63 protein-coding genes and 1 tRNA gene (2 of these 64 only partly in view) are annotated in these 57,671 nt (G+C 37.0%); 54 read left to right on the top strand and 10 right to left on the bottom strand.

Annotated features, from left to right (window positions below; genetic code table 11):
- A protein-coding gene (locus tag H8R22_RS01200) for a bifunctional UDP-N-acetylmuramoyl-tripeptide:D-alanyl-D-alanine ligase/alanine racemase (RefSeq protein WP_187009341.1) crosses the window boundary here: on the bottom strand, positions 1 to 1,167 show its beginning. Its footprint begins 1,278 nt before the window's first position; 1,167 of the gene's 2,445 nt are visible here — the first part of the coding sequence; the start codon lies at positions 1,165 to 1,167; its stop codon lies beyond the left edge, outside the window.
- 196 nt (positions 1,168 to 1,363) lie between these two features.
- Between H8R22_RS01200 and H8R22_RS01205 the strand changes: the two genes are divergently transcribed.
- Complete coding sequence (locus H8R22_RS01205; RefSeq protein WP_225875987.1) at positions 1,364 to 2,011, top strand: hypothetical protein; 648 nt, start codon at positions 1,364 to 1,366, stop codon at positions 2,009 to 2,011.
- Here H8R22_RS01205 and H8R22_RS01210 read toward each other — a convergent pair.
- Complete coding sequence (locus H8R22_RS01210; protein WP_187009340.1) at positions 2,006 to 2,737, bottom strand: porin family protein; 732 nt, start codon at positions 2,735 to 2,737, stop codon at positions 2,006 to 2,008. The two genes, H8R22_RS01205 and H8R22_RS01210, sit on opposite strands and share 6 nt — an antisense overlap.
- 521 nt (positions 2,738 to 3,258) lie before the next feature.
- A complete protein-coding gene (locus H8R22_RS01215; RefSeq protein WP_187009339.1) occupies positions 3,259 to 3,630 on the bottom strand; it encodes a hypothetical protein in 372 nt (123 codons plus the stop codon).
- Between the two features lie 96 nt (positions 3,631 to 3,726).
- Here H8R22_RS01215 and H8R22_RS01220 point away from each other — a divergent pair, with 96 nt between their 5' ends.
- From H8R22_RS01220 to H8R22_RS01460, 48 genes are all read left to right on the top strand, one after another.
- Complete coding sequence (locus tag H8R22_RS01220; protein ID WP_187009338.1) at positions 3,727 to 4,026, top strand: hypothetical protein; 300 nt, start codon at positions 3,727 to 3,729, stop codon at positions 4,024 to 4,026.
- 303 nt (positions 4,027 to 4,329) lie between these two features.
- Positions 4,330 to 4,488 (top strand): hypothetical protein, encoded by a 159-nt coding sequence (locus tag H8R22_RS01230; RefSeq protein ID WP_187009336.1) that lies wholly within the window; start codon positions 4,330 to 4,332, stop codon positions 4,486 to 4,488.
- Positions 4,489 to 4,540: 52 nt separating this feature from the next.
- Positions 4,541 to 5,011 carry a hypothetical protein gene (locus H8R22_RS01235; protein WP_187009335.1) on the top strand — a complete coding sequence of 157 codons (471 nt, stop codon included), beginning with the start codon at positions 4,541 to 4,543 and terminating at the stop codon, positions 5,009 to 5,011.
- A 3-nt stretch (positions 5,012 to 5,014) separates the two neighbouring features.
- Complete coding sequence (dnaG, locus tag H8R22_RS01240) at positions 5,015 to 8,452, top strand: DNA primase (RefSeq protein WP_187009334.1); 3,438 nt, start codon at positions 5,015 to 5,017, stop codon at positions 8,450 to 8,452.
- Positions 8,453 to 8,454: 2 nt separating this feature from the next.
- Positions 8,455 to 8,739 (top strand): hypothetical protein, encoded by a 285-nt coding sequence (locus H8R22_RS01245; protein WP_187009333.1) that lies wholly within the window; start codon positions 8,455 to 8,457, stop codon positions 8,737 to 8,739.
- A complete protein-coding gene (locus H8R22_RS01250; RefSeq protein ID WP_187009332.1) occupies positions 8,736 to 9,578 on the top strand; it encodes a DNA adenine methylase in 843 nt (280 codons plus the stop codon). The genes H8R22_RS01245 and H8R22_RS01250 overlap by 4 nt, the downstream gene beginning before the upstream one ends.
- 18 nt (positions 9,579 to 9,596) lie before the next feature.
- Positions 9,597 to 9,851, top strand: coding sequence for a hypothetical protein (locus H8R22_RS01255; RefSeq protein ID WP_187009331.1), 255 nt, complete (start codon positions 9,597 to 9,599; stop codon positions 9,849 to 9,851).
- Between the two features lie 13 nt (positions 9,852 to 9,864).
- Positions 9,865 to 10,335: a hypothetical protein gene (locus H8R22_RS01260; protein WP_187009330.1), complete on the top strand. Its 471-nt coding sequence runs from the start codon at positions 9,865 to 9,867 to the stop codon at positions 10,333 to 10,335.
- Positions 10,336 to 10,361: 26 nt separating this feature from the next.
- Complete coding sequence (locus tag H8R22_RS01265; protein WP_187009329.1) at positions 10,362 to 10,637, top strand: DUF3127 domain-containing protein; 276 nt, start codon at positions 10,362 to 10,364, stop codon at positions 10,635 to 10,637.
- Positions 10,638 to 11,096: 459 nt separating this feature from the next.
- Positions 11,097 to 11,285 carry a hypothetical protein gene (locus H8R22_RS01270; protein WP_187009328.1) on the top strand — a complete coding sequence of 63 codons (189 nt, stop codon included), beginning with the start codon at positions 11,097 to 11,099 and terminating at the stop codon, positions 11,283 to 11,285.
- Positions 11,272 to 11,571: a hypothetical protein gene (locus H8R22_RS01275; protein ID WP_187009327.1), complete on the top strand. Its 300-nt coding sequence runs from the start codon at positions 11,272 to 11,274 to the stop codon at positions 11,569 to 11,571. Before H8R22_RS01270 ends, H8R22_RS01275 begins: the two co-directional genes overlap by 14 nt.
- A complete protein-coding gene (locus H8R22_RS01280) occupies positions 11,571 to 12,260 on the top strand; it encodes a hypothetical protein (protein WP_187009326.1) in 690 nt (229 codons plus the stop codon). Before H8R22_RS01275 ends, H8R22_RS01280 begins: the two co-directional genes overlap by 1 nt.
- 172 nt (positions 12,261 to 12,432) lie before the next feature.
- Complete coding sequence (locus H8R22_RS01285; RefSeq protein ID WP_187009325.1) at positions 12,433 to 12,810, top strand: hypothetical protein; 378 nt, start codon at positions 12,433 to 12,435, stop codon at positions 12,808 to 12,810.
- 168 nt (positions 12,811 to 12,978) lie between these two features.
- The gene (locus H8R22_RS01290; RefSeq protein WP_187009324.1) at positions 12,979 to 13,383 is read left to right on the top strand and encodes an SPFH domain-containing protein; all 405 of its coding nucleotides are present in this window, start codon (positions 12,979 to 12,981) and stop codon (positions 13,381 to 13,383) included.
- Positions 13,384 to 14,028: 645 nt separating this feature from the next.
- Positions 14,029 to 14,463, top strand: coding sequence for a hypothetical protein (locus tag H8R22_RS01295; RefSeq protein ID WP_187009323.1), 435 nt, complete (start codon positions 14,029 to 14,031; stop codon positions 14,461 to 14,463).
- Positions 14,464 to 14,547: 84 nt separating this feature from the next.
- A complete protein-coding gene (locus H8R22_RS01300) occupies positions 14,548 to 14,997 on the top strand; it encodes a hypothetical protein (protein ID WP_187009322.1) in 450 nt (149 codons plus the stop codon).
- A 76-nt stretch (positions 14,998 to 15,073) separates the two neighbouring features.
- The gene (locus H8R22_RS01305) at positions 15,074 to 16,420 is read left to right on the top strand and encodes a S49 family peptidase (protein WP_187009321.1); all 1,347 of its coding nucleotides are present in this window, start codon (positions 15,074 to 15,076) and stop codon (positions 16,418 to 16,420) included.
- A 10-nt stretch (positions 16,421 to 16,430) separates the two neighbouring features.
- Positions 16,431 to 17,429 (top strand): hypothetical protein, encoded by a 999-nt coding sequence (locus H8R22_RS01310; RefSeq protein ID WP_187009320.1) that lies wholly within the window; start codon positions 16,431 to 16,433, stop codon positions 17,427 to 17,429.
- 15 nt (positions 17,430 to 17,444) lie between these two features.
- A complete protein-coding gene (locus H8R22_RS01315) occupies positions 17,445 to 18,017 on the top strand; it encodes a hypothetical protein (protein WP_187009319.1) in 573 nt (190 codons plus the stop codon).
- Positions 18,018 to 18,021: 4 nt separating this feature from the next.
- Positions 18,022 to 18,588, top strand: a complete 567-nt coding sequence (locus H8R22_RS01320) for a hypothetical protein (RefSeq protein WP_187009318.1) — start codon at positions 18,022 to 18,024, stop codon at positions 18,586 to 18,588.
- 1 nt (position 18,589) lies between these two features.
- Complete coding sequence (locus H8R22_RS01325) at positions 18,590 to 18,895, top strand: hypothetical protein (protein WP_187009317.1); 306 nt, start codon at positions 18,590 to 18,592, stop codon at positions 18,893 to 18,895.
- A gap of 19 nt (positions 18,896 to 18,914) precedes the next feature.
- Positions 18,915 to 19,295 carry a hypothetical protein gene (locus H8R22_RS01330; RefSeq protein ID WP_187009316.1) on the top strand — a complete coding sequence of 127 codons (381 nt, stop codon included), beginning with the start codon at positions 18,915 to 18,917 and terminating at the stop codon, positions 19,293 to 19,295.
- A 236-nt stretch (positions 19,296 to 19,531) separates the two neighbouring features.
- Positions 19,532 to 20,113: a hypothetical protein gene (locus tag H8R22_RS01335; protein WP_187016525.1), complete on the top strand. Its 582-nt coding sequence runs from the start codon at positions 19,532 to 19,534 to the stop codon at positions 20,111 to 20,113.
- Positions 20,106 to 21,386, top strand: coding sequence for a DNA modification methylase (locus H8R22_RS01340; protein ID WP_187009314.1), 1,281 nt, complete (start codon positions 20,106 to 20,108; stop codon positions 21,384 to 21,386). The genes H8R22_RS01335 and H8R22_RS01340 overlap by 8 nt, the downstream gene beginning before the upstream one ends.
- Positions 21,387 to 21,540: 154 nt before the next feature.
- Positions 21,541 to 21,894, top strand: coding sequence for a hypothetical protein (locus H8R22_RS01345; RefSeq protein ID WP_187009313.1), 354 nt, complete (start codon positions 21,541 to 21,543; stop codon positions 21,892 to 21,894).
- Entirely contained in the window at positions 21,887 to 22,198 is a 312-nt protein-coding gene (locus tag H8R22_RS01350) for a helix-turn-helix domain-containing protein (protein ID WP_187009312.1), read from the top strand. The genes H8R22_RS01345 and H8R22_RS01350 overlap by 8 nt, the downstream gene beginning before the upstream one ends.
- A gap of 97 nt (positions 22,199 to 22,295) precedes the next feature.
- Positions 22,296 to 22,877, top strand: coding sequence for a hypothetical protein (locus tag H8R22_RS01355; protein ID WP_187009311.1), 582 nt, complete (start codon positions 22,296 to 22,298; stop codon positions 22,875 to 22,877).
- On the top strand, positions 22,867 to 24,447 hold the full coding sequence (locus H8R22_RS01360) for a hypothetical protein (protein WP_187009310.1): 1,581 nt from the start codon (positions 22,867 to 22,869) through the stop codon (positions 24,445 to 24,447). Before H8R22_RS01355 ends, H8R22_RS01360 begins: the two co-directional genes overlap by 11 nt.
- A 250-nt stretch (positions 24,448 to 24,697) precedes the next feature.
- Complete coding sequence (locus H8R22_RS01365; RefSeq protein WP_225875986.1) at positions 24,698 to 25,039, top strand: hypothetical protein; 342 nt, start codon at positions 24,698 to 24,700, stop codon at positions 25,037 to 25,039.
- Positions 25,040 to 25,041: 2 nt separating this feature from the next.
- Positions 25,042 to 26,376, top strand: coding sequence for a hypothetical protein (locus H8R22_RS01370; RefSeq protein WP_187009309.1), 1,335 nt, complete (start codon positions 25,042 to 25,044; stop codon positions 26,374 to 26,376).
- A gap of 1 nt (position 26,377) precedes the next feature.
- Positions 26,378 to 27,331 carry a DUF6712 family protein gene (locus tag H8R22_RS01375; protein WP_187009308.1) on the top strand — a complete coding sequence of 318 codons (954 nt, stop codon included), beginning with the start codon at positions 26,378 to 26,380 and terminating at the stop codon, positions 27,329 to 27,331.
- A gap of 56 nt (positions 27,332 to 27,387) precedes the next feature.
- On the top strand, positions 27,388 to 27,930 hold the full coding sequence (locus H8R22_RS01380) for a hypothetical protein (RefSeq protein WP_187009307.1): 543 nt from the start codon (positions 27,388 to 27,390) through the stop codon (positions 27,928 to 27,930).
- Positions 27,927 to 31,070, top strand: coding sequence for a hypothetical protein (locus H8R22_RS01385; protein ID WP_187009618.1), 3,144 nt, complete (start codon positions 27,927 to 27,929; stop codon positions 31,068 to 31,070). Before H8R22_RS01380 ends, H8R22_RS01385 begins: the two co-directional genes overlap by 4 nt.
- Before the next feature lie 11 nt (positions 31,071 to 31,081).
- On the top strand, positions 31,082 to 31,471 hold the full coding sequence (locus H8R22_RS01390; RefSeq protein ID WP_187009306.1) for a hypothetical protein: 390 nt from the start codon (positions 31,082 to 31,084) through the stop codon (positions 31,469 to 31,471).
- Positions 31,471 to 31,848 (top strand): hypothetical protein, encoded by a 378-nt coding sequence (locus H8R22_RS01395; protein WP_187009305.1) that lies wholly within the window; start codon positions 31,471 to 31,473, stop codon positions 31,846 to 31,848. Before H8R22_RS01390 ends, H8R22_RS01395 begins: the two co-directional genes overlap by 1 nt.
- Positions 31,849 to 31,858: 10 nt before the next feature.
- Positions 31,859 to 32,302 carry a phage holin family protein gene (locus H8R22_RS01400; RefSeq protein ID WP_187009304.1) on the top strand — a complete coding sequence of 148 codons (444 nt, stop codon included), beginning with the start codon at positions 31,859 to 31,861 and terminating at the stop codon, positions 32,300 to 32,302.
- 2 nt (positions 32,303 to 32,304) lie between these two features.
- Positions 32,305 to 32,832 carry a TIGR02594 family protein gene (locus H8R22_RS01405; protein WP_187009303.1) on the top strand — a complete coding sequence of 176 codons (528 nt, stop codon included), beginning with the start codon at positions 32,305 to 32,307 and terminating at the stop codon, positions 32,830 to 32,832.
- Entirely contained in the window at positions 32,832 to 33,392 is a 561-nt protein-coding gene (locus H8R22_RS01410) for a hypothetical protein (RefSeq protein ID WP_187009302.1), read from the top strand. Before H8R22_RS01405 ends, H8R22_RS01410 begins: the two co-directional genes overlap by 1 nt.
- Positions 33,389 to 33,568, top strand: coding sequence for a hypothetical protein (locus H8R22_RS01415; protein ID WP_187009301.1), 180 nt, complete (start codon positions 33,389 to 33,391; stop codon positions 33,566 to 33,568). The genes H8R22_RS01410 and H8R22_RS01415 overlap by 4 nt, the downstream gene beginning before the upstream one ends.
- The gene (locus tag H8R22_RS01420; RefSeq protein ID WP_187009300.1) at positions 33,558 to 34,397 is read left to right on the top strand and encodes a hypothetical protein; all 840 of its coding nucleotides are present in this window, start codon (positions 33,558 to 33,560) and stop codon (positions 34,395 to 34,397) included. Before H8R22_RS01415 ends, H8R22_RS01420 begins: the two co-directional genes overlap by 11 nt.
- A 2-nt stretch (positions 34,398 to 34,399) precedes the next feature.
- On the top strand, positions 34,400 to 34,912 hold the full coding sequence (locus H8R22_RS01425) for a hypothetical protein (RefSeq protein WP_187009299.1): 513 nt from the start codon (positions 34,400 to 34,402) through the stop codon (positions 34,910 to 34,912).
- A 144-nt stretch (positions 34,913 to 35,056) separates the two neighbouring features.
- A complete protein-coding gene (locus H8R22_RS01430; RefSeq protein ID WP_187009298.1) occupies positions 35,057 to 35,194 on the top strand; it encodes a hypothetical protein in 138 nt (45 codons plus the stop codon).
- Positions 35,195 to 35,275: 81 nt separating this feature from the next.
- Positions 35,276 to 35,767 (top strand): SHOCT domain-containing protein, encoded by a 492-nt coding sequence (locus tag H8R22_RS01435; RefSeq protein WP_187009297.1) that lies wholly within the window; start codon positions 35,276 to 35,278, stop codon positions 35,765 to 35,767.
- 222 nt (positions 35,768 to 35,989) lie between these two features.
- Positions 35,990 to 36,244, top strand: a complete 255-nt coding sequence (locus tag H8R22_RS01440) for a hypothetical protein (RefSeq protein ID WP_187009296.1) — start codon at positions 35,990 to 35,992, stop codon at positions 36,242 to 36,244.
- Between the two features lie 171 nt (positions 36,245 to 36,415).
- Positions 36,416 to 36,919 (top strand): hypothetical protein, encoded by a 504-nt coding sequence (locus H8R22_RS01445; protein WP_187009295.1) that lies wholly within the window; start codon positions 36,416 to 36,418, stop codon positions 36,917 to 36,919.
- On the top strand, positions 36,919 to 40,332 hold the full coding sequence (locus tag H8R22_RS01450; protein WP_187009294.1) for a phage tail tape measure protein: 3,414 nt from the start codon (positions 36,919 to 36,921) through the stop codon (positions 40,330 to 40,332). Before H8R22_RS01445 ends, H8R22_RS01450 begins: the two co-directional genes overlap by 1 nt.
- Before the next feature lie 2 nt (positions 40,333 to 40,334).
- Positions 40,335 to 42,320, top strand: coding sequence for a hypothetical protein (locus H8R22_RS01455; RefSeq protein ID WP_187009293.1), 1,986 nt, complete (start codon positions 40,335 to 40,337; stop codon positions 42,318 to 42,320).
- Positions 42,298 to 44,211 carry a hypothetical protein gene (locus tag H8R22_RS01460; protein ID WP_187009292.1) on the top strand — a complete coding sequence of 638 codons (1,914 nt, stop codon included), beginning with the start codon at positions 42,298 to 42,300 and terminating at the stop codon, positions 44,209 to 44,211. The genes H8R22_RS01455 and H8R22_RS01460 overlap by 23 nt, the downstream gene beginning before the upstream one ends.
- 33 nt (positions 44,212 to 44,244) lie before the next feature.
- On the opposite strand, the gene H8R22_RS01465 is transcribed toward H8R22_RS01460, so the two are convergent.
- From H8R22_RS01465 to H8R22_RS01495, 7 genes are all read right to left on the bottom strand, one after another.
- Positions 44,245 to 45,423, bottom strand: a complete 1,179-nt coding sequence (locus H8R22_RS01465; RefSeq protein ID WP_187009291.1) for a tyrosine-type recombinase/integrase — start codon at positions 45,421 to 45,423, stop codon at positions 44,245 to 44,247.
- Between the two features lie 124 nt (positions 45,424 to 45,547).
- Positions 45,548 to 45,632 (bottom strand) — tRNA-Ser (locus tag H8R22_RS01470).
- A 56-nt stretch (positions 45,633 to 45,688) separates the two neighbouring features.
- Positions 45,689 to 46,717 (bottom strand): asparaginase, encoded by a 1,029-nt coding sequence (locus H8R22_RS01475; protein WP_187009290.1) that lies wholly within the window; start codon positions 46,715 to 46,717, stop codon positions 45,689 to 45,691.
- Positions 46,701 to 47,843: a 1-acyl-sn-glycerol-3-phosphate acyltransferase gene (locus tag H8R22_RS01480; RefSeq protein ID WP_187009289.1), complete on the bottom strand. Its 1,143-nt coding sequence runs from the start codon at positions 47,841 to 47,843 to the stop codon at positions 46,701 to 46,703. The genes H8R22_RS01475 and H8R22_RS01480 overlap by 17 nt, the downstream gene beginning before the upstream one ends.
- A 61-nt stretch (positions 47,844 to 47,904) precedes the next feature.
- Complete coding sequence (locus H8R22_RS01485) at positions 47,905 to 48,672, bottom strand: TatD family hydrolase (protein ID WP_187009288.1); 768 nt, start codon at positions 48,670 to 48,672, stop codon at positions 47,905 to 47,907.
- Between the two features lie 290 nt (positions 48,673 to 48,962).
- Positions 48,963 to 49,688 (bottom strand): tetratricopeptide repeat protein, encoded by a 726-nt coding sequence (locus H8R22_RS01490; protein WP_187009287.1) that lies wholly within the window; start codon positions 49,686 to 49,688, stop codon positions 48,963 to 48,965.
- 2 nt (positions 49,689 to 49,690) lie between these two features.
- Positions 49,691 to 50,275: an RNA polymerase sigma factor gene (locus H8R22_RS01495; protein ID WP_187009286.1), complete on the bottom strand. Its 585-nt coding sequence runs from the start codon at positions 50,273 to 50,275 to the stop codon at positions 49,691 to 49,693.
- Between the two features lie 435 nt (positions 50,276 to 50,710).
- Between H8R22_RS01495 and H8R22_RS01500 the strand changes: the two genes are divergently transcribed.
- From H8R22_RS01500 to H8R22_RS01520, 5 genes are all read left to right on the top strand, one after another.
- The gene (locus H8R22_RS01500) at positions 50,711 to 52,588 is read left to right on the top strand and encodes an OmpA family protein (protein WP_187009285.1); all 1,878 of its coding nucleotides are present in this window, start codon (positions 50,711 to 50,713) and stop codon (positions 52,586 to 52,588) included.
- A gap of 198 nt (positions 52,589 to 52,786) precedes the next feature.
- Positions 52,787 to 53,425: a hypothetical protein gene (locus H8R22_RS01505; protein WP_187009284.1), complete on the top strand. Its 639-nt coding sequence runs from the start codon at positions 52,787 to 52,789 to the stop codon at positions 53,423 to 53,425.
- Positions 53,426 to 53,494: 69 nt separating this feature from the next.
- Positions 53,495 to 54,505, top strand: coding sequence for a hypothetical protein (locus H8R22_RS01510; protein WP_187009283.1), 1,011 nt, complete (start codon positions 53,495 to 53,497; stop codon positions 54,503 to 54,505).
- Positions 54,506 to 54,692: 187 nt separating this feature from the next.
- Positions 54,693 to 56,651 (top strand): PKD domain-containing protein, encoded by a 1,959-nt coding sequence (locus H8R22_RS01515; RefSeq protein ID WP_187009282.1) that lies wholly within the window; start codon positions 54,693 to 54,695, stop codon positions 56,649 to 56,651.
- Positions 56,652 to 56,876: 225 nt separating this feature from the next.
- Positions 56,877 to 57,671 carry the beginning of a CHAT domain-containing protein gene (locus H8R22_RS01520; protein WP_187009281.1) on the top strand. Its footprint extends 1,812 nt past the window's final position, so 795 of the gene's 2,607 nt are visible here — the first part of the coding sequence; the start codon lies at positions 56,877 to 56,879; its stop codon lies off the right edge, out of view.

Raw genomic sequence — 57,671 nt, forward strand, 5'->3', positions numbered from 1 at the left:
TACTCTAGTAATATTATTCGAAACTACTAACTGCGCTACTCTCGAATACAAATCCTCTATTGCTAGTCCACTTTGAAAAATGTCGGATAAAATAAGTGTTTTTTTAGAAAATTGTTTTTGACTTTCTAAAAAATCTAAGGCTATTTTTAAAGATTGAAAATCAGAACTGTAACTATCATCTATTATACTACAATTATTAATTCCGTTTTTTACTTTTAATCGCATTTCAACAGGAAAAAGCAACGCCATTCGAGACTGAATGGTTTCGAAATCATAATTAAAATAAAGCAAAACAAGTAAACAGGAAATAGCATTTTCGATCGAAGCCTTGTCTTGAAAAGGAATACTTAACTCAAAACTTTGCTCCTTATACTGATATGATACTGTTGTAAGACCATTAAGAGTATTTTTCTTGGTTACAACGACATTGGCACTTTTATCATTGTAGCTCCAAGAGAATGTTTTTATATCACTTGCTATGCAGGAATCTACTAAAACATCTTTTTGATAAATGAGTACTTCACAATCTTTAAATAGCAACAGTTTTTCATTAATCTTTTGCTTTAAGCTAACAAAACCCTCGTCATGTGACGAACCAATACTAGTTAAAACTCCAATAGTAGGTTTTATAATTTGTTCCAACTTAACCATCTCTGCGACAGTAGAGATTCCTGCCTCGAAAATCCCTAAATTATGCTTTTCATTTATGGCAATGACAGATAAAGGCACGCCTACCTGTGAGTTATAACTTTTAGGGCTACGGATTACATTAAAATCAGGACTTAGCAGAAAATTAAGCCACTCTTTTACTATGGTTTTTCCGTTACTTCCTGTTAATCCAATCACTGGGAAATCGAAAAAGCTACGGTAATAACCTGCGAACTGCTGCAAAGCGACCAATGTATCATTGACTACTAGAAAATTAGCACTATTAGCACATTCTTCAGGTATATGACTCACCACAAAATTACTAACTCCTTTTTCAATTAAATCTTTAATGTAACTGTGTGCATCATTATTTGGGCCTACAATAGCAAAAAATAGGGTACTATCGCTATTTTGTAAGGAACGACTATCGATGGAAACGGAACTAACAACTCCCTCTTTCTCGTGTCCTGAAAAACGGGCATTAAGTACAGAAATAATATTTTTGATAAGTATACTCATGATTGTTATTTGCTAATTTTGGCTTACTTCGTCCTGCTTTTTAAATCTCAGTATTGACGCAACAAGACCCTTTTGCCTCAAAAATAAGACTTCTTTTCAAAACTGGAGTACTCTCCCGTCAGTAATTAGATAAACTCGAACCCTACTTTTCTTGTTTTATTCTTAAGATGCTACTTATTTTAATGATAACAACAAAATGATATTTATTATATTTGCTTTAGAACCAATATTTGATACCTTGAAAAAATACCTCACTTTATTCTCTTACATTTTTCATCCTGTATTCATTCCAGTTTACGCGACTTTGTTTTATATTTTTGCAAAAAACGCTGACATTGGTTTTCAAGAAAAAATTTTCATACTCCTTCAGGTCTTCATTGTAACATTAGTAATTCCTATTCTATTTTTCTTTTTGCTAAAAGCAACCGGTAAAATTAGCTCTTTGATGGTTCCTGATATTGCAGAAAGAAAGCTGCCACTAGTAATACATTCGTTTTTGATTATTATTTTAGTTAAGCAAAGTATTACGCTAGATCGCTATAGCGAACTACATTTTTTTATGCTTGGTGCGTTAATGAGCACGTTGATCGCTCTAATTCTCTTGTTTTTTAAGTCAAAAGCGAGTTTGCATATGATGGGGATCACTGGCTTGACTATCTTTTATTTCGGGTTAAGTATTGCGCACCAAACACAAAACATCGGTTTCTTTGCAGCACTAATTTTTACGAATGGTTTAGTCGCTTCGTCGCGCCTAGAAATGAAAGCGCATACCACAAAGGAAATACTAATAGGCATGCTTTTAGGCGGAAGTCCGCAGCTTTTATTGATGCCATTATGGTTATAGAATATAAAATATAATACCCAATTGCAAGGATCTAAAGTCCACTTTTTGACCATTTACTTCGGCGGATTTAAACAGCGGATTTAGTCCGTAGTACGCATAGAGATTGATGGTATTGTATCCTCCTGATAAATATACACCGTACAAAAAATCATTAAAATCATTATTATTTGTTATGACTGTTTTAGCTGTAGATGTCTTAAAAACAGACTTATCATAAAGCAAATAACTAAACTTTACACCTCCATACACTCTCCAAAACTTATAACTTTCAAAAGTTGATGATCGCCATCTAAATTCTAACGGAACTTCAACTAATAATTGAGTAAATTTATTTTTTTCAAAACCCGCTCCATCATTATCAATAGTATAATTATTTAGTCCACCTACTTTCGAAATAGTTAAATTTTCATTGTAATTATTGAGAGCAAAACCTAGACCGGTCGCAATGGCTACATTCCTGTTTTTATTAATGGGCATGTCTCTCAAAAATCCAGCAGAGACACCCAATGAGATTTTTTGTTGCGAAAGATTTTCTGGTTTGTTTTGAAGCGTATTATATGTTAGACCTACATAAAACTGATCTTCTCTGTAAAGGGAATCAACTGGTTTTGTGGATTGTAGTTCCGGAATTGGTTTTTCTTGAGCAATTGCAGAGCATACAAAAAGTAGCACAAAAGAACTAGTAAGTAAATTCTTAATGTATATCCATCTTGCAGAAAATCCCATAATCATCTTATTATAATTAAAATATACCTTTGCTATGCGCTGCCACAAATATAAGATTTTTTAGAGGTAAAGATGAAGTTAGCTATTTTTTCACCTGTGCGATTTAAAAAAAATATCTTCAAACTACTATATATCAAAAAAACAGACCACCATTTAAACATAAAATATTTCCGTTTCGTGAAGCATTCAAATTTGCAGAAAAAACAGAATGAACTTCATTAACCCCACAAAAAGACATATTATAAAGGAATAAAGCTTAGTTTTAAATTCTTTGGAATTTTAGATTTTATTTTAATGTATTCCCAAATTAAAAGTTTGACTCACTCTAAAACAAAAAATGCTCCCCTTTCAGGAAGCATTATTGGTTTGCAGAGAGAAAGGGATTTTAATTTTACAATATTAAAATTATCTTAGGCTGTAAACCCTTGTATATCAACACTATTTTTTTATTCAAAACTTATTTTTAGTTCTATTTTGACACAAATATGACACAGGGCAAAGCTCCTAATGTGCCGTACTTACTACTTACACGTCACTTTTTTTAATTCAAAAAGTATATCCTCAAGCTTACTATAAATATCTTCCTGCCCTATTTTTTTAGAGTATTTTGGTTCTGGTTCATTTACAATTACGCTAGTTTCATTTTCACTTCCTATAAATATATTATCATCATCCTTCAATAGCCAGTTTAAATTCAAATCTGGAAAAATCTCCATTAATAAATCTATAATTTTAGTGCCTATATTTTGTTTTCCACGAGTATAGGCGTTCCATTGTGAATAATTTACATTGAAATCATCACAAAACATTGGCAGATAGGACTTCTCCGGATACCCTTTGTTTGCTCCATAAATCTCAATTAATCTTGATATTTTTTCTCCAGCTATATTCATAAATCTATTTTTTTTTAAAAAAGTAGTGTTTTTTAATTGATATTTCAATTAATCTATATATATTTGTCAAACCAATCTTAAACAAATTATAAACAAATGACAAACAAAGATAACACAGTTCCCGCCGAAAACAAAAAAGCATTTACCCCAAAGCTCATAAACGAAGCCTTAGAAAGTCTTCCAAGCAACTATGTAAACCAGACTTTAATTATTCTGGACAAATGGAAAGACAGCGGTTTGATCGAAAACACTTTCTCCCGAGTTTATATTTCTAGAGTTAAAACTGGACTGAATGGCGCTTTCAACGAAGACATTATGAACGCACTTGTAGAAGTGGGTATGAATAACAAGAAAGTACAGGAGAAGTTTGGCCGTAAAACAAAAAAAACCTCTTAATCTAATTAAAGATCTCGAGGCTTAATTCATTCATTTAGCGATGACAAATATAAACAATTACCCCGTAAAACAGAGAAATAAGACTATTTATTCAACAGTTGACATTCCTCTAACGCCTTTTGAAATTGACATGATAAAGCTTTTGGCTACCGAGGATACGCTTCCCGTAATTGCCGAAAAACTAAAAGTGTGCATCAACACTTTTGAAACCAGAAAACACAAACTGTTTGAAAAACTACATGTGTTGTCCCGTGCCAGACTGGTGGCCGTGTGTTATGATTTAAGAATCTTAAAACCTCAGATATGCACGTAGCACTTCCCACTAAAAAACAGGCTAGAATTTTAGGATTGAAAATAAACGAAATAGATCTATCAGAAGATTACAGTCCCAGAGACAAATTACTGATGATGAACTTCTATAAAAAGAAACTCCGAAAGCTCTATCCTAATAAAAATATCTAATACACAAGCCCGCCACCAGACGGGCTTACTAAACCAAAAAAAAGCACCATTTATGTCAAACGAAAAAATAAACTCCCAGATCGCTCTTCTACAGGAGCAAATTTATAACCTAGAACAATCAGGATATTTTACTGAAAAAGAAATGGATTCTCAATCCTTTGCTCTTCGTCAAGAAATCGAGGCCTTACAATCGCAATTACTTCCTATAGAAAAGGTTCTTGGAGTTTCAGAGGATGAAGTTGTATTACTTGCTAAAACACTTAAAAGCTGTTTTACTGCTGAAAGAATAGCACCTACTCCTTACGGAATGTCTCCAGGTTGCTATATCGAAGGCTCACGATTTCATAAGCAATATTTCTCGCAAATGCCCTCTCCAGCACTATTAAACACATGGAACACCTTAAAACTGGAAATGTCATTTGTAAGTAAAGATGATGATTCTAAGTCCATAGACATGCAGCAGGATCATTTTACAGATAGTTGGAACATAGTAGGCAGAGAACTAATAATCAGTAAAGGATAATCTATGAAGTTTATAAAACAATCCTCTATTGATAATTTGATTGATGAAGCTCGTATTGATGTCGTTATTGGAGCCACTGAAGAACTGAAAAAGAAAGGCGTTCACTATTTCTGTTTTTCTCCTTTTACAGGCGAGAAAGGAACGCCTTCTTTATGCGTGCATGTGGTGAAAAACTTCTTTTATGATAATTCGGCTGGATTTGGAGGAAACTCGGTGCAGTTTATCATGAAGAAATACCCAACTATGAACTTCTTTGAAGCGGTGGAAAAAGTGGCCGAGATCACCGGTATCGTTTTGGAATACGAAGAACAATCAGAAGATGCTAAGAAAATTCATGACGAAATATTGTCCATGAAAAAGATCGTGCAGTTTTGCTCTGACCAATACCAAAAGAAATTCAACAGCCTTGCCATAACAGATTGGGCAAAGAAAATGATGATCAGTGATCGTGGATTTTCTGAGGAAATTCTGCAGGAATTTATGATTGGATTTGCACCCGATGAAAGAAGCTTCGTTTCCACTCCACTAATCAACAACGCTCACTTTGAACTATCAAAAACTTTAGGGTTTACCAATACGAAAGATGGTGCATCGTATGACTTCTTTAGAAACAGAATCATGTTTCCTATTCACAACGAAAAAGGCGATATCATCGGTTTTGGAGGAAGAATCAGCAACAGCGAAGAAGATAAGACTTATGCCAAGTACATGAATTCTAAGGAAAGCAAGCTCTACTTAAAAGAAAGAGTGTTGTACGGACTTTGGCAAGCTAAAAAGAAAATTGCTTCTTCAGGGAAAGCCATTTTACTAGAAGGATATACGGATGTAATGGCTTTGCACCAAGCCAATGCAGGAAATGCAATTGCTACCTGCGGAACTTCATTGACTGAGGGCCACGCCAAATTATTGCAACGTTTTTGCAAACATGTGATTTTGTTTCGTGATGGGGACAAAGCGGGATTGAGAGCCGTACACCGTGATATTGATATTTGTTTGCGCTTTGGTTTCAAAGTCGAAGTGGTGATTTGCCCTGATGGAGAAGATCCTGACAGCTTGTCTAAACAATGCGATATCAATGAGTTTATCGAAAAAAACCGTGAGGATGCCATTCTTTGGAAAGCTAAATTTTTACAGGAAGAAGCTAAGAACCCGGAACTGGAAGCATTAGAACAAACGCTGCGCGAAGAACTAGATAAAACGATCGTTGAGTTAAAATATCAGTTGGCTACTGAGGAGGAACTAAAAGCACTTTCTATTCACGATAGAAAATTTAAGAAAAAAGAAAATGACGAAATCTTTAGATCTATTGCGGAACAGGAAAAAGAACTAAAACAAGAACTGGCCGACTTGCCAAAATACGATCCTTCCCTGGTTGCTGCTTCGGTAGAAAGCATGGCCAATACTTTGCACCTGATTCCTAACAAAATTGAGCAAACTGCCTATGTGAAAATGGTTTCGAAAATACTAGGGCAAAAACCGCTAGTCATTACTGGAATTATTACAGCCACGGAAGAAAATGAAGCGAAAGCCAAAAAAGGAAAATCACAAGAAGCCGACAAAAAAGAACATGAAGTGCTTGGACTTCCGGAAGGAGCCAATAAAGATCAGTATTTGACAGATCGTTTTTGTGAAATAGGAAATGTGTACTGGTTTCGCCGTGAAAACTCCTTTGTTTTAGGCACTAATTTTAGAGTAATCCCGCTTTTCCATGTGGAAGGTCGCGCTGATAATAAAAGACTTTGTGAGGTCATCAACCACCTTGGACACAAAAGACTGATAGATTTTGAATCGACTGACTTAATCAATTTTACCAAAATAAAAGAACGTTTGATCATGGAGGGTTTCTTCTTCTTTGAACCAGGAGCGAGAAACGAAGACTTTCAATTGGTGGCTAAGAAACTGCTGAATGATTTTATCACGGCTTCTGAATTGAAAATACTAGGCTACCAACGCCAAGGTTTCTTTGCTTTTGCAGATGGAATTTACAACGACAATAATTTCCATAAAGTCAATAAATACGGCATCGTAAACGTGGAAGGATTAGAAAAAACCGAAAGTGAATACCGCTCTGATATCACGCACTTTTATTCTCCATCACATTCTGAGATTTACAAAGCTGCCAATGAAGGTGATGATCCATTCGAAAATGACCGTCATTTTATTCATAAAGCGGCACCGGTTTCTCTGGACCAATGGGCATCACAAATGGTAACCGTTTTTGGTGATAAAGGAAGATTGGGAGTAGCATTTTGTTTGGCTGCTAATTTTAGAGATTTATTCATTCAGCATTACAATTTCTTTCCCTTATTTGGAGGATTTGGGCAAAAAGACAGCGGTAAATCAGGATTTGGTTCTTGCCTTCAGGCGTTCTTTTATCACAACCTGAACCCATTAGAACTGAACACTTCTACACTGGTAGGTTTGTCCAGAAGATTGACCAGAGTGAAGAATTCAATTGTTTTTTGTGACGAGATGCGCGACGATATCGACGAGGGAATGCACCAAACATTGAAAGGAACTTGGAACGGAATAGGCCGTGAAAAAGGAAAAGGATTTGAAAGCAATAGAACCACGGTTGACAAAATCAACTCGGCGGTTTATTATTCCGGGCAATATTTACCAACCCGTGATGATGGTGCTTTGCCTTCCCGCTCGATCATTACCAACTTTGAAAACAAGGAATTCACCTCTAACGAAAAAGAGCAATACAACAAGCTGATTGCCTGGAACAAAGAAGGAATTTCGTCTTTTATACTGGACACAATCAAACACCGTGATTTCTTTGCCAAAAACATGACTCGAGTATATGCTGAAACTCAAAAGGAAATGAAAGCCGCTCTGAAAGAGCAGGAATACCAAAACCGAGTTTTTGACAATTATATTGTTCTCCTGGTAACGGTAAAAATGTTGCAAGACAAATTCAACTTTCCTTTTACCTACGAGCAATATTTCAACTTGACAAAAGAAGCCATTGTCGAAAACTCAGAAACAATTGCTGACAGTGATGGATTAGCTGCTTTCTGGAGAATTGTCGAATACTTGGCAGATCCTGCACAGCATTCGATCAAGCAAGGTTCTGATTTCCTTATCGAAAGAGCTTCGACATTTGAATACATCCCGAAGAGAGGAGAAAAAGCCACGTACACCAATAAAGAACGAGACAAGATCATATTTATCAACTTCTCCAAAGTGCACCAAGATTACCACAAGGAAGTTTCTAAACGTCAAGGCGAAGAAGTTATTGGAGCTACGACGATCAGGAATTATTTGAAATCTAAGAAATACTTCATTGGGCTTTTTGGTAGTAAAAGAATGGGTGATAAATGCCCGAGCGGATATGCTTTTAATTATTCGATGATGCAGCGATTGGGGATCTTGAATTTAGATGATATCAACGACACACAAATTGACATTGAAATGCCTGATGACTTAAAATTTTAATTATGGACGGTAAAGAATTTTATAAGTACGCAAAACCATGTATCGAGGCGCAAATTACTATTTATCCAAAGCCCTCTAACACGGGCAAATACAAAATAGTGATCAACACTCGAGGTCATGAAAAGATAGGTGAAGAGATTTATCAAAACGAGTCCTATATAAAATCTGAAACCATCCGCACACCCGCAGGAATGAAAGTAGTAAGAATAGAAGTTCCGGGTGTTTATGACAAAATATTAGAATTATACAAGGCGATTTGCCTTAAAAATAAATTTGCACAATTATGAGCGGAAATACTAATAAAATAATAGCATTCAATTATTTCGGGGGTAAGTTTTCTTGGCTTGATAATATTTACAAAAACTTTCCGGAAGACTTTACTCATTTGATTGAAGTATTTGGAGGCTCATTGGCAGTGTCACTTAATTATCGAAAAGAATGCATAAAAACAGCTAATGAAATTAATTCTGAGGTTACAAATTTTTTTCAAGTTTTAAGAGACCATGAGCCGGAACTAATACGCCTACTACTTCTAACACCTTGTTCAAATCTAGAATATGACAACTGTTGGCTTAAAACGGATGATCATATCGAAAATGCTAGAAGATTTTATGTAAGAGTTCGCCAATCTTTTTTTGGGCTTGGATGCTCTAGAAAAAATAAAGGGTGGCATTTTGCAAAACAAAACGGAGATACTAGAGGGGGAGAAACGGTAAGTAAATGGTTTAATGCGCTTGAAAAACTTCATGAGGTTGCTGAAGTATTAAGAAATAATTTTCAAATAACGAACTGCGACTATAAGGATATTTTAGACAAGGCAGATTTCCCGAAAGCATTCTTCTATTTAGACCCTCCATATTCCAAAAGAAGCAGAAAATCATATAATGATTACGCCTTTGAATTCTCTGATGAAGATCATTTTGAACTAGCCAGTAAACTTGCTGAAATAAAAGGAAAGGCTATGATATCAGGATATGATTGTTCCTTAATGAACGATTTATATAAAGACTGGCGAAAAGTTAAGTTTCCTATAAAGAAAAATAATATTAGATCTGGAGAAGTTCAAGAAGTTATTTGGATGAATTACGATAAACAAACTGAAGATTTATTTACAACCAATTATTAATTAAACAAACATTTAGCGATGGAAACAAAAAAAGAGATTATCAGCAACAGAAGAATTCGGGCAAAAGTAAAGGAAACACAGGTTTTCCTTGCCTTGAATAAAGTCCAGCAGGGAATTGTGAGTACGAGGCAAAACCTCACCGCTATTAGCAATGGAGTCGCTTCGGTAAAAGTCAACGGAATAGTGCACTGGGAAACCTTCTCTCAGAACAGCCGGAACAACTCAGAGATCATCCGAGAGATTTACACCAATAGTTTAGAAGTTAAATTTTAGAAAACAAAATCACATGACAATAGAAATTAAAAAAAATATAGCATCCTCTATTTATATCAATACACCAGAAACCAGCTGGGCACTATTCTGGTTTAGTCTAGATGGCGATTTATTATTACAATCTGACTGGGGAACTTACACGCATCGTTGGAGGGGTTTTGGTGATGATTTCGAGAAGTTCTTAAAAGGATTGGACGTGGAGTATTTCGTCGGGAAACTTTCAAGACAAGACGTAAACCAAACTAGAACGCACGAGAAGCAAAAAGAAATTCTGAGACTTTTATTTGTTCATTTTATAACGGCTTTGAAAACTCAGCAAACTGAAAAACCAAACCTTGAACTCAAACAAGAGATTATTTCCAAAGCCAATAAATGGGATGAACTTCATGAGAAAATTGGGAAGATTTATTACGATGAAAATTTTCAAGGGGATTTGACAGATATCGGAGAAATAGCAGCTTTGAAATTAGGGTATTTAATATAAAAACAACAATCAAAAAAATAGAATTTATGCAAGCATCAGGAATTATACAAAGAATACTAGAGACAAAAGCAACTGCGTCAGGATTTGAAACTAGGTCAGTTCATATAAAAACCGAGGAACAATATCCCCAAGTTTTAGATATTCAATTTACACAGGGAAAGGTTGTCGACCTAGACAAGTTTGCACCAGGACAAAAGGTGAAAATTGACATCAACCTCAAAGGTCGTGAGTGGACGAATGCTCAAGGAGAACTTGTAGTATTCAACACCATTCAAGGATGGAAAATAGAAGAAGTAAAGTAAGATGTATTCCTTCAACGAAATTGACTTGATGTTTAAAAACTGCCTTTGCTGCGAAGAAGTACGCCGAGTAAGGGCAGCTTTTACACCGGTTATTGAAGACCGCGAACTTTCAAATATGAAAATATTTTATATCAGAAAAAAATCAAGGCTTCGCCAGATGGAGCTCGAAAACAAACCGAATCAATCCCGTAAATCATGAGTAAAAAACAATGTCCAGTATGCGGTCTTCATAAAAAAGCCTGCTTACACAGTCAACAACTTCGAGAAGAAATCACAGATTTAAGAGTCACCCGCATGTTGTGGTTCTCGATAGGTTTTATCCTAGCAATGGGGCTCCTTTTATTTCAAACAATTATCAACCCTCAAATAAATTAAGATGATGAAAATGATTAAAAAATTCTTCACCACAATATACAAGGGACTGCAAGAACAATCTAGAAACTGCCCAAGAGACACAAAGTGGTAATCACGATGGAAGACGAACCAATCAAACCGGAACTGCTGGCTCTTGGAGTCGAGATCCAAATGGAACTGATCTCCATAGGCATGGATGAAGTCGAGATTATGAACTTTTGGGACGAATGCTATAAGGCAGCCCAAAAAAACAAACCAGAAACCATAAAATTTAAGAATCATGAACAAAATTGAATTAGGAGAAGCTATAGTCGTAATTGTTTGTGAAGGAGGCAGAGCCATTGGAAGAGCGGCTGCAATCTCGCACGTAATGTCTAAAATGCAAAATGTGGTAATAGGGGCAAATTTTCAGGAAATTATGAATAAACAGTCAAATACTGTTTTTGCAAATGAATCAATGAATTTTCCTTGTATCGATTTGCCTCCAATGATTGAACCCAATGAAATAAAGGCACGGAAGACATTTGAGGAGCCAAAGTCAAAATATATTAACCGACCAATTAAAAATCACAGATGGTAATGAGCAAAACTAAATATCACCCCATATTATTTTCTACGCCAATGGTTCAGGCGATAATCGAAGGAAGAAAAACCCAGACCAGGAGAACCAAAGGATTGGAAAAAGTAAATACAGACTGGAGACCATGGAAATTCGTCGATTTCTGTTCTAATCCAGAGAGTGAAAATGACAACAGAAAACATGCGATTTTTAGATGTTTTATTGACACATGGTTTACCGTGCCCTGTCTTTACGAAGTGGGCGATGTGCTTTGGGTTAGGGAAACGTTTTGTAAAATACCTGATTTAAGTTTTTCATACAAAGCTTCAATTTGTGAAAATTCAGAAGATATCAGACAGGATTATTTAAAACAAGGACAAAAATGGGCCAATTGGAAGCCTTCTATTTTTATGCCAAAAGAAGCCTGCAGAATTTTCCTAAAAGTAAAATCAATTCGTATCGAAAGGCTGCAGGATATCAGCGAAGAGGATGCTCAAGCGGAAGGAGCAAAAGACAGTTTAAAACACAGTGAATTGAAAATATTAGAAGGTTTAGGTGATTGGCCAATTCCCCGCCCTTTTCAGAGTCATCAGTTCGGGTTTTTGTCTATCTGGTGCACCATAAATGGCTGCGAGAATTGGTTAGAAAACCCATTTGTTTGGGTGTATGAGTTTGAAAAAATTGAGAAACCTTTAGATTTTATAGTATGATCGAGAGTCCGTTTAAAGGATCAAACTTAGAGGCAACCATCAACAATACTAATAATATTGAATTGCTGCATCAGCTAACAGAATCCGCGCTTAAGAAGCAACCGGAATCAAAGTTCTGGAAAGAAGCTTTTGCATTGATAGATAAAAAGAATAATCGCAAAACGAAAAAATTATGACAAAAGAAGAAGTTATTAGAAAAGCATACGGTAAAAGTTACTATATCGTAAAAGATTACATCAATGAAAATGGATTTGTTGATTGTGTTAAAAATAGAAAAATTAGTCTTATTCCTTATTTTGATGTTTCAGACATTGAATTTAAAGGACACTTATCTAGACCAAAATCATTGAAAGGAATTGAAAATAATAATGGTTGGGTGAAAATTTATCGTGAAAATGATTTACCTCAATTTGAGTGTAACTGTTGGTGGATGGATAAACAAGCCGGTTTAGTATTAGGAAGGTTTATTTTAGAAGGTAGTAATGATTTTATAATGAAAAACGCAACTCATTATAAAATCATCACAACAACTGAATTGCCTATATATTAAGCAGTTGCCATTAACGCAGAACGGCCTTCGGAGATATCAGAAAAGCAAATCAAAGATTGGCTATTGCTGGCCAAATCAATTAACCGGTGTTCAACATTCATAAATATTAAAAAAAACAGGGTAGCCGAAAACTGAATAGAGTAGGCAAATTTTTAAATACATTTTATTATGAAAAAAGTAAGTTTGATTTTATTGGCCGCGATTTCTCTTAGCCTTACATCTTGTTGGGATTTTAACAGGGAACAAAAATTTAAAGATGCAGAGAACAACGGTAAATCTGTCTTAATAGAAGCCGAAGGATCAAGAAGGGCGTTAATTGAAACCGCCAAAGCAGAAAATGAAAGTGCTACTTTGCAGGCAGAAGCTAAAATAAAAATTGCAAAAGCCGAGGCTCAGGCAGAAATTGAGCGCGCTTATGGGGTTGCTAAGGCAAATGAGATTATTGGAAACTCATTAAAAGGAAATAGTGAGTATTTGAAATACTTGCAAATTGAAGCGATTAAAAACAGCAAAGGGAGTAAGGTTTATATTCCAACAGAAGCTGGGCTGCCAATATTAGAAGCCCGTAAATAATAATAATAATACCCACAACACTATTCCGTTCCGGACCTGTAATTATAACCGCTCTTTTCGAGCGGTTTTTTATGTATAAGCCACTTCCGTTTCTATTGCGGCATGGGACGGTAATTAAACCTACCCACAAACAGTGCCTAAAACAAAAGATACTCGCACAGCGGCGTTCCCTGTCGCTCCCCCGCTCCCCCAATAGTCAAAGTGTGTCAAAATGTGGAGTAGTGGAGTCGTGGATCTGTACACTGGCCATGAAATGGCCAGATACTATAAAAGTTCAAAAAAATAATTCTCAAAAATTTTTTTTTGCCTTTTCCCCCGCTCCCCCTAAATTTAAAAAGTCATTCAAGAATAGAGATTGCGAAATTCAAATATAAACCGTTCCACTGTTCCACTGTTCCACAAATTTTTTTTAATAACATATAACTATATAATTATCAAATACTTACATTAAAATTTCTATTGTATTTATTTGTGGAACTTGTGGAACAGTTTTTTAGTGTTCCTACAAAATCAATATAGTTTCACAGGGTTTTTTTACTTAACTGCTTGATTTTCAATGTGTGGAACTGTGGAACAAAAAAAACAAAAAAAGTTCTATTAATCTATGTATATTTGTTTTTAAGAATATAACTTAAATTTTTTTTTATGAGTGAAAGAACCGCTGTAACAATCAATTTTCCTGTGAAGCCCCACGTTTACAAGTATTTACAAAATAAAGTAGGAGAAAAACTAGTAGTTACAAAGAGTGACTTCTTTGGTAGCATGGTTCTGGACATACTTTCAAAGAATTATAGTGATCTGCAGGCGGTCAAGGATGATATCACTTTTCCAGTGGAGATATCGCTGCGCTACATGGAAAAAATGGGAGTTTACATTGATAGCAAGATCATCCGTAAATTCAACACGCGGGTTGATGATGTATTCCGGGAAGAAATGCGCACTTATGTAGGGCTGAATTACACGGCAAACAAAATCCCAAAAGAAACCAGTTTGAAGCAATTTTGTTTCAATTATAACCTGAATGAGGATGATATTAAATTTGAAACTTTATTGAAGGATTTAAGACGTAACGTCAAGTAAATCAGGGGTACAATAAAAGTTTTTCCGATTTTGTCCCCCGTTTTTTCGTACATTTATACATTAATTAATTGATATTTTATAATTATGATCCACGCACTTACATCTGAGAATTATAAAAACATTACTAAGGTTTCCATTTTGGATGCAAAGGATGTTTTTTATCCTTTAAAATACGTTTTGCAAAAACGAGATATTGTTTTTGATGAGGATTTGGCAGTTGTCATCAAGCCCATGCTCGAAGACATTAAGTATCCAGCATCCAGCAAGGCAACTGATGCGGGCGTTTTGCGGGATTATAAAATAGAGATTTCGATAAATAACCAATTGCCAGAAACAATTGAACAGCTGGAACGCCTGGTGAATCGAAAAGTGATTGTGGTCCTGCATCATAATTATGGCAAAATAATATTGGGCTGTAACGAAATGCCATTGGAATATTTGTTCAATGATGACAACACCACTAACCCGCAAGGCGATAACGGTTTTACTGTTACTTGCCGTGGAAACGCTTACTTCTTAAAGGTTTCTATATAAATCACTGTCCTTTTTACAGGCTCGTTTTCGTAGTAAAATTGTATCGTTAATAATAGTAACGATACAATTTTATATTTTGAGCCAAAACTTAGATACACTTTTTTCGGGAAAATTCTACATAGATCAATCTTATGGGTTGGGTCTGGTTCCTTCGTTGATTTCCATTTTTACGGGAAAAACATCTGTTGAAAAAACGGAGGCTGACAAAATCAAAAACATTACTAAAATTAGTTTGAATGCAAACGCTTCTGCAATGGAGGTAAATTCTACTTTGAGTGATACTACTAAAAAAGTAGTTGTTCTTGACTTTAAACAGCCGGTAGTGAAATTCAGTACCTACAATTGGTTAGGAACTCAATCCTATATCGCCATGCTTGAAACCTTAAAAAATGATCCTGCAGTTGTAGGTGTTGTTGTTGATACTGATTCAGGCGGTGGTCAAGTATATGGGACTCCAGAATTCTATGATGCTGTTCAGTCTTTTTCCAGAGTAAAAACAATCGGAATTTATACCAATGGATATCTCTGTTCAGGAGCTTACTACTTTGCTGCAGCAGCAACATTTATCATGGCCAACAAAAGAGCCGATGCGATAGGATCTATCGGCGGTTATACGGTTATGGTGAATTATGACGGAATGATGGAGAAATACGGTGCGAAAGTTCACACCCTTTATTCCGATTTATCTCCAGAGAAAAACAAAGGGCATCGTGGTGTTATGGATGGAACTGATGAAGGTGGCAAAGAATACATAAAAACAGAACTTAATCCAATGGTTACAACTTTTCATGTTGATATGAAAGTTGGAAGGCCTCAATTAGATCCAAAAGTTTTCTTAGGTGGTACTTGGAGCGGTGAGGAAGCTGTTGCACTGGGATTAGTTGACTCTAATGGATCCTTGCAGGATGCCGTTGCTGAAGTTTGGTCCCGTTCAAAATCTGATAATACAAATTCAAATAATAATTCAAATTTAAAAAAGGGAAATATGTCAAAAACGACTAAAAGCTTTCCTGCTATCCAAACATTGATTGGAATTGAAGGAGAAGGTATCGCTACCATCTCGACAGTTCTAGGAAATAAAGGAGTGCAGCTTACGGAAGCGCAACTGGAAGTGTTAGAAAACGCTCTGGTTGCAAATGAAGCGGCTGTTACTGCTGCAAATGGTAAAGTAGCTACAGCCGAAGGTGTTGTGACTGCATTAGGAACTTCTATTGATGCCGTTCTTACAACTGCGAAAGTAGCTGTAGCAGCTGAAGCAACAATTGAAACGAAAATCACTTCACTTGGAGCTGAAATTGCAAGACTGGGAGCGATCCCTGGTGCAAAAGCAACTAAGGCAAAGGCTGAGGGTGATTCTTTTGAAGAAGAAGACAACATTGTGAACGCTGCGGATGCTCATAATGAATTTTATAACAAGGCTTAATTATTAAGATATGTCAGTAAACATTGATCAGGTTTTAGAAGAAACCAAAAAGTTCGCCGCACAAAATCCTACGATTTTGAATGCAGCGGTAATGTCAAACGAAATTGTTTTGAACAGAATGGCAAAATTGATCCCGAAAATTCGTGGTGAGTTTGCTTCTGTCAATTCAGTTATGGGACATGTGGTACAAGCATTCAGCACAACATGGGCTGAAACTGCTGATGTACAGTTCAGAGGTAAGCAGTTGAAAAACTACCACCAAAAAGTAAATTTTGCTTTTACTCCAGCCGAGATTCTTGGTTCTTGGATTCAGCAAAAATACGATGAAGGTGTTGAGTTGAAAGACAAGACTATCTCTAAGCACGTAATGACAATGCTTACCGCAAAAATCATTAGTGATGTAAATATCCTTTCGGTTAAAGGAGTTTACAATGTGGCTACTCCAACAGCTTGGTTGGCTTCAATGGATGGTTTGAATAAGATTCATACTGATTTGCTAGCAAACACGGTAAATCCATGTTTCAAAATTGAAACGGATGCAATCACGGATTTGAATATCCTTGATGTAGTACTTGACTTTGAAAAAGGAATTCCTGAGCAATACAGGGATGCTATCAAAGAGATTAAAATGAGTACTACAAATGCTCAAAATCACAAGTTGTTGTATGAAGATACTTTTGGAAAAAACACGGATTACAAAGGCGACAAAGGAAACCGCACTCGTTTAGGAGAGCGTACAATTGTAGCAGTTCCTAACATGTCAAACGACAAGATTGTGGCTACCATTGACGGTAACTTCGTGAGAATGATTGATGTGGTAGAGAATCCTGCAACGATCACTGATGTTCAAAAATTAGATTACAAAATCAAAGTTTTTGGAGAATTCACACTGGGTTACGACTATGCAGTGAATGAATTAGTATTAATGAATACTTCTGCAGTATTAGCAATAAAAGGTTTAGGAAACGCTGCCTTGAATGCATTGTACTACCCAGAAGAAACGCTTTAATCCCAATAGGAAACTATGAGTGAAGACTTAAAAAAAATAGCACAAGAACTCGGCATTGAGAATGCCGAGTCTCTTACTGCTGCACAACTGAAAAAAGCAGTTGCGGCAGCACAATTTAAACTTAATGCTTCTAATGCGATTAAAGCCGCAGCAGTTGAATTAGGTGTTGAAACAGAAGGTTTGACAGAAGAAGAATTGACTGCAGCTGTAGGCATTGCTTTGGATGAAAAACTGGCAAAGGATTTAGCGGAACAATCGGCTGCAGCTTCAGAAGAAGTGTTGGCGATTTTATCTGAATATTTAGGTGTTGACAATATTTCTGATTTATCTGTAGAGGAAGTAAAAGCATTATTAGATCAGAAATCAACTGATAGTGCATCAGAAATAGAAACAGTTATTGAAGAAGAAGGTAAAACGGATGAAAGCTTTACGGCCGAAAACGGAAAAGAATACGTGTTTACTCCAGATGCTCCCGCAGCGTTTAGATGTTTAGGTGTTGCTAAAACTCAAAAAGAGTGGTTAGAAGACACTGACTCTATGGAGTTACTAGTTGCGGGGAATTTATCATTTTTAACCTTAAAAAAATAATATCATGGCAGGATGTTTTGATGACTTACCAGTTGAAGATTTAACGGCTTGTATCAACAGCGAAGTACAAGCAGGAATCTCAGAAGTAGATGTTCGCTATGCGATACATCCACAAATAACCACTTTCCCAATGCCATTGAATTATGGTGATTTAGGCTATTCTTATGAAACTGCTGTTGCAGTGACAGCTGATATTGTTTTTACAGCAGGAAAAGGCTTTGGAAAAATAAGTATTATGCCAGACTCAGGAGAGGTGATGGTGGATTTAGTAGGTAATAAAGGAAATAAAAAAACGAAGAGTTCTTTCCCTTTTGCAGTTGCTGGAAACAATGCCAAAACACTTGGTTTCTTGAGAACACACAAAAACACACCAATGATTTTTTGCGTTACAGAGCGCGATGGTCAAAAACGTTTAGTGGGTGATGCTTTTAACCCAGCCTATGTTGTAGAGGGAAAAGCCACTACAGGTAAAGGTGGTGAAGATGACAAAGTGATCAACTTCACATTTGAGGCCTATTGTGTGCCAATTGTTTATTCTGGATTAATCCAGGAACCAGTTGTGATCCCGTAATATGAAGAAATACTTCATCATAGTAAATCTACCAATTCCTTGTTCTTTTGTGTTAAACGATAGAACGAGGTTTGATTTACGCACTGGAATCCCAAACAACTCTCTTGAAGTATTCAAGACTGGTTTTGCTTATTTGGGATTAAAGCCTGGTGCGGAGGAGCTTTTTAAAAAGGAAAAAATAAGTGATTTAATCTTATTGATTCAAAGCGCCAAACGCATCGAAGATGTTGAAATTTTGGCTTTGGCTAAACCTGAGAATGAGAAAGTTCAGGAAGCGGCCAAAAAGAAATTAGAAGAATTTAAGTAACCAATTAACCTTCATATTTATGAAAAAGTTTTTAATTATCGGCTGTGGACTCATGTTCTCCTGCCTTTCGGCAATGACCTTGCCAGACAACGTTCCGGTTGTCTCTTATGAAAAAATGACTATTCAAGAACCTTTGTCGCTTTTTAGTGATGTGGTTTTGTTAGTCGACAATGATGTTGTTTCGAATTTTATTGTAGAACCAAAAAACCCCGTGCAACTGCAAACATTTAAAGATGTGGCGGTACCTAATGTCAGGGAGTCGAAAGGTTTTTATAAACCCATCGATTACGAATCATTACATAAAATGAATCCTTTGTCTCATTACGATATTTATAATGGCAGGGAATTATTTAAGAATGAATTTAGTGTTGAAAATATACCTAGAAAGGAGGTGTTTTAGTTTTATATTTTTTTGTTTTAGTTAGTAGTGAAAAGCTCCGAATATGATGTTCGGAGCTTTTTTTAAAAGCGGTATTTATGGATATTAAAAGTTGGTTTAGTTCTCAAGGTTCTTATGCGGATGGAGTAATGCTTTACAGCAAATTGCCTACTTGCAATGCTAATGTATTGAGAAGCTTTGCCAGGGAAAACACTGCCAATTTCTTGAAACTGAAATACGAGCTCAAGAAGGCTTCTTTGTCTGGCAACAGCACGATTATACCAAAAACGGAAAAAATTGTCGCTGAGCCAAAAAAAACAGTCAAAGCTGAGCCGCTACTGCAGGAAATTATAAAACAATCTGCCAAAGCTTCTTTTGAAAAAGAAACGATGGCGATGTATCCCATGGAATTGCACTCTACCTACCGTCAGAGGGTGAGTGATTTTTATTTGGCTTGTGAGTTGAAATTCCAATTGAACTCCACTGCTGATGATGACGAAAACGATGCGCTTAAAATTATCATTCAACTCGATGATCTGTGGACCAGGATTGATCGTGCGTGGATGATTCTAGGTCACTGGAAAGACCACAACCGGATAATGCCTACTGAAAGTCACGAAGATTTCTCTCAGGTTTCTGGCAATAAATTAGTAATGCTGCGAGACAACCTCCAGTCGAGTATTAGCAAGCGGGAGAAAACTATTGGATCTATGCTGGAGCGCGTGAAAGCGTCTCCAGAAGATCGTATGCTTCTCAACTTGTATAATCGAAAACTGGAGCAGCTCGAGCAAAAGAAAATTGATTTAGAAACCATTAGAAAAAAACTGAAAGATGAGTGAATTATTATTAGCTCCATTGGAGTGGTCAACCGAAAAAAGAAGAGTAAGCGATTTAATTCCTTACGAGTACAATCCCCGAAAACTGTCTGAAGACAAAAAGCAGAAACTCCGTGAGAGTTTGGAAAAATACAATCTTGCCGAAATTCCCGCCATAAACACGAATGATGTAATTATTGCAGGACATCAGCGTGTGGTGGTTTTGATGGAAATAGGACGCGGACATGAATACATTGATGTGCGTGTTCCTAATCGCGAGCTGACAGAATTAGAATTCAAAGAATACAATATCCGTTCGAATGTTTCCATTGGAGACTGGGATATTGATATTTTGAATGATGTTTTTGGCGATATTGATCTGTTGTCATTTGGTTTGAATGTAGAGGATATTCCTATCCCTGATTTTGATTTGCCAATGGAACTTCAAAACGAGGAAGAGTCCGAGTTTGATCCAGAACCACCAAAAGTCCCGATCAGTATTTTGGGTGATGTTTACGAAATGCGCTCTTTGCAAAAGAAACTCGTGCATCGGGTGATTTGTGGTGACAGCCGATTGCCAGAAGTATATAGTGAGCTTCTTCAAGGAAAGTTATTCAATTTGGTTTTGACAGATCCACCTTATAATGTTAATTATACCGGTGGCACAAAAGACAAATTACAGATTGAAAATGACAACATGACCAGTGCCGACTTTTATACTTTTCTTTTTGAATTTTATAAAACGGCTTGCGATCATACTCATGCAGGTGGTGGTATTTATGTTTTCCATGCGGATAGCGAAGGTGCCAACTTTAGAAATGCGCTGAAGAATGCCGGTTTTAAATTGGCTCAATGTCTTATTTGGTTGAAAAACTCCATTGTTATGGGAAGACAGGATTACCAATGGAAACATGAACCGGTGCTTTATGGATGGAAAGAAGGTGCGGCACACAATTGGTATTCTGACCGAAAGCAAACTACAATTATAGAATTCAATAAGCCACTGCGAAGCGAGGATCATCCCACGATGAAACCCGTTGATTTGTTTACGTATCTAATGAAAAACAGTTCAAAGCAAGGTGATATTATTGGCGATTCGTTCCTTGGTTCCGGTACCACTTTGATTTCTTGCGAAATGAACTGGAGGCAATGTCGAGGCATTGAACTTGATCCAAGATACGTTGATGTAGATGTTCGCCGATGGGTAAAGTACATGCGCGAGAATCATTTGGAGTTTGAATTATTGAAAAATGGTGTTGTCCTGGATAAAAAGGAAGTTGATATTTATTTTGAATAGATTTTAAACCCGCTATATCAGCGGGTTTTTTGTTTTTTATAAAAATATTTTAAAAATAATTGTTTTTATATTTGGTTTGTACGTAACAAATTTGTTACATTTGAATATAATTAACAAAGAGGTGGCGGCAACATCAAAATACGGCTAAAATATTATGAAAACTACAATCGACTTTTTAAACGGATTACCAGTAGCAAAATCGGCTAACTTTCAAAACAACGTTATTAAAAATCTTGCAGAAGGAGTAAATCAAATTTATTTAGATTCTTGTGGAATGGAAAGATGTTCAGGTTACGGATCTTATAACTATTTTTTAAGAGTTGAAATCAATAATATTTCAATGAATTTGAAATTACACACAAATTCGGCTCCTGCTTTTGATGCTTACCAAGATTTAGAAATGGGTACCAGAAATTTTGAAAACTGGATAAAATCAACTGCTTTGATGCTTTTAGATGAAAATAAAGATTTAATAATTGAATTAATACAAGAAGAAGATAATGAGTAATGTAAGCCCTATAAACCAAAACGAGCAATGGATATTGCTCGTTTATCTTTTGGATGATATTCGTCAGCAAAAGAATATCACGCATGATGATATTGCCGAAATAACAGGCTATCATCGTAGCAGTATTACCCGTTTCTTTTCTGCAAAATATAAGCCCGGATTAGATGTGTTTCTTGAAATTGCAAAAGCTGTTCAGGTTAACTTCTTTTTTGAAGACAAGGAAGGAACATCCGATTTGAATTTAGCTTTTGAAAACGCAATGGATAAGTTGGGTAGAAGACCTGATAAATTACCTAAAAATTAAAAATCAATATTGCTAAACCCGCTACTCCTAGCGGGTTTTTTGTTTGTCCTTTTCTTACACTTGCCGTTTGCTGAAATTGCGTTAAAATTCAATAATTATGAGTTCTAACGCCGTTATTCTACGCAAAAAAGTAAGTACCCTGGATAAGATACGAAAGTATTATCTCAAGGGTGAGGATAGCGTTAAGCTTTCTGATAAACAAGATGAAATACGCATTCGGGTCCTGAAAGCGTGGAACTTGATGATTAATTATCTTTCGAAAGAACAGGCGATGGCTGTCATTATGAACGAATATGGCTGTTCTAGAGCGCAATCCTATCGTTATGTGAGTGATGCGATGTCGGTTTTTGGCAATCCTGTGGCCAATCAAAAAGAAGCAGAGAAGTATCTTTTAGGCGAAGAATTGATTCGTTCCCAACAACGATCTATCAAGAATAAAGACGAAGCTGCTTATTTGAAGGCCGCTGCTTTGCGTATTAAATTAGGTGGTTTTGATAAAGACACGCTTCAAAACTTTGATCCAGAGAAACTGAAAGCTCAAACTTATGTATTGAAAGTGCATCCATCTGTTTTGAAAACCATCGAAGCAAACGAGGATGGTGGTTCTATTGACTTCAATAATCTTGATACTGAAGATGTGGATTTTCAGGAGGTAAAAGAGGATGACGATGAAGAATAACGAAATAGAGCTGAATATTGCCCAAATAACCACCATTCATAAAACAAGTAAAAAGGTTTGGAATGCTAAAAAATTGCTTTGGGTTTGGATAAAAACCATTGTTTTAGAGTGGGCTCGTGGTGCGGGAAAATCTACAATACTGGGTTGGTTTGTCAAAGAAGCGGTCAAACAAATGCCTCGTGCCACTGGTGTTCTTGTGGGTGAAACCTACCAACAAATGTTATCCAGGACACTGCCATCCACAAAGGCGGGTCTTGAGATGTTTGGTATTTATGAAGGCATTGATTATCTGGTGGGTAAATGCGGGAAGTCTCTCGGCTTTGATATGCCGTTTCAATCGCCTGATAAATGGGATAATACTATTCACTTTTCGAATGGTTTTATCTGGATTATGGTTAGTAATGATCAGGCTAACTCTGGTCGTGGTATCAACTGTTCGATTGTGATTGGTGATGAAGCTGCTCTATTAGACCAGGAGCGATTGTTTAATAACGTTCAAACGACAAACCGTTCTACCTGTGGTGGTCTGTATGAAGATCAACCGCTTTGTAATGCTGAGATATACGCTTCATCTGTAGCCATGACCCAAAAAGGGCAATGGTTTACTGATTTGGATGCGTTAGCCAAGAAAGAACCGTGGAAGGTGTTGTTCGTCAAAGCTCCTGCTGCAGTCAATAAACACAACTTATCTCAAGACTGGTTTGATCGTATGCGTGACAATGCACCATCGGAGATGCATTATGATGCTGAGATACGAAACATTAGGCCAAAGAAAACCACCAATGGATTCTACCCGGCATTGGATCCAAAGAAACATTACTATCGCTATGCTTATGACAATGACTACCTGCAGCGCATAGGCGTGAATGCTAAGGCTAAGGACTTCAACTGCAAGCAGGACACGGACTACATGAAGTCTAAGCCACTCATTGTAACCATTGACTGGGGTAATATCATGACCATGACCGTATCACAGGACCAGGGCGAACGCTACCGGAACCTTAAGACCTTCCACTTATCATCACCAAAGATTATCGATGACCTTATTGATGAGAAGTTTGCGCCTTACTATGAGGATAAGAAGTCGCATAACAATGTGATTGAGTTCTACTATGACCGTAATGGTAACAATAAAACCATCAATACTCGTGTGACGTTTGCTGAACAGGCCGTCAATTGTTTCAAGCGTCACGGATGGAAGGTCATCACTAAGGTGCGTAAAGGTTCAGAGAATCCACCGCACAACGAGAAGTTTCTCGTTATCAATTACTTGTTGAAGCATGGAGGGACTCAAGGATTACCCGCTATTGAAATCAATGAGAACAATTGTGATGACCTTATCATCTCATTAGAAAACGCTCCTGCTTTACCAGGAAACAAACCCAACACAATCGTCAAGGATAAACGAAGCGAGAAGTCAAAGACTACTCCTCAAGAACATGCCACTCACTTCAGTGATACGTTTGACATCCCACTCTTCTGGAGATTCAGTAAGCAAGTGTTCAGGCTGATCAAACAAAACGATGACCGAGGCTTCGTGCCGTTGTTCAAAGGACATACGATGAAATAATTTATAGGGGTTCGATCGGATCAAACCGAAGGACCCCTCATATATCGCTTTTTTTTAAAACGGCAAGTGTAGAAACAGATTAGGGGCAGGCCGCTCAGTCCCGAGACAAAAAGAGAATGTAAATTGATTTTTAAATTTTAAAAACTTGAAAAACAAGTGATTAACTTTTTTTTTATGATACAGAGGGCACAAAATGATACATAAAAAGTGTGTCCTTTTTAAAAATAAGATATAAACCGAATTTTGAATCATGGTTAAGCGCATCTTTTTGAGACAAGTTTTAGAAATAATAAAAAAAACCGATACGAAAGGCGATGCGCTTCCATTCGATATCGAGTTCAGGACTTACAACCGTAATAATAAAATGGGCGGGGTCCTGAAAAGATATGAAGGCGCAAAATTATGTATTGGTAAAAAACTGAAAGGAAAGCCGTTTATCGATGCTGAATATTTTTATAGACAACAGCGAGTCAGGAAAAACCCAAATCACTTTGACAATAGAACACGAAACATAGAATTGCCGGGAGGGCAAATCAAGAAAATAAATATTTTGTTTATCACGAAATTCAATAACCTAGAAGTTATTTATTAATTATGAGTAGACATTTCAAAAATATCCACGTAGGGAAATCAACTGTTGCAGTTACTGGACTTGGAAAGTCTGTTGTTCCTGCTCCTTTGAAAATTCAAATAGATCCTGCTAATCAGGAAATCACTGGCGAAATAGTACAGTGGGGTTCTGACAACTTGTACCCGCAAAATTTCTACAATAAAAAGTTTCTAAAAAACGGTGCCGCCGTGGGTGGAATCAGTATTTTGAAATCCACGCACCACGGGAATGGCTTTAAATTATACAAAGAAGAAGAAGATCCCGCTACTGGTGAAATTATCATCCGTAATCAGGTCTTGTCAAAATATCCAGAGATCAAATTATTTGTTCGCAATAACAAGCTGAACAAATTTTGGTTTGAAAAAATCACCGATCAATCCCTTTTCCAAATCGCATTCACGGAACACATTCTTTCTGCAAATCAGGAAGAGATTGTTCGTGTCAAAAGACAAAAAGCCGCACACTGTCGCTTTGCTAAAATGGACGACTCTGGAAGAATCCCATTCGTTTTTATAAATACGGATTGGTCTAACGCCAAAAAAGAATTCTCCATTCCTATTCCTTTCATGGATGGTGATATGACCGCTTTGGAAATCAAAGAGTATTGCAAAGCAAAGAAAATATACAATTTCATCACCGCCACCTATTATCCTTTGGTAGACGAAAATTATTATCCAAAAGCTGACTGGCACGCTGTAGATAGAAGCGGTTGGATGGACGTGGCGAACTCGGTGCCAGAACTAAAACAGGCGTTGTTCGAAAATCAAATGCATTTCAAATATGTAGTTTATGTTTCTGACTTGTATTTCGAGTCTTTCTATAAAGAAGAGTGGGATGACTTCGATGCTGACAAACGCCAAAAAATGCGTGAAGATTTAGCCACGGCTATTGACGAACACATGTCAGGAAATAAAGCAAGTGGGCGTTCTCTTATTTCTCCAATTTTTGAAGAAGGAGGCAAGTTTGCAAAAGGAATAGAAATCGAACCAGTCGACAACAAACTAAAAGACGGCTCTTACTTACCCGATGCTTCTGCTGCTAACTCCGAAATACTTTTTGCCATTGGAGTGAATCCTGCGATCATTGGCGCAGGAACTCCGGGCAGTTCTAATCTTGGTGGCTCCGGTTCTAATATTCGAGAAGCGTACACCGTACTTTCTGCAAGTCTGGTACCACGAAGAAACACCACACTCGAAGACTGGGAACTGTGGCGCGACTTCAATGGATGGGATGAAGATCTGGAAGCGGGATTTCCAAATGTCAATTTAACAACCTTAGACAAAAACCCAAACGGTCAAGTCGAAATAATGAACGGATAACATGTCCAGACTAATAAACACTATCGCTGACCTAAAACGTCACATCATCGTATCAGCAACTTTCGACTTTGCAAAGGTTCTGCCTTTCGCCAAAAGAGTCGAGCGAAAAATCATTCTGGACTTAATTGGGCAGGATCAGTACGACTCTATTGTCATTCACGCTTTAGTTCCTGAAAGCTCCGCTCCTATTGACCAGGTGAAAGAACTGCTGGAAGAAGCTGTGGCCAATTATGCTTTGTTCCTGGCAATGCCAACGATCAATATTTTAATTACCAATGGTGGTACCAAAACTTCTACAACCACCAATTCAGATAATGCCGACTGGAAAGACAAGCGTGACCTGAACCGTTCCCTTTTGAAAACCTACAACGAGGCTCTAGATGATGCGTTTCAGATCATGGAGGAAAACGTGACTGACTTTTCAGAATGGCAGTCTTCAAAATACTACACCGTTTTCAAAGATCTAGTTGTGCAACATACTGCACAATTCAATGATCACTTTTCGATACAAAAAAACCGCCAAACGTTTCTTGCTTTAAAACCTTACATGCGCGAAGTCGAAGATCAGTATTTGAAAGCAATGCTAGGCGATGACACACTTTCTTTGATCAAATCAAAGTCAGAAATCACAATCGTAAATCAAGCTCAGGAAATTGCTAGAAAAGCAGTTGTCGCTTTCGCCGTTGCCAAAGCTGCCATCACTGGAACATTCACTTTTACCGATAGTTCTTTTACCGTGGCATCTGATCAGTTGCCTTGGGAAAAACAATCAGAGCTTTCAAAGGAAGACCGCAATGATTTAAAAAAAGACCGTCAACTCGCTGGCGAAGAATATTTAAAATCGCTAAAGAAATTAATTATCACTTATCCTTTGATGTTTCCTGCATACCAGGACAAAGCCGAAAAAGGAATTACTGATAAAATAATCAGGAAACCATCAGGATTATTCCTGTAAATCATGTCCTTTTTAAAAAGTGATCATCACCCTATTTTTGATAAAAACAAAACAAAATGCAAGTAGTAAAAGTACCCACAGCCAATGGCATCGACGACATCAAACTCATTGGAGAAAATGAATTGGAGCGTCAGTTTATAAAGCAACTAGCCGAGGCAGGTACTTTGTCTTGCATGAGTCGTGAAGTGGCTGATTCAGTTTTGTTTCGACCTATATCAGTTACGCCTGAGTTAAGCTCATACGCTTCTACAAAAAATACAATTGGCAAGTATGATTTCATTGTGAGACAAAACGAGAATCACAATGTTGATTTGACTTTCAATACTGATGCTACTCCGCTAGATCTAACCCAGTACTCCGCAATAAAACTACAAGTAAAACACAGCAAGTCGGCTCCTGCCATTTTCGAATTGTCTATTGGTTCCGGTCTTGTGATATCAGGCGTAGATTCTAATGTGTTGAAGGTTTCCATGACTGCGGCACAAACGAAACTGTTGACTTGCGAAAGCTACTACTATGATGTGCTGACGGCTACGCCAACATCTAACGTCTATCACCTAGAAGGAAAAATCACAATAAAAAACACTGGAACACGATGAGCGAAATAAACATAAATGTAGATTCAGAGGATGTTCCTAACGTAATTATCACAGTTGATGAGAACTCAGCGCAGGCGGCCAAAGATGCTGCAGCTGCGGCTCAAGATGCTTTGGAAGAAATAAGGAATACTGATTTTAGCGGCAAACTCGACAAAGGCACCTACACCGGCGATGCAGGATTAATTGACAACAGAATCAAACAACTAGAAGACACTCAAATTTTCCAAAACAGATTTGTAGGCAAGTCCTATGCAATATGGTCAGGAACAGGATTGACTTATGATGTGTATTTTACAGATTATTATATCAACAACGTGCTATATCCAGGAGGATATGCCGAGCGTACACTTGCGGCTTCTGATCCAACTAATCCTCGTTTTGATTTAATCAAGGCCGATGCTACAGGAATAACTATTGGCGTAGGTACACCAAGTGAAAACCCTGAAATTCCTTCCATAGATCCAACTACCGAATTAGCTATTAGTCCAGTACTTGTAGGCGCGGGCGCAACCGTTCCCGTAGGAGTAGCTGTTGAAGACGTGTACAAAGAAAATGCCGAATGGACCACCGCTTCTAATAACGGAACCGTAAACTTCAATGCTACTGCTGTTCCGTTTCAAGGGACGAAACATGTAGATTGTGGTGCCTTTAGCAACAATCAATATTTGAGATTTACTGATAATGTAACCAATCAAACACCAGACTTTTCGATACTAAAGTTTTACGTAAACTTGAAAGCCGCTTTTTCTAACAATACAAAAATAGCGGTTCGTTTTTACAATGGAACGACACTCATTAGCTCTACCGTATCGATCAACAACGGCTTGTATAATTTTGATAGAACTAGCATCAATACTTATCAAACAATCATTATCCCTTTATCTGATTTTACTTTTACAAGCTCGACATTTAATAGAATCGAAATAGTAACAGTGGGTTCTAATGGCTCAGGTTTTAGACTAGATAATATCGCGCTATCACAAGGAGCTTTGAACAATTACAACGCAGGTACAATTCCAAGTCTTCAAGATGTTACTGATGTAAACGCAAGAACGACAAATCCAATTAGCATTAGAAGTCTAGATGGGCAAAATGGAATTTCCATTCACAGTTTTGCGCTTAGTTTCTGGAAATGGGTAGGTGGCGTTTCGATATACACCAATATCCTTACGGATTATTTAACACAGACCTATGAGATACAGCTGCCTAATAAAACAGGCGGTGGCTATCAAACAATGGCGATGATGTCTGATGTGGATCTAAAACTAGACGCCTCCGCTTACAACGATAGATTTAAGGGAAAGTTTTTGACTGAAGCAGCTATGAGAGCCGCGCATCCTATGGCAACTGTGGGTGACGAGGCACAAGTAAACGAGGTGGGCTCGGAAACAGTTAAGAACTTTTCATGGGATGATGAATTAGTAGACTGGGTTCAAAGTGGATCAGGTGGCTCAGGTGCAACCAATACCGATGCGCTTCCCGAAGGCTCAACAAATTTCTATTACACAGCAGCACGCTTTATCGCTGATTTGACTTACGCAAGAGTTATAGCAGCTTTGGGATTCACGCCATCAACGGCACCCAATAACGCCCAGAAAAACAGCGACATCACCAAAGCCGAAATTGAAGCTAAACTAACTGGTGAGATTACAACGCATACGCATCCAGCTTCTGGCGGCGGTGGTGATATGACCACTACTACTGATCAAGAGGTTTCAGGAGTAAAAACGTTTTTATCTGGAAAATTAGGTTTTAGAAACGTGGCTAATACGTTTACTTCATTTTTTACTAATGCAAATACAGCTGCAAGGACTTACACGTTACAAAACAAATCTGGAACTTTAGCAGATACTACTGATGTGGCTGCTAAAATGGATATACCTACAGGCGGTATTGCTAATTATTTGCCTAAATTTTTAACCGCGACTACGCAAGGAAAATCTAAACTGATAGAAATTGGAAGTTTTTTAGGATTAGATACAGTTTTAAATCCGACTAAATCTATAACTCTAAGCTCTAAGGCAGACCAAAGTATAGGTGTAGAAAGCGTTACAAATGTTGAAAATGGTAAAAGTTTAACAATAGAAGCTGCGAAAGCCTTAAATTATATTCCTAATACTGAGTTTTTAGAAACAGGTACAACTTTTAGTGGCTCAAATGGTCTTGTAGATATATGTACTATGATAAATGGTAATGTATATGCCTCTATATATAATTCAGGAATTTACTGTAGTACAGATAATGGTGAGAATTTTTCACTAATAACAGGTACAGATATTTATCCAATAACTTCTGCTTCTAATCTAGCAGGAGATGTATATGCGTTTAGACAAAGTCCAAATGGTACTGTTTGGAAAAGAACAGGCGGCACTGGTGGTTTTGCTTCAATTGGCAGCCATTCTTTTGGTTCTATAACTAGAGCTTGTCAATCACCAAATGGGGATATTTATTTCAGAAATACTGCAAATGAAGTATTGTATTGTCCAAATGGGTCTACTCCTGTTAGTGGAACAAGTAATTTAGGAACTTTAGGAGCTTTAGATATAGCAACAAATTCTTTAGGTGATGTTTTTTTTATTACAGCTAATGCTTTATGGAAAAGAACAGGTGGAGTAGGTAGTTTTGTAAATCAAAATCTTGTAGGTTCTTATACATTTATTGGAATAGTAATTAAACCTAATGATGACATTATTTTGTTTTCAACAACTACTTCTTATTTAGTAGATACAGGTACAAGTACACTAAGCGTTTATCAAGCCTCTATTCCATATTTCCAAAACGGGATAACGGCTTTATTAAATGGAGCTATTTTAGCTCTTAGTAATTCAAATCCAATGAAACTTTATAAACAAAGTGCTTCATCAGTTGGTACACCAGATTTAAACGGTGGAATTTTAAAACTTAAATCAGGAACGGGTAAAGGAACAGGAGCTTCTAAAGTTCAAATCGTTACAGGTCAAAAAACCACTTCTGGAACTGATATGCAAGTTGAAACTGTTCGAGCTGAATTTGATGAAAATGGAAGATTTATTTTGTTTTCATCAGAAGTTTATGCTGATAATGCTGCTGCTGTAACAGCAGGGTTAGTTGTAGGAACATTATACAGAGATTCTTCAGGAAATTTAAAAATAGTTTACTAAAAATAGAAATTATGATACAAACTAAAACAGCCATTACTTATGGCGATAGAAGCGAAAAAACAGGAATTATAAAAGTAGAAGTTAGGCCGCTGGAAACTTCTACTGAGGGAACAAGATTTTTAGTAATCGATTGGGATATTTCAAACCCATCAACTGATCCTGTTCATTCAAAAGAAGTTTTCTGGACTAATCAGGAAATTGATGCTATGGATTCTTATTTAGAACAAAACAATGATTTTTCTAGTTTGAGTAAATCACAAAAAGAATTAAAAAAAATACAGTTGGCTTTATATTTTGACACTGTTTTTAATTTGCTGCAAAGCGGTAGAACAATTTACCGCCTTACTCCTGATGATTGGGAATTGACACCTGATACGGTGATTGAAATACCAACAGAATAATGGGATTGCTGTTAATCATAATCACATGGATATTAACGCCGGTATTAGAAATTGGTAATTTCTTAACCACGATAGTTTTAAGTGTTACAAAGTTTCAGTTTTGGAAAACCGTAAATGGTTATTTCAAGTCGGGAGCAATTGACAGAGATCGTTTTGGCAATCACAATTATAGATCAGGATTGAATTTTTGGTTTAGTACGGGCGGCTATGAATTTGGGAACAACAAAGAAACGATGTCTAGTGTTTTTGGTAAAAAAGCATTAGAAGATTCATTGAATAAGTGGGGTTGGTTTTGGTATTATTTGCTTTACGCCATCGACTATTCTAACTGGAAAAAAGGAGGGCATTGCTTCGCTTCGATTAATAATAACATTTAAAAAATAACGCATGAAAACATACTTAATCTACATTTTAACGGCAACCTGTTTGTTTTTTGCTCCTATTGCGGGTTTAATGATTGCGGTAGGCGCGGCAATTGTTTTAGATACTTTTTTTGGGATATATCGATCGGTTAAAGTAAAAGGTTGGCGATTTGTCACCAGTCGTAGATTGAGCGAAATAATATCTAAAATGCTATTGTATCAAATGTGTATTATTTGTCTTTATGTGATTGATTTTTTTATCCTTTCAGAGTTTTTCCAAAAATGGTTCTCCGTTTCTTTTTTCGCTACTAAGATGTGTGCAATTCTATTGATATTCATCGAGGGAGTTTCGATAAAAGAAAACTTTGAAAAAGCCACCGGACTTGATGTTTGGTCATTAATAAAAAAAGCATTAGGGAGAGCTAATGAAATAAAAGATAGTGTAACAGATTTTAAAAAAATAGAGTGATTATGAACTACGATTATTTAAAAAAAGTAACAGCACCACAAATCTTAGTCCAAGCTATAAAACTGATCGGTACCAAAGAAATTGTGGGGAAAGTGCATTCAAAAGTCATTTTAGGATGGGCTAAAGAATTAGGTATCGACAAAACCTACACGAATGATGAAATTGCCTGGTGCGGTTTATTTGTCGCTTATGTGTGTCATAAAGCAGGCTTAGAACTTCCCTTTACACCATTGGCGAGTTTGTGGGCGTTAAACTGGAATAAGTTTGGCACCAAGCAGTCTAAAGCCATGTTAGGTGATGTTTTAACCTTTAAGAGAAACGGCGGTGGCCATGTGGGAATTTACGTGGGTGAAGATGAAACTTGCTATCATGTCCTTGGAGGCAATCAATCTAATATGGTAAACATTACTAGAATCGAGAAATCAAGATGCGCGGGAATTAGAAGAACGCCTTGGAAAATAGCGCAGCCATCAAGTGTGCGGGCTATTGCTTTAAATGCAAATGGGTTTATTTCTAAAAACGAAGCCTAATGAAAAATCAAAAAATCAACCACGTCTTATTCTGGATCATCGTATTTACTTTAACTTTTGTCTTGAATTCTTGCGGTGCTAGAAAAGCAGAGAAAACGAGATCCACTGAGGAAACAAAAAACGAAACCACAACAGCTGCTATCCTGGAGAAAAAAGAAGAGTCGGCCGTGAAAGTCGAGGAAAAAACCACCGTGATTGAAAAAGACAATAGCAAAGTTGTCGAAACTTCATACAGGCCAATCGACCCAACCAAAGAAGCCACGATCACAACACCTGAAGGGAAGAAACACACTTTACACAATGCCGAGGTAGTCATAAAAGAAACGACTCAAGACAAAGAAAGAAAAACAGATACTTCCATAGATTCTGAAACCACTAATAAATCAGAACTCAAAGAAGAGTCAGAGTCAAACAACAAAGCCGCTGCTAAAAAAGCCAGCGAAGTAATTGTTATCGATAAAAAAGCATGGAGTCCGGTTCATTTGCTTTGGTTGTTGATTCCTGTTTTAATTGTGGTTTTTCTTTTTAATAAATATAAATCTAAAATCTGGTGGGTATGATCGCTGAAAAACTTAGAATACTCAAACTAAAAAAGGCTCGCATCTGGTCAGAAATAGAATCACTTGCTGAAGTAAATGATTCTTTGTTTTTGGCTTTTGGGAAAACCCAAGCCGAAATCATGAAGCTTGAGAAACAATTGACTAACGAAACTAAAAATATTTTTGATGAGAATTGATTTTAAAATAGCGCAACACTGGAACGATCTCACCGAATGGCAAATTAGAGCCATTGGCCGTTTTATGTTTACTTCCAGAAATGAGCAAACAGAAACCAAGTTGTTCAGGCAAGTGGTTTTGTCAATTCTAATTGTGCCAAAACCGACAATCAAAAACATCATTAAATCGGTGGTGTTGTTGTCGCAAGTGCCATTTTCAGAACTGGAGCAATACACCGCTTTTGTCTTTGACCAGAAAGAACTACTCACCCGTTTTCCTAACCAAATAAAAATTGGGCGTTGGCCGTTCCGTAAAACGGTTTATGGTCCTGCGCCACGATTGGCTAATACGACTATTGAAGAACTCTCCTACGCTGATACTTTTTATTACAAATGGATGACAGAGAATGATGTCAATGATTTGCACCGCTTGACTGCTATTTTATACCGACCAACGCATTGGAATGTACGCCCTTCTTTAGAAGACAAGCGCATTCCTTTTTCTAGTTTAACCCTGGAGAGCAATTCCCGCATTACAGATGCAATCCCATTGCCGGTGAAGTTTATGATTGCACACGCTTTTTATGGCTGTCGCCAAAACTTCATTAACCGCCATCCTAACGTTTTCCCTCAAAAGAAAGTCGTGGAAGGCGAAGAAGAAGCCCCACCAAAAAAGCCAAAACCATACCAACCCTTCTCTAGAATCATCGATTCCTTTGCGATGGATGAAGTGCAAGTTTTTGGCAACCACCAGCAAGTCGAGAAAGTATTTGCGCCCAAGTTTCTCTCTATATATGAGGAAAGCATCAAGCGAGAAAAAGAAAAAGAACGTCAACGAAACACTAAATAACCATGTCAAGAGTATTATCATTCCAGAAAGTAGATGACTATTTCAGAGAATTAGCTACTAAGCACGTAGATATCAAGGATTATTGCGGCACATCTGCAGAGGAATTGGCTTCAAAGATTGAATCAGTAGAAGGACTGCAAACGCCCTTATTAGTGTTTTACGACTATTACGGGAAATTAGAAGGCGGTGTACAGCGCACTTTCAACAATAGATCATTGGCTTTCTCTATTTTATACACCGGTGTAAAAGCCGATGATTTCCCAGCGCAAAGAACCGCCGTCAATAATGCGGAGGAAATAGGACTCGAAGTCTTGTCCAGGATTAATGTACAATCAAAGATGCCGGGCATTGGCTGGCTCTACAACAACTTCGATAAAAACACTGCCACATGGGATGAAGTCATTGCTGAAGGGGCTGATGGTTTTTACGGCATGGAATTCCACTTTGATTTAAAAACACTCGAGCCACTGGTGGTAACACCTGAAAAATGGAGCGATGGGGATATATTTTGTTAAAATGAGGTTTCCCGTAAAGAAAAAATAGTTAGTAGTTTCTATTTTTACAGGTTGACCAATTAACACTAAAAAATTATGAATGAAGAATTGAAACGCGTAATCCAACCAATTGTGGAATGCGAATTGAGCCTAAGTGACCAAAAAATGGCCTTACACAGAATGTTTACTTTGGCTGTTGCCAATGCACCAGAGAATGAAACGGATAATTACACCGCCAAAACCCTTTCACCCGCCTACTTAGCTTTATGCGAATTGTTGAAAAACGTTCGCGAAATTCAGTAAATAATTAAATCCAAATACAAATCCTACATTCGTGTAGGATTTTTTTGTATACTTTTACTACTCACTTAAATTTAAAAAATCATGAAGAAAATTACACTATTACTGCTTTTCGTCTCTTCATTTGTCAATGCACAGCAACGGGTGTCTGAATACAAAGCTTCAAACGGAGTCACCTACAAAGAAGGAGATACCATACAACTGGGAAGAGGCTCAGGTTTACAAGGAACATTTGTATATCTAAAAATAGCAGGCTGGATGGCCGGAAGCACCACTCAAATTGGATCTGCTTATGGAGGTTTGAATGTTGAAATAAAAAAGATAAAAAAAGCCACTTTCAAAGGCGGGGACAAAGTGTTTTTTGTAGTGGGTGGCGGGAATATCACAAACTATTCCTTAGAAATTGAAGAAGCCATTGCCACTTGCGAGGTAAAAGAATGTACGGCGTCACAAACAACAGTCGTTTCCAAATCGGATAAATACGACCAGCTTAAAAAGCTAAAGGATTTACTTGCAGATGGTACGATTTCTCAAGAAGAGTTTGATTCTGAAAAAAAGAAGCTTTTGAATGAATAAACCAGAACAGCTATTTTTTTGTGTGAAAAAAGTACCAATAAAAATCCTATATTTGCCCTGACCAATCATTTTAAAAGCGAAGAGTGCTCCTTGTTAAGATTCTTAACACGGGAGTTCTCAGGTTTCGGGTAGCGGGAAAAAAAACCGTCCGACTTCATTCTTCGTGATGATTGGTCAAGCCGTAAAGGGGGCTCCCCTGTTCTGGATCTAACACCAATTATTATGGAAATCTTTATTTTAAATTACAAAGACGAAGTTAAAAGACTCATTTCAGAAAACTACGAGCCAGCGGATTCGTTGTCTAAAGAATTCAAAAAAACAACTCAAGCGCTTACTTATGAGTTCATGAATGTTATTCCTAACAATGCAATAGATGAACATCTTGTTTATGAGGCCCTAAGAGAATTGGGTTTTGAACCAAAAGAGGAAAAACCACTAGTTTATTTCTGGTACTTTAAACGAAAAAATAATATATAGTATCCTGCAAATGACTTAGAGTCTATAATTTGGCAAGTAGGGAAACCTTCTGAAAAACAACGTTAAAGTAAGAAGGTTTCGACGGCTGATTTAAAAATAAACAAAACTAAACTCATAAAACCACTCCTAACCGAGTGGTTTTTTTATGTCCTTTTCTCACTGCTTAAAAACTTGGAAATTGCTTCAAAATTCAAGGATATGGAGAATGTGAATATTGAAGCCGAGGAAAGAAAAGCTGGAAGGATTGCCGCAGCCGCACTCAAGGCATCGTTAATTAATCAAATAAAAAACACATTCAACCGCCGCACTGGTGCATTAGAGAAATCTACGGTTCTGGCTAGGTACAAGAGTGCTCGTTTAGATCGATTGGTGCTTAATTCCCCGCGCTATTCTTTTCAAACTCATTTTGGCTCTTCGCTTCCAGGTACTCAAAAAGCTACAGCAAGAAAAGCAACTTCTGTAAAATCATTTCAACGTCATCTAGAAGGTAAGGTTTCGCAGGTACAAGCACACGAACGAAAAGGCGGTCGTGTTAGTGCTATGCGAAAAAATGAGCCATATAGAGCTACTAATCACATTGCGAAAGCATTGAACCAAAGCAACGCATTAGAGAATCTCGCCACGGCATTAGGTAACAACAGAATGGTATTAATCACTTCACAAATCAATTTCTAATGGCAGCAGAAAACATAAATAGGCGGTTAAACATCTATATCAATGACCGTGAAGTAGTCAATTCGATGAGAGGTGTAGGAAGTGAGATGGCTAGAGTTAGAAATCAGATGCGTAATTTGAATGCGGGAGCCGATGATTATAATGAGCAGTTGCAAGAATTGAGGAGTACCTATTCAAGGCTAACACAGGAACAGGCGCGGTTTAGAACAGAAATAGCACAAACGCCAAGTGTCCTTCAAAGGATAAGAGGTGCTTTAGGTCCTGTTGCTTCTGGTATGCTTGCCGCTTTCTCTGTGGGTGCTTTAGCTGCAGGTTTTACAAGAGTTCTTGGAAACGCAAAAAAACTAATTCAAGAGTTTGGTCAATCAGTTGCTGATTTAAGCTCTATTACGGGGGCCACAGGAAAAGACTTAGATTTTTTAAAAAATCAGGCAATAACTTTAGGTAAAGAAACTAAAGGTGGTGCTGTTGCTGTTGTCGAAGCTTACAAATTAATTGCGTCCGCTAAGCCTGAATTGTTAGAAAATATTGATGCGTTAACCCAAATGACTGAGGCGGTCTTAGTACTTTCTCAAGCTTCTGGATTAGAGTTGCCTGCAGCTGCAACAGCATTGACTGATGCAATGAATCAGTTTGGCGCAGATGCAAGTCAAGCTGCAATGTTTGTAGATACGCTGGCTAATGGTGCGAAATACGGGTCGGCAGAAATTCCTCAATTAACAGAGTCTTTATTGAAATTTGGTGCAGTTGCTAAAACTACAAACGTCAATATTCAAGAAAGTACTGCTTTGATAGAAGCACTTGCTGAAAAAGGCTTGAAGGGAGCTGAAGCGGGAACGGCATTGCGTAACGTAATGTTGAAACTTTCGGCACCAGATGCATTGCCAAAAGATGCGCAAGAAATAATGAAGGCTTTAGGTATTAGTTTTGATGAATTAAAAGACAAATCAAAACCATTCGCTGAACGCCTTGAGGTGTTGAAACCAATACTGAATGACAATGCTGCCTTAATTAAGATCTTTGGTCTTGAAAATGCGGTAGCGGCAACTAATTTGTTGACTTCAACTGAGAGAATCAAGGAGTTGACCTCAAAAATGAATGAAAACGGTACTGCAGCAGAACAGGCGAAAATAAGAATGAATACTTTGACCGGTTCGCTTGATAAATTAGAGAGTGCTTGGGGCTCATTTGTTCTTTCTTTGTCGGAAAAAGGAAATGGACTAGGTAATTTATTAGCAGGAATTACAAATGAGCTTTCAGAAACAATTGAAGGTTGGAGAAAGATATTTACATCTAGTGAGAAATTAAAAGAAGAGGAGCTTGCTGAAATAAGGAAAGAAGGTATGAATTCCATTATCAAAAGTTATGGATCAGGGAATAAACTCAATCAAAGTCAATTAGAGATCATCAAAAAGTTAAATAATGAAGAAATTAACACTAATGCTAATAAAGTTAGGGCATTAATTGAGCAAAATAAAATTTTGGCAAGTAATAAACATTGGTTAACTGGAGCTATAAAAACGGAAAACTTCAACCAAATCATAGAAAACAGAAAACTAATAGCTGAAATAAATAAAAACTCAACCAAGTTACTGGGTAAAAACCAAGGGATTTCTTCTTTGATAAAAACAAAAAACACGCCATTAGGTGAAGTTCTTGTAGAAGGCTCTTCGCAAACTACTGGTAATAGTTCAAATGATGAGTCTAAAAATAGACAAAAGGCAATTGAGGATGCAAAAAAACATTCAGAAGATTTAAAAAAGCAATTAGAAGATTCTCAAAAACAATTACTACAGACTTCTCGTGCTTTTCAAGATGCTTCTTTAGGGAGTCAGAAGGAAAACTACGACAAGGAATTGGCGCTTTTAAACGTAGAGTACGACCGAAAAATTGAGGATACAAAAACAAAGGTTTCTCATTTAAAAGAAGAAATTAATAAACTGAATTCTGATCTTCAAGACCCTAAGAATTCTAAATCAGATGTGCAGTTAATAAAGGCAATAATTGCTGCAAAAATTGAAGAGCAAAAACAATACAGTAATACGGTAATTGCAACTGAGCAAACTCGCGGTTTTAAAATAGCAGCGTTACAAGAGAAGTACTTGCAAAAATCCATTAAGGACCAGGAATCAGCAAATGCTCGACTTCTTCAAAATCTACAAACACAGCACAACTTAGAATTAGGCAGTATTACCACGTTAGCTGATGCTAAAGCCATTCTTTCTAATTACTTAGATGAGGAAGAACTTAAAAAAGTGCACAGTCTTTCTGATGCCAAAAAGAAAATTAAGGAACAGTTCCAGAAAGAGGAAATTGAACTCCAACAAAAACACTTAGAAGAACTTGTGGCTCAAATGAGTCGTGTTCTTGGAGAGAAAGATGAATTTGGTATTGAATTAATCTCTCCTGAAGAAAGAGAAATTATTTTGGCTTTTCTTGACGAAGCTGCAGCAAAAATAGCAGCGTTAGGAGTACAAGGTGCAACTGATTCTGAAGACAGCTCCAAAGACATTAAATCATTATCAGGTTTAGATATACTTGGTTTCACTCCTGAGCAGTGGCAAGACACTTTCGATTCCTTTGATACATTCGAAGATAAACTGGCAGCGGTTGGATTTGCTGTTTTAGCACTACAAAACGCTTTTGGCACCTATTTCCAGTTTTTGGAAGCAGGTGAAAAACGCACAATGCAAAAGTTTGAGGCCAATAATCGCAAAAAACAAGCTGACCTTAATGATCAGTTAGAAAAAGGATTCATTACTCAAGAAGTTTACACAGCCAGAAAAGCAAAACTGGAAGCGGAACTGGCTAAGAAAAAAGCCGAGATTGAATACAAGCAAGCCAAGCGTGAAAAATTAATGGGTATTGCTAGTATTATTGGGAATACTGCAATTGGTGTTTCAAAAGCTTTGGCTCAGGGAGGGATGATTTTCGGAATTCCTTTTGCGGGAATAGTTGCTGCACTGGGTGCTGTGCAATTAGGATTAGCACTCGCGCAACCTTTACCGGATAAGAACGGTTTTTACGATGGTGGATTCACAGGAACTGGCGCGCCACGTAGCGAAGCGGGACCGGTGCATTTTAACGAGTATGTTGTTCCTCAAAAAGTATTATTCTCGAATGATCCGGTAGTTCCTCAGATAATGGGCTATCTCGAAGCCAAAAGAACGGGCAAATCACCACTCTCTCAAGATGATCCTGCTAGTACAAATACTTCCAGTAGCAACTCAGGCTCCGGTAGTAACGAGATGGATATAGCTGTTGTAAATGCCTTAAATAGAAACTCTGAAGTGCTCGAAAAATTAGAAGAAGATGGACTTACGGCTTATTTAGTAAACGATATCAAAACGGCTAAGAAAATGAGAGACAAAATCAAAGAAGTGAACAAACTAGAAACTAACGCAAAATTATAATTATGGCAAATTCCTATGTAACCGTTGAATTTATTGCTGTTCCTGATATAAACAATTATATAGGAATCGATGAGTCCGTTTCGGGTTTTGGTTTAAACGAAATATTTAAAACAGATAGAACCACCGCAGGCGAAACTAAAATCCCTGCCCAGGCTGACGATAATAAATATTCAATGACAATCTCAGCTACAGCTGCTGGTGTTTCTGATCATGGCGCAATACATACGCCCATAGGTGGTACATTGACCAGCACGCCGTTGACTTCTTTGCTTGTCGAAGACAATTTAGATGGCACTTATACTTATGAGTTGTGTTCAGAAACATCGGTTGTGATATATGAGATTTCATCAGGAATGAGTGTCGTGTGGTCTGAAGGTTCTTTTGACCAAATAGGAAGCTGTGGCGGTTATGCTGAAACAATCTCGGCTAATTATAAAACAGCTCTTGACTTAGATTTCAATGGTGCAGGGCAATTCACGATCACTAATGTAGATGGTGTCGCTAATAGTGGGCTAGGAACTGTCACTATTACCGCTAATTTTCCAAATGCGGTTTTCTCCCTTCCAGAAACCTTTCCTTTTGCGATCATCACCATTACAAATATCAGCGACATTCCTGATAATACCGTTTCTCCTTTACTATTAGAATTTCAAGTGTTTCCTGATGTTGCTAATGCTCCCGCCAAAGAATTCTCAATTCAAACAGAGGAAGCTTGGAGCATTGCTAATGTATTGCCAGCGTGGCTAGAACTGTCAGCCACTAGCGGAACAGCTGATGCCACAATAACGGCAACTCCTGTAAATTATGAGGCTTTGGCTGCTGGGAACTACACCACCGCTTTGAATGTGGTTGTAGGTGCTGAAACTTTTGTGGTAACCGTAAATTTGGCGGTTTTTAGCTTTGTCAAGAATCCCTTTTCTCCTGGTAAATTGTATTTTACGCAAGAACTGGAATACCTGAATTTTGATACAGCAACAGCGGGAACATTTGTTGCTTTAAATATCCAAATAAAAGTGTTTGCAATCAATACCTATGAGCCTATTATTTATACAAGGCCGTACAATTTTCCGCTATTCAAAGGAAAAGGTGATTTTCATGTGGGTAGCATCGTTCACGAATTATTTGAAGAAATTCAAGAATTGACTGATTTTGTGCCAAATCTAAAAACCAATTACACCAAGCCACAATACCGCCCTGCAGAAATCACTGTTTCTTTCGAAGAAAAAACATTTAATGCTACAGTTCCTGGACTGGTAAGTGGTGAATTGCCCATGTTTAAAATGGCCAAAGGAAACAAACCATTCACGACTGAAAGCCAATTGATATTACTGACCACGGCACAGCAAGAAGTGACCAGAATCACGCCGCAGTCGTTTGTGGGGACTTCCTTTGTTTATTTTGGTAAACCTAGAATTATCGTGAAGCAAAACAACAAAGTTATTGATGATTTCGAAATAACAGAAGCCGACCCAAACAAGGTGATTTTCTCCTATTTCCGTTTTGTCAACAATTTGAAAGCGGGTGATAGTTTAGATTTGATTATCATTAATGGCTTTGAAACAAGATCACAGCGTTTTCTTGTATTTCAAAACGGAATGGAAAGTACCTATTTCTTTTTCGAAAATGACAATCAAATGCTGGAGCCGTATGAATTCTCAGGTCGTAGAAGAATGAACCCGAATTTTAAGCACGTAACGACGAGAAAATTTAAGGATTTATACGCATTTGATTCGAAAGTAAAAACAGAGGTTAGTCAATCATTCATTATCAATACCGGGCAATTAGCCAAAGCTGATTATTTGATGGTTATGGCAATTGTAGCTTCTACCAAAGTATGGTGTTCCTTTGACAATCCCGAAGGTCCTTATTTTAAAGTAGATGCTACTACAACAAAATTAACCACTCAGGACACTTCGTCAAGTGAAGAGGATTTCAATATTGAATTTAACATCTTAGAAAACGCACATGCTAGTATTTATCCACGCTAATTTTAGGTTAGACCTTACCTATCTTCAGGTTACTTTCACGGAACTAAACCAGTGGTTTAAGGATGATTTCTCTACAGAAACTACCATTCCGTTCGACTTGTATTTGGATGCCGATCTGTCAAAAAATAGCGGTTTTCAAGCGCATTATAACGCTCACAAAAACCAGACTATTTTTAGCGGTTATCTTGATAAAGATGGCGAAATCAAAGCAGCCGTATTGCAGTTTCTAAGTAAAAAAGGGAATTTCATTAATGCCATTATCAATGCGGGAACAGATAATTTTCCAAGCTTTGAAAAGAAACTCTCGGAATTGCTGCTGGAGACAAAAACGGTGGCTGATATCCTTGTCGATGCCAATGATGTGATTGCAAAAAGCTACCCAGAAACCAACTATAATTTCCCAATGGTACACACGGATAAGTATGATCCAAGTGGCGATGAGTGGCACGGTTTCGAAAAAACAATAAATAAATATGTCGCGGGACAATTCTTGACAAATGTGTTGGACTTGGAAACTAATATTGATTCCATCAGGAATATTATGCAGCCATTGCCCTACCTGATGCATGTTGTCAATGCGGGAATAGTCGATGCGGGATTCACTTTACAAGGCGATATCTTGACAGATCCTGATTTCAACAAAGCTTTGCTATTTCGTGATGGAGAATATTACGATGCCACGGTCAAAAATGAAACACCAATTGTTTATAAAAACAATGAGTTCGACAATTTAGCTTATCAGGACAACGGCTTTCAGTATGTTACTTTTTCGAAAGAAATCACAGTCGAAAGAAAAGGAGATTATATCTTATTTGGAGACATTACTTCTCTGGTTTACTCGGCGAGAAAAAACCCAGCTTGGAGCCACGACAGATATCGTTGTTCAAATTTGAGTGTACGAATCGAAAAGAAAAGTGCAGGAGTTACCACCCAATTGGCTTTTTTCGAACAATGGAGACAAGGAGCTGGTCAGCAAAATTTGTGGAAAGAAATCAAAGAAAACGCTTATGACATCCCTGTTTCGCTTGCTGTGGGTGATATCATCAAAATCACCAAAACAGAACCAAGACGGGATTTATCTCCATCTCCCACGCCTGATTATCCAGAGGCGATATCTTTGAAGTTGATTCCAGTGCGATATCGCTATGCTGATGGAAGTCCGATCATTTCAGTTTTGAACCTAAAGGAAATCGACTTGACTCGTGTGGTGCCTGAAATGACTTTCAGGGATTTAATTATGATCATAAAAAACTGGAAAAATTACGAGTTCATCCCTGTTGACAATGTCATTTATATGAACAGAATCGAGTCCAGGTTAAATAGAGATTCGGCTGTCAATCTATCAGAGTTTGATGTCGAAGAACCGCAAATCAATTACCACGATGACCGACAGTTTGAATTAGCTTTCACTGATGGAAAAGCATCTGAAACTTACAAGTATGATTCGATACTGGTTTCAGGAGACAATGTGCAGGTCAATAATTACACGATGAAAGATTCAGTGAGTCCCATTAAGATTGATGCGCTGCCGCTTCCTGTGGTGGCCAGAAACGGAATCACCACCGCTTTGAGTTATGAAGATGAAACGACAAAGCTGCGATTGGTTTTTATGCGTCCAATGCCTGCGGGAGGAACTCCAGTGTCGTACTGGAACGAGAATGTTCTTATCCAGAATGTTTATGAAACCGATTTTAAGAATTGGCTGAAATTCAGAATCAATTCTATCGCTTGGAATTGGGACTTTGTTATTTCAGTCGAGAAGTTCAGAGCCATTTCGATTCAAACTCTTGTCTATGCTTATAGTAATTATCACATTTTCACCGAGATTGAAAAGGAGCGATTGAACAGTATGTTCTGGAGAATAACGGCAAAATCAGAAAGCCTATTATAAACGAAAAACCGCTAATCTAGCGGTTTTTTTGTTTTATTCCTCTTTCCCAAAATTAATATCAGCTCCTTGAATTATTGCATCACAACTTGAATTTCTAGGGGTGTACATTTCTGTAATTTTAATATCATAATGTCGCGCCTGGTCTCTTACTTTTATTGCGGCAACTCCGCTGTTTAATAGATCGGTAATTCCAGTGTCTTTGAGTCCGTAAAACTGGTATTTACTTTCTAGATTTAATTCAGTTCTTAATGTTTCCCATGCGCTTGCAATTTTTCTGATCGGCATTTTTTTTGATCCTGGTTTAAAATTGTCGCTTGAAAAAACATAATCAGTGGGGTGGGCATTTCCTATATGATTTTTCAATTGCAATAAAAATTGAGAAGGGATTGTTACGACTTCGTCTTTTTTATTTTTCGAAATCTCTTTTGGTAAAAAGATTGAATTATCATTAAAGTTTATCATCCATACTTTTAGCTTTCCAAGTTCCGTATTTCGAATAAAACAAAAATAAGTCGACATGCAAAGCGTGTGGAATCCGCTGTCGTAGGTGATCAGTTTATTATAGATTGCTTGTTTTATTTCTGTTGGGAATACTTGCCTTTTTTTTACGGGCAATCTCATAGGTTGAATGCCTGCAACTGGGCTTTCATTAAGAACTCCTCTATTTATCAGAAAAGTGCAAAATAATCGCAAGAAGCCCAAATGATTGTTTCGTGTTCTTGGCGAAGAATCTCTTTCGATGTAAATCCAGTCTAAGTAATTGATGCAAAATTTCTTATTCACTTCTAGAGCAAAAACTATTGGGTTTTTCTCTTTTATGAATTGTTGCAGTAAGTTCAAATTAGAATTATAGGTTCTGAGCGTGTCTGGTCTGACAATATCATCCTTTAGTTGCTTTTTGATACTTGTCAAAAATTCCTCAACGCAAGCTTCAAATGTTTTATAGCTTTTTCCTGTTGATTCCAGAAAGGGAGACCAACCGTTGGCCAGTTTTGTGTTGATGCCTAAAACAATCCTTTTGGCGTGCTTTAATCGTTCTGAATTGGAAGCAATAGAAGGAACTCGAAGTCTTATGCGCTCTAGTTTATTTGTCGCTGGATTTTTAGCGTAGTAAACAATCACCCACTCTTTATTTAGTTTGAGCTCTGCTGGTTTATAGTCTACAAATAGTACTGTAGATATATTACTTGTATGTTTTTCGGCATTTTGCATTTTTTTTTATTTTTTAAAAAAAAAGTAAATTTTTTCTAAAAAATAATGTTGACACAAATTTGACACAGGGTTTTTATAAAAAACCTAAAAAACCCTTACATTGCAAGGGTTTTAAAATATTCAGCAGAGAGAAAGGGATTCGAACCCTCGATATGTTGCCATATACACGCTTTCCAAGCGTGCGCCTTCAGCCACTCGGCCACCTCTCTAATTAGGTTTGCAAATAACACTAAAAAAACTGACTTACAAAAGCAATTTCTAATTATTATATCATCTCTCCTCGTAAAGAAGTTTCAAAAATAGTTTTAAAGTCTCCTGCAGCAACGTCTTGTTGCAATAAGTACATCAGCTTAGTAATAGCGGCTTCTGTAGTGATATCTTTCCCTGAAATAACGCCAATCTGTTTCATCGAGGTACTGGTCTCATATTGCCCCATATTGACACTGCCGCCAGAACATTGTGTCACATTTACAATATGCACTCCTCTATCGATTGCTTTAGTTAATAATGAAATAAACCACTCTTCAGTAGGTGCATTTCCAGAGCCATACGTTTCTAAAACCACCCCTTGCAAAGCCGGTATAGCAAGTATTGCATTTACCACCATCTCACTTATTCCTGGGAAAATTTTTATAATAACTACATTCGTATCTAAAACCTTATGCACTATTAACTCACCACGCTTTTTTTGAGGTAAAAATAAGTCGGGCCATTTTTTTAAGTGCACGCCTGACTCTATTAAATGTGGGTAGTTAGGGGATGTAAAAGCCTTAAAATGTTCAGCATTTATTTTAGTGGTTCGGTTGCCTCTGTATAATTTATATTCAAAATAAAGGCAAACCTCACTGATCACAGGTACATTATTTTCCTGCAAAGAGGCAATTTGTATTGCAGTAATTAAGTTTTCTTTTGCGTCTGTGCGTAAATCACCAATAGGTAACTGCGAACCCGTAAAAATCACTGGCTTAGCCAAATTCTCTAACATAAAGCTCATCGCCGATGCAGTGTAAGACATGGTATCAGAACCATGCAGAACTACAAAACCATCAAACTGATCGTAGGTCGATTCGATAACATTGGCTATTTTAGTCCACTCTAACGGATTCATATTCGAAGAATCAATAGGTTCTTCAAACGAAAGAGTTTCTATCTCGCAATCTAATTGCTTGAGCTCCGGAATTTTTTGTAATAACTTATTGAAATTAAATGCTTTTAAAGCACCGGTTTCAAAGTCTTTACTCATTCCGATTGTCCCACCGGTGTACAACAATAAAATCTTAGCCTTTAAGCTCATTGTTATATTTTAATTTATTAACAACTGGATTAGCATACATATCTAATAAACCTTGTAAAGCAACCGGATTTTCGGCATCGATTCTCATATCAAGTCGGCGCTCAAAAAGTGATTTCTCATTTTCGGTATAATATTTAGCGTATGTTTCTGTTTTATATAGAATATCGTAAGCGATATAGTTAGTAGGCCACAATTTATAAGAACTCAGTATCGAGTCATCTATTACTTGTGCTAAAGCTTGAATTTGTTTATTATTATTGTCAAATTCATTTTTAATAGTATCAATCTCTTGATCTAGAACATCGCCTATGTGAATGTGAATGCGCTTCTTTTGACCCATGATTCCACTAAGCAGGGTCATAAAATCCTCATTCTTTTCTTTTACATAAACCTCATTATTAGTCTCCGCTATTAATTGCGGGATCTTTAAAACATCCGTAGGGTCGTATTCATATGAGATAGAAACAGGAACTATTTTTAATTTCTTAAAATAATCCATTAAATTAGCTTCGTCAGAACCCATAGCAAGCATTTTTAAAACACCTGGATTAGTAGCATCATTACCGTCTTTTGTTCTTCCCTCGCGCTGAGCAATCCAAACAGAGCGATTTTCATGCTCAACTAAATAACCAATGTATTCCGCTAAATTCTTTGAACTTTGCAGCATCTCTCTTGGGGACAGCCCACGTTGCACTAAAAAGTTTCGGTTTAATTTCGCTAAAACATTCAAGAAATCCTTTTGAACAAGGTTATCTCCAATGGCAGAGGCAGTCATCACTAAGCCATGCTCAAACAAAGCGACATTTAACAAAGTGGTATCTAATACAATATCGCGATGGTTCGAAACAAAAAGATAAGACGCCCCTTTTTCAAGTTTTTCGAAACCTGAAGTACTTAGACCATCAGAACTTTTTTCTAAAACCTTTTGAATCGTATGATATATAAAATTACATTGAAAGTCGCGAATAGAATGTGTTTTTGAAAGTTGTTCCTTCCAAACGGCATCAGCCACATCAGGAAATGTAAAGCCCATCATTGCCTTCATCATCGGATGGTTTTTTACATTTAAAATGGCATCATTTATTTCAGAATCATAAAATGGCCTGATCGCATCAAATTTTTGCATTATTGGTTATTTTAGGTGACAAATGAACAAAAAAAATATTAAATTATAGGAAATTAAGCCCTTAAATACCAAAAATAGCTTTCGAATTTTCAGTGGTTACTTTCGCGATATCATTTGCCGAAAGCCCATATAAAGTTGCTAACTTTTCTATAATATGTACAAGATAACTACTCTCATTGCGTTTCCCTCTGTAGGGCACTGGCGCTAAATAGGGAGAATCTGTTTCTAGGACAATGTGCTTTAAGTCGATTTGATTTAAAAACTGGTCAACTTTACCATTTTTAAAAGTCACCACTCCTCCTATACCCAGTTTCATATTATAGGAGATAGCTTGTAAAGCCTGTTCGTAAGTTCCTGTGAAACAATGAAAAATACCAAATAAATCATCTGATTTTTCTTGTTCTAGTACTTCAAAAACTTCATCAAAAGCATCACGACAGTGAATCACGATAGGTAACTTGTGTTTTTTTGCCCATTGAATCTGAGTCCTAAAAGCTATTTGTTGTTCCCTTAAAAAAGTTTTATCCCAGAACAAATCGATTCCTATTTCACCTATGGCATAGAAGTTTCTTTTAGCTAATTCCTCTTCCACATGCTGGAGTTCTTGAAGATAATTCTCTTTTACATAAGTAGGATGCAAGCCCATCATTAAAAAAACATTTTCAGGATGTTGTTGCTCTAAATCGTACATGGACGCGGTGTAACTAGAATCTATAGCAGGAATAAAAAACCGTGAAACACCGGCATCAATAGCTCTTTGAATCATTTCGGTACGATCTTCATTAAATTCCTCTGAGTATAAATGGGTATGTGTATCAGTGATTATCATTATTGCTTTTTACTGTTCAATTATAACAGACAAAATTACAATTATTACGCAAAAGATGCACTACAGATGCGATGGCAAAAGCAGATTTTAATTTCAAAGTACCAAATAATAATTACAGCATACAGATTGATCGAATGCAACGGACCTAATCGGATTTATAGTAATAAGCCACAGCTTAAAAGGGTTAGAAAGACTAATTCTATTAATCTCTACAATCCTTTTAAGCTGTGGCAAAAAGAATAAAACTAAAAAAAATTTTTAAACCTTGTTTTGAAGTCCATTAATTACCATCAATCAAAATCATTCAATAATTTTTGAACCTGATCGTAATTCTCATAATCAGCAGGAATGGTCAATAGTATTTCCTTACTGGCTTTATACTCTTTTTGTTTTAATTTTGACAATGCCAGACTCCAAATGGCTTTGTTTTTATAAATTGAATTCCCTGATTTTAATTCGTTAAAAACAACTTCGGCTGCTTTTGTTTTATCTGTTTCTAACAAGGCAACACCATAAAAATACTGCAACTCAGCTGTTTTATTTTCTTTCAAAAGGGCTTCAAAAAGCGGAATTGCTTCTTGATACTTTTTGTCATTAAAAGCGGTTTCTGCCTGTTTCACATTTGATACAGCATCACCTCTCTCTGTGAAATACGCATTTTCGTATTGATTGTAATCGTCAAACGACGGATTTGAATTCGAATTAAAAACAAATACCCCAAACAACAACGCAACTGATGCCGCCGCCATATACATCCAGGGTTTAAACTGCACCACCTTAGCTTTGGGAGCTTGCAACTGCTCTTTAGAAATTGTTTTTAAGTTTGCAACAAAAGCATTTCGCTCGGTTTCTAGCCCAAATTTAAGTTCCAGTTGCTCATTTACTTCCTTAAAAGTTGCAAATGCGGCAGCCATTTCCTGATTTTCGGTCAGTTCTTTTTCGAAATTTATTTTTTCAGCACTCGACAATTCCTCTTGGAGGTATTGATCGAATAGGATATAGTTTTCTTCGTTCATGGCTAGCTAAGTTTTAGAGATTTAAAGCGACTGTTTTCTTGAATCCACTGTGTTAATTGTCCGGTACACAACGATTTTTTCTTGCGCACATATCCATAAGTCACATTGAGTTTCTCGGCCACCTCTTCCATCGACTTGATGGTAAAACTGAGCTTTAGTACTTCTTGGCATTTTTCGCCTAACTTCTGGAACATGGCATCAAACAGCTGTTGCTTCTCTTCAAATAATTCGGTTTCGGCAACCATATCTGCAGTGGGTTCATTAGTAGATGTTTCATTCTCCTTAATTGTTACCCCTTTATTAGATGCTTTTTTTAATTCGTTCAGCCATTTCCTTTTGCACAACAAAAAAAAGTAGGCGTCGAACGGACAGCTCAACTGTAAACTTTTGGCTTTAGCCTGATTAAACAGTACAATCATTACTTCCTGCACCACATCTTGCGCCTGATCTTCATCGCCAGAGTTATTTCTGATATAGGAAACCACTTTGGGAACAAACTTTTTATAGATAGACTGAATGACTGCCGAATCATTATTAGCAAGTCCTTCAATATAGGATTGGTCGGGATGTATAGTTGCATTGGCCATAGCAAAAAATTTATTGGCTAATGTAAAAAAAGAAAATCAAATATTTTTTGATTTCAGGGGTAACAATTTTAAAAGCCTGTTGATATACTACTATAAATCAGATGTATGTTCATTAAAAAACAAAAAACATGGAAAAATAAATCAAAAAAATAGGCTCCCAATTCACTAGACGGATTTGGAAAAACATCACCCGATAAAAAAAACAATAATAAGGGGTAACAATTCAAAACCAAAATTGATATGGCAGTATAAAACAAATACCAATTCATTAAAAAACAAAAAACATGAAAAAGTATATCAAAAAAATCAGACGCTATTTCACTCGGAAAATTTGGAAAATAATCACCCGATAAAAAAATCACGAATAACGGGTAACAATTCAAAACCAAAATTGATATAGCAATATAAAACAACAACCAAATAAAAACGTATACCATGAAAACAAATTTCAAAATTATTTTAGCAATGCTTTTAATTGGAATGGGATTCCAAAATACTAAAGCGCAAGTTTCAAAAGTAGCCGACCAAGCAACTCAAAAAACAGAATGGCAATTTTCTACTAGAGCAGGATATGATTTCCCCTCTTACAAAGAAGACTTCAAATACATTGATTATTCTGGCGGTATTATGGGAGGCGTGTCAGTGAATCACTACTGGAAATGGTTTGGATTGCAAGCCGACTTTGATTACATCAAAAACAGTCCAAAAAGCAACATCAACAATCCGTCTTATGATAATGGAGGAGTAATACCAACTGCAGTTGACTATGATGACCTATCGGTAACCAAGAACGACATTACTAGAATGTTCGCAGGAGCAGGACCATCGTTTAGATACTTAAGCAAAAATAATAAATTTCAAGCCGAAATGTCTTTACTTGCCGGTTTAGGAACGATCGATGGAGGCGAAATCCTAGTCGAAGCAACGAGAAAAAATGGATCAATAGACGTACTAACATACCATTCTGGCTGGGACAAGGAGAATCTATTGGCAGGAAAAGCACAAGCAAGACTTACCTACTTTTTTAACCAACATTGGGGTGTACACGCAGGCGCTTATTATATGCATTACTTTAATGGCGCACAAGAATCAGGCAAAAACGATATTCTAATCAATAAAGGTTATATGACAGCGGGTAGCACATTGCAAGTGTATTATTACGAAGCAGGAACAACAGCAATAGCTGGACAAGCCCAAAATGGTCAAAACAACACAATAAATGCTTTTAACACACAGTCAATTATTCGTAACAACCAAGGAGGAAGTGCTACTTCATTTGATTTAAGACGCAAAATCGATTTATCATCAATAGGTGTGTTTGGAGGATTAACATACCGTTTTGGTCCATCTAAAAAAGCACCAAAAGAAATCGTAGAAGAGGTAAAAACAGCTCCAACAGAAAAAAAATATTGCATTCAAACCACTGCTAAAGACAAGTTTACTGCAGAAATCTTACCCAATACAGATGTATCAATCAAAGATTCAAAAGGAGTAGTAGTCAAAACAGCTAAAACAGATGCCTTTGGAGTAGTACAATTTTGTGATCTTCTACCAGACGATTACACGATCGAAGGTCGATTTAATGATCTTGCTTTAGAAGGTAATTCAACTAAAAAATCCGAGTTTCAAAACAATAAAACCATCTTAAAAGACATACTGTATGCCGATGCAAACTTTATTATAAAAGGAAAAGCAATTGTATGTAATACCTCTATTGCTATAAACGATGTGAGTATTGTCCTTAAAAACAACCAAATGGTTGTACAAAAAACAAGCAGTACGAATGAAAAAGGTGAATTTGTTTTTCAAGCAACCGCAAACACGAACTACAGTATTTATGGTAAAAAAGAAAACTATATGTCGCAAACCATGACCGTTTCGACTAAAGATTATGACCGTACTAAATCACTTTTCATCCAATTAGAAATATGCATGGACGCCGCTGATTGTGGTACAGCAATCGCACTAAAAAACATTCACTATGACCTAGGTAAATACTTCATTAGAGAAGATGCAAAACCAGAATTGAATAGATTAGTACAGTTCATGAATGACAATCCAGGTGTAAAAGTAGAGCTATCGTCTCACACAGATTCTAGAGCTTCAAACGGATACAACCAAATATTATCTCAAAACAGAGCCAATGCAGCGGTAGACTACATCACTTCTCAAGGAATCTCAAGAGCGAGATTAACTGGAAAAGGATACGGAGAATCTAAATTACTAAACCGTTGTACTGATGGAGTTGAGTGTTCAGAAGAGCAACACCAAGCCAACAGAAGAACAGAGGTAAAAGTAATTTGCTCAGAATAAGAAAAAACCAGCAATATAAACCAAATAGCGATGAGTCTTTCATCGCTATTTGTGTTTAAAAAAAGAGCTACATGATCCTATTTTACTGTTTAAAAAAAATAAGTAAAAAATAATGCAATAAATAGGGTAACAAATTACCAACACTATTGATATAACTATATAAATCAAGTTTAACCATTACTTTAAAAATCAGAAATCATGAAAACTCTAAAAAACATTTTCAGTCAATTAAACAAAACTTCAAAAACAGTAGCAACATTAGTAATTACAGCAGTAGTGTTTAGTTGCACTCCACCACCTGTACCAACTCCCTCAACTTGTAGTACAAGTACGTCTGACTTTCAGACGATTTACAACAATGTCCTAACAAGCCTCCCAATGCATGATGACTATGTTACTATGGATTTAACTACACATGAATACACTTTTACAATGCTAACTAACAAAAGCATTTGTAAGATAGGGTATCAGGGAAATACAAATTTATTTGCAGCTAACATTCCGTACACTATCGAAATTTATGATAACACTACAAGCAGCATCGTATACACAGGTAGTCACATTTTTAATTCTGCCTTTACAGACTATGTAACACCTATTGGGGCAACGGTAGTGCTACAAAATACACACTCCTACACCATAAAAAGAATTGTCACTAACTATTTAGGAAATTTGAATAATACCATTGGTAGGATTTGTAGGTACAATACCGGAGGATTGCCTTCTGCTGCAGTAGCAACAGGCGCTTTTATGCAAATTACATCGTCTAATTTTTATGGTACCGGTGGACCAGCACCAAGCTATGGGATACCATACATTGATATTATTTTTCAATAAAAACAATATCGTATTAATGACAAAAACCAAAAAAATTAAAAAAAATAACTATTAAAAACACTAGAAATCATGAAAACACATAAATTAAAAAACCCGATACAAAATCTAAAAAATGCTGCTCTTCTATTTCTTGCTACAATTACTTTAGTAAGCTGTAACAAAGATGAGATCTCCAATCTAAACCCTACAGCGGCAAAATTTGCAACCATTAGACAAACAGCTCTAGAGCATCAAACACAAAGGTTTACCGCCACTGCTGGAGTAGGAGCAATCACACTAACATCAGCAAAAGGAGTTATCATCACTTTAAATGGTAACGCCCTAACTAAAAACGGAAATCCTGTAACGGGAGCAATTGATATCACCTACGTTGAAATTTTTGACAAAGGAAGTATGCTTGTAACTAATAAACCAACAATGGGACTTATGACTAATGGCAATAAAAGCATACTAAAATCAGGCGGTGAATTTTTTATTAGCGCTTCACAAGCAGGAGTAGCTCTAGTTTCTACTGGAGTAATTCAACTTCAAGTTCCAGCTACTTTAACTGACTCTGTTGACACAGGAATGGTATTTTGGACAGGCAACAACAGTGATGAAGCGAATCTAGTTTGGGAGCAACCCGTACCGATACCTGCAAATGTTGGGGGAGGACAAGAACGCGGAAATGTTGCTTTTAACCACACCAATTACAACGTGACTTTTGGAACTTTTGGATGGACAAATGTTGACCGCTTTATTAGCGACCCAAGACCTAAAACTACTATTTTAGTGGAAGTTCCAGCGGGATATGATGATACGAATTGTGCTATTTACCTATCTTATGATGGAGAAGGTCAAAATGCACTAGCCAAATTAGACACTTACAATCCTACAACAGAACAATTTAGTGAACATTATGGACAAATTCCAGTTGGATTAGCTTGCCATGTGATTTTCGCTACCGAGGACAACGGAAATTGGAGATTCGCTATTAAAGCAGTCACTGTTGCTGCCGGAGATGTTTATACCTTCGCCATGAGCGAGACTAACGTAGTAACTGAGGTCCAATTAATAGCAGCTATTAACGCTATTCAATAACACAAAAAGTATTTTTTTAACAAAAGTGATGATTTGCTCATCACTTTTTTTTACTTTTAATACTTGATTGTAACCTTCTACTCTATTTTAGAAGCTATTCCTGCTATCCGTTTTATCTTTTTATCCTATCTAAAAAACGATAGGACAAAAAGGATATCACTGCTATCAGGGCTAAAAAAAACTAGCCATGAAACCACTTTTACTCTTTTTCATTTGCCTCAACTCAACCCTTCTCTTTGCACAAACTAAAGTAAAAGACACCGTTACACGTCGCGCCATCATTGGATACATCCAAAACAAAAATAGCGTTTCATACAAACCTACCACACCACCACTAATCCCAATCTCCGGAGCACCAAAACCCAGCTATTCCTATCTATGGGAAATGGGCGACGGACATTACAGCAAGGAAGCCGAACCCAAACACGTGTACAAAAACAAAGGAACTTATAACACCAAACTATCCGTAACCAACAATTACGACAACGGAAAACCACCTGCTATCCGACCAAAAAAAGTGGTTATCAATGAAATCTCTACTGAAAAATACAACGAAATCGCTTCTATAGAAGATCAAAACGGATTTACCATTCAAAAAAATTGCGACCCTATTCCCGATCAGGAAATAGTGGTAATCATGAGCTATCAAAACCTAGAGAACTACGTTGCCGATGGGAAACTGTATCTCTTTTACAACGAAAAACAATTTAAAAACAACAATTTTGAACTAGCTGATCTTCGCACCTATGCTGGCGAAAGTGAAGTACAAGAAAATAATTTTGCCGCAGTAAATGCCATAGAGGACTCGCACACCTATCTTGCCTCATCTAACGTTTTCACTTTGGCCACAGCCCAAAAATACCAAAAAACCACCACACAAATCGACTTAGACCAAACCCTACTAGAGGCCAATAAAATGTACAAAAACGTTTCTATTCTAGAATTTGATGGCGCCAATCCTAAAGAAACTCGCAATGTATTTTATACCCTAAAAACAACTCCCGAAATGATCAAAGATACCAGTGCAACCGTGACCATGCGCGGCATTTTTGTCCCAAATCGAAGTTTTAAAAACCACAAAGTAGTCAACCTCGAGATGGAAATAGTAACCTCACACGACCCCAATAAAATGGGCTCCAACGGAAGTTTCTTAAATTATAGGTTAGTGCGCTTTAAACGAGTAAATTTTAAAACTCGTTTTCAAAACAATGGCGAAGGTCCCGCTAGAATGATTCGTCTAGAAACGGATATTCCTGACATGTTTGACAAAAAAACCTTCAAGGTAGAAGACATGTATCCCAAATGCCCCATCTGTCCAAAAGGAGAGGAACCAACCGTGAGTTGCCTCGACACTATCATAAAAAAAGATCAAATATTTTTTACCTTCAAAAACATTTATTTGCCTGGAAGCGAGCAAAAAAACGTCACCGAAAAGGACAGCACTAAAGGTTTTGTAAAGTATTCTATGAAATTCAACAAGGACTTTCACAAAGTAAATACAAAAAGTAAAACGGCAATTATATTTGACAAAAACGAACCCATTATTACCAACTACGCCACCACCCGATTTTTACCCGGAATTTCTATTGGTGCCAAAGCAGGTTACAACTACTTCCCTAGCTTGAACAATTCGACCAGTTATTTTGTAGGAGCCACAATTTCGCCTTATAAATCGTATCGCTATTACTGGCAAGCTGAGTTTCAAAATAGCTTTCACAACTATACTGCAGCAAGTACTTCAACAGATGTTCTCATTCAGAATACTGCTGGAATCGATCAATTGCAACGCACTACCAATACTACCACAAACACCACCATCAACATGGAAATCCCATTGTTGATGCGTTACAACATCAACAATTTTATTGGTATTGGAGCCGGGATTCAAGGGAACATTAACGCATCCGAAAAACAAGAACAATCTACCAGAATCGATTTGTATGAAAATGACAAACCAGCTACGTTATTGACTACTACGGAAGACGCCATAGCTACAAGCAACAGTTTTACTAATTTTAAAGCCGGTTTATTGTTTGACTTGACAGTGGGCGCGGCGCGCATTGGCCCAAGTGCAGGAGTGCGATATGTGGTAAACTTCAAAGAAAATTTCAACTATTTGCAATTTTACGGCATTTGGAAATTTTAAAAAACTAATTTTCTAATTGACGACAATCACTAAACATATCAATTTGCTTTTAAAATTACAGTCCTAAATCACGAACATTTAAAAATTGGAACGGAGTCGAAAACCCTCTAATCAAATCAATAATAGATAAAAATGGACCTCTGCTCGATTTGAGAAACGTAGTAATCTTGCATTTTCCATGTACAAACGACAAACCCAGCTATTAATGCTGTCCAAGAATAACTGATGACAAAATACTTTTTACTCTTTCTGTATTTCACAACGCTGCTAAGCTTCGGGCAACAAACGCCTGCTCTAGAAGATAAAATATATGATGCAGTTGATTCTTTTACTACCAATCCATCAGTCCAAAACCTACAAAAACTAGAGTCGTACAGCAAGAGCCTTTCGACCAACACCAAAAACAAAAACGTACTACTCGCTCTTGTTGTTCTGAATTGCAATAAAGGCTACTATGAAAACAGTTTTGGTAAAACAGCCAAAGCCATTTCGAGCTACGAAAAAGCATGGAATATATACCAGAAAAACAAACTCTCCAATTATGACATCACCGAATATGCGTTAAAACCACTCGGGAATCTGTACACACTCATAGGCGATTACAACAATGCCGAAAACATTATCAAACAATATTATTTTGTTGCCAGTCAAGAAAAAAACGAAGCCCAAAAGCAAGCCGCCGTGCTCAACCTGTCTAATGTCTATCAAAATACGGGACGCATCGATCAAGCCATCGGTCTGCTGGAACAAACTATCCGTACAGACCGCTTAACCAAGATTCAAAAAGGGCTTTTGTACAACAATTTGGGTTCTAATTATTTCTTGAATACACAAGCTAATATCATGCAACCCCTAGCTTTTGAAAATGCTGAAAATGCTTTTTTGAAAGCCGCTAGTTTACTCGAAAAAGAAACCTCGCAATATGAAGCTTTGACCAATAGTTATTCTAATTTATCTCAACTAAAATTAGCACGAAATGACCCTGATCAGGCATTGTTTTTTTATACGCAAGCCAAGCAA

Source organism: Flavobacterium kayseriense, from assembly GCF_014305095.1.
Lineage (GTDB): Bacteria > Bacteroidota > Bacteroidia > Flavobacteriales > Flavobacteriaceae > Flavobacterium > Flavobacterium kayseriense.

What these genes read in the sequence shown, in the direction of transcription:
- H8R22_RS01205 (WP_225875987.1), top strand. Translation starts at nt 1,364, where the DNA reads ATGATATTTATTATATTTGCTTTAGAACCAATATTTGATACCTTGAAA.
- H8R22_RS01210 (WP_187009340.1), bottom strand. Translation starts at nt 2,737, where the DNA reads ATGGGATTTTCTGCAAGATGGATATACATTAAGAATTTACTTACTAGT.
- H8R22_RS01215 (WP_187009339.1), bottom strand. Translation starts at nt 3,630, where the DNA reads ATGAATATAGCTGGAGAAAAAATATCAAGATTAATTGAGATTTATGGA.
- H8R22_RS01220 (WP_187009338.1), top strand. Translation starts at nt 3,727, where the DNA reads ATGACAAACAAAGATAACACAGTTCCCGCCGAAAACAAAAAAGCATTT.
- H8R22_RS01230 (WP_187009336.1), top strand. Translation starts at nt 4,330, where the DNA reads ATGCACGTAGCACTTCCCACTAAAAAACAGGCTAGAATTTTAGGATTG.
- H8R22_RS01235 (WP_187009335.1), top strand. Translation starts at nt 4,541, where the DNA reads ATGTCAAACGAAAAAATAAACTCCCAGATCGCTCTTCTACAGGAGCAA.
- dnaG (WP_187009334.1), top strand. Translation starts at nt 5,015, where the DNA reads ATGAAGTTTATAAAACAATCCTCTATTGATAATTTGATTGATGAAGCT.
- H8R22_RS01245 (WP_187009333.1), top strand. Translation starts at nt 8,455, where the DNA reads ATGGACGGTAAAGAATTTTATAAGTACGCAAAACCATGTATCGAGGCG.
- H8R22_RS01250 (WP_187009332.1), top strand. Translation starts at nt 8,736, where the DNA reads ATGAGCGGAAATACTAATAAAATAATAGCATTCAATTATTTCGGGGGT.
- H8R22_RS01255 (WP_187009331.1), top strand. Translation starts at nt 9,597, where the DNA reads ATGGAAACAAAAAAAGAGATTATCAGCAACAGAAGAATTCGGGCAAAA.
- H8R22_RS01260 (WP_187009330.1), top strand. Translation starts at nt 9,865, where the DNA reads ATGACAATAGAAATTAAAAAAAATATAGCATCCTCTATTTATATCAAT.
- H8R22_RS01265 (WP_187009329.1), top strand. Translation starts at nt 10,362, where the DNA reads ATGCAAGCATCAGGAATTATACAAAGAATACTAGAGACAAAAGCAACT.
- H8R22_RS01275 (WP_187009327.1), top strand. Translation starts at nt 11,272, where the DNA reads ATGAACAAAATTGAATTAGGAGAAGCTATAGTCGTAATTGTTTGTGAA.
- H8R22_RS01280 (WP_187009326.1), top strand. Translation starts at nt 11,571, where the DNA reads ATGAGCAAAACTAAATATCACCCCATATTATTTTCTACGCCAATGGTT.
- H8R22_RS01285 (WP_187009325.1), top strand. Translation starts at nt 12,433, where the DNA reads ATGACAAAAGAAGAAGTTATTAGAAAAGCATACGGTAAAAGTTACTAT.
- H8R22_RS01290 (WP_187009324.1), top strand. Translation starts at nt 12,979, where the DNA reads ATGAAAAAAGTAAGTTTGATTTTATTGGCCGCGATTTCTCTTAGCCTT.
- H8R22_RS01295 (WP_187009323.1), top strand. Translation starts at nt 14,029, where the DNA reads ATGAGTGAAAGAACCGCTGTAACAATCAATTTTCCTGTGAAGCCCCAC.
- H8R22_RS01300 (WP_187009322.1), top strand. Translation starts at nt 14,548, where the DNA reads ATGATCCACGCACTTACATCTGAGAATTATAAAAACATTACTAAGGTT.
- H8R22_RS01310 (WP_187009320.1), top strand. Translation starts at nt 16,431, where the DNA reads ATGTCAGTAAACATTGATCAGGTTTTAGAAGAAACCAAAAAGTTCGCC.
- H8R22_RS01315 (WP_187009319.1), top strand. Translation starts at nt 17,445, where the DNA reads ATGAGTGAAGACTTAAAAAAAATAGCACAAGAACTCGGCATTGAGAAT.
- H8R22_RS01320 (WP_187009318.1), top strand. Translation starts at nt 18,022, where the DNA reads ATGGCAGGATGTTTTGATGACTTACCAGTTGAAGATTTAACGGCTTGT.
- H8R22_RS01325 (WP_187009317.1), top strand. Translation starts at nt 18,590, where the DNA reads ATGAAGAAATACTTCATCATAGTAAATCTACCAATTCCTTGTTCTTTT.
- H8R22_RS01330 (WP_187009316.1), top strand. Translation starts at nt 18,915, where the DNA reads ATGAAAAAGTTTTTAATTATCGGCTGTGGACTCATGTTCTCCTGCCTT.
- H8R22_RS01340 (WP_187009314.1), top strand. Translation starts at nt 20,106, where the DNA reads ATGAGTGAATTATTATTAGCTCCATTGGAGTGGTCAACCGAAAAAAGA.
- H8R22_RS01345 (WP_187009313.1), top strand. Translation starts at nt 21,541, where the DNA reads ATGAAAACTACAATCGACTTTTTAAACGGATTACCAGTAGCAAAATCG.
- H8R22_RS01350 (WP_187009312.1), top strand. Translation starts at nt 21,887, where the DNA reads ATGAGTAATGTAAGCCCTATAAACCAAAACGAGCAATGGATATTGCTC.
- H8R22_RS01355 (WP_187009311.1), top strand. Translation starts at nt 22,296, where the DNA reads ATGAGTTCTAACGCCGTTATTCTACGCAAAAAAGTAAGTACCCTGGAT.
- H8R22_RS01360 (WP_187009310.1), top strand. Translation starts at nt 22,867, where the DNA reads ATGAAGAATAACGAAATAGAGCTGAATATTGCCCAAATAACCACCATT.
- H8R22_RS01365 (WP_225875986.1), top strand. Translation starts at nt 24,698, where the DNA reads ATGGTTAAGCGCATCTTTTTGAGACAAGTTTTAGAAATAATAAAAAAA.
- H8R22_RS01370 (WP_187009309.1), top strand. Translation starts at nt 25,042, where the DNA reads ATGAGTAGACATTTCAAAAATATCCACGTAGGGAAATCAACTGTTGCA.
- H8R22_RS01375 (WP_187009308.1), top strand. Translation starts at nt 26,378, where the DNA reads ATGTCCAGACTAATAAACACTATCGCTGACCTAAAACGTCACATCATC.
- H8R22_RS01380 (WP_187009307.1), top strand. Translation starts at nt 27,388, where the DNA reads ATGCAAGTAGTAAAAGTACCCACAGCCAATGGCATCGACGACATCAAA.
- H8R22_RS01385 (WP_187009618.1), top strand. Translation starts at nt 27,927, where the DNA reads ATGAGCGAAATAAACATAAATGTAGATTCAGAGGATGTTCCTAACGTA.
- H8R22_RS01390 (WP_187009306.1), top strand. Translation starts at nt 31,082, where the DNA reads ATGATACAAACTAAAACAGCCATTACTTATGGCGATAGAAGCGAAAAA.
- H8R22_RS01395 (WP_187009305.1), top strand. Translation starts at nt 31,471, where the DNA reads ATGGGATTGCTGTTAATCATAATCACATGGATATTAACGCCGGTATTA.
- H8R22_RS01400 (WP_187009304.1), top strand. Translation starts at nt 31,859, where the DNA reads ATGAAAACATACTTAATCTACATTTTAACGGCAACCTGTTTGTTTTTT.
- H8R22_RS01405 (WP_187009303.1), top strand. Translation starts at nt 32,305, where the DNA reads ATGAACTACGATTATTTAAAAAAAGTAACAGCACCACAAATCTTAGTC.
- H8R22_RS01410 (WP_187009302.1), top strand. Translation starts at nt 32,832, where the DNA reads ATGAAAAATCAAAAAATCAACCACGTCTTATTCTGGATCATCGTATTT.
- H8R22_RS01415 (WP_187009301.1), top strand. Translation starts at nt 33,389, where the DNA reads ATGATCGCTGAAAAACTTAGAATACTCAAACTAAAAAAGGCTCGCATC.
- H8R22_RS01420 (WP_187009300.1), top strand. Translation starts at nt 33,558, where the DNA reads ATGAGAATTGATTTTAAAATAGCGCAACACTGGAACGATCTCACCGAA.
- H8R22_RS01425 (WP_187009299.1), top strand. Translation starts at nt 34,400, where the DNA reads ATGTCAAGAGTATTATCATTCCAGAAAGTAGATGACTATTTCAGAGAA.
- H8R22_RS01430 (WP_187009298.1), top strand. Translation starts at nt 35,057, where the DNA reads ATGGCCTTACACAGAATGTTTACTTTGGCTGTTGCCAATGCACCAGAG.
- H8R22_RS01435 (WP_187009297.1), top strand. Translation starts at nt 35,276, where the DNA reads ATGAAGAAAATTACACTATTACTGCTTTTCGTCTCTTCATTTGTCAAT.
- H8R22_RS01440 (WP_187009296.1), top strand. Translation starts at nt 35,990, where the DNA reads ATGGAAATCTTTATTTTAAATTACAAAGACGAAGTTAAAAGACTCATT.
- H8R22_RS01450 (WP_187009294.1), top strand. Translation starts at nt 36,919, where the DNA reads ATGGCAGCAGAAAACATAAATAGGCGGTTAAACATCTATATCAATGAC.
- H8R22_RS01455 (WP_187009293.1), top strand. Translation starts at nt 40,335, where the DNA reads ATGGCAAATTCCTATGTAACCGTTGAATTTATTGCTGTTCCTGATATA.
- H8R22_RS01460 (WP_187009292.1), top strand. Translation starts at nt 42,298, where the DNA reads ATGCTAGTATTTATCCACGCTAATTTTAGGTTAGACCTTACCTATCTT.
- H8R22_RS01465 (WP_187009291.1), bottom strand. Translation starts at nt 45,423, where the DNA reads ATGCAAAATGCCGAAAAACATACAAGTAATATATCTACAGTACTATTT.
- H8R22_RS01475 (WP_187009290.1), bottom strand. Translation starts at nt 46,717, where the DNA reads ATGAGCTTAAAGGCTAAGATTTTATTGTTGTACACCGGTGGGACAATC.
- H8R22_RS01480 (WP_187009289.1), bottom strand. Translation starts at nt 47,843, where the DNA reads ATGCAAAAATTTGATGCGATCAGGCCATTTTATGATTCTGAAATAAAT.
- H8R22_RS01485 (WP_187009288.1), bottom strand. Translation starts at nt 48,672, where the DNA reads ATGATAATCACTGATACACATACCCATTTATACTCAGAGGAATTTAAT.
- H8R22_RS01490 (WP_187009287.1), bottom strand. Translation starts at nt 49,688, where the DNA reads ATGAACGAAGAAAACTATATCCTATTCGATCAATACCTCCAAGAGGAA.
- H8R22_RS01495 (WP_187009286.1), bottom strand. Translation starts at nt 50,275, where the DNA reads ATGGCCAATGCAACTATACATCCCGACCAATCCTATATTGAAGGACTT.
- H8R22_RS01500 (WP_187009285.1), top strand. Translation starts at nt 50,711, where the DNA reads ATGAAAACAAATTTCAAAATTATTTTAGCAATGCTTTTAATTGGAATG.
- H8R22_RS01505 (WP_187009284.1), top strand. Translation starts at nt 52,787, where the DNA reads ATGAAAACTCTAAAAAACATTTTCAGTCAATTAAACAAAACTTCAAAA.
- H8R22_RS01510 (WP_187009283.1), top strand. Translation starts at nt 53,495, where the DNA reads ATGAAAACACATAAATTAAAAAACCCGATACAAAATCTAAAAAATGCT.
- H8R22_RS01515 (WP_187009282.1), top strand. Translation starts at nt 54,693, where the DNA reads ATGAAACCACTTTTACTCTTTTTCATTTGCCTCAACTCAACCCTTCTC.